Raw genomic sequence first — 57,671 nt, 5'->3', positions numbered from 1 at the left:
TTCGCCATAGCCCAAAGCCGCCAACAAATCTTCCACGCTGTGGTAGTTGCAGCGCTCGGACACCACTTGCATAGGTTGAGACTTGAGCAGGGCATCAAAGCCACTCTTGCCTAATTCTTTCTCTAAGAGTTCCCGACCGCGCAACAGATTCTCATCTCGGTGCGATCGCTTGTACCACTGCCGAATGCGGTTTCTGGCCCCACTAGTGACCACAAAGTTCAACCAGTCAAGGCTGGGGTGTGAGTTCTTCTGCGTCAGGATCTCGACAATATCGCCGTTTTGCAATGGCGTATCTAGCGTGACGATACGACCATTCACCTTAGCGCCTGAACAATGATTGCCCACTTCCGTATGGATGCGGTAGGCAAAGTCAACCGAGGTCGCGCCTGGACAGAGAGGCACCACATCGCCCTTGGGCGTAAAGGCGTAGACATCGCCGTCGAACAAGTTGTCTTTGACGCTCTCTAAATATTCTTGGGCATCTTTGAGGTCGCTTTGCCACTCTAGTAACTGTCGCAGCCAGGTAAATTTCTCGTCTGAGGCAGTCAGCAGGGCACTGCTACCCCCTGTTTCCTTATATTTCCAGTGGGCCGCGATCCCGTATTCCGCCACGTGGTGCATTTCTACGGTCCGAATCTGCACTTCTAAGGGGCGGCCATTCAGACCGATGACGCTGGTATGCAGAGACTGATAGCGGTTGGACTTGGGCAGGCCGATGTAATCTTTGAAGCGACCGGGGATCGGGCGGAACGAGTCGTGAACCACGGCTAAGGCGCGGTAGCACTCATCGTTGTTTTGCATAATCACTCGCACCGCAGCCACATCGTAAATCTCGTGGAATTCTTTTTGCTGCCGCTGCATCTTTTGATAAATGCCGTAAAGATGCTTAGGACGACCACTAATTTCTGAATGCTGCACCCCAATTTGCTGGAGGCGATCGCGCAGTATTGCTGCTACCTTGTTGAGCCGCTCTTCGCGATCGGTGCGCTTTTCGGACACCAACTGCTGCATGTCGCGGTAGGCTTCTGGCTCTAAATACTTAAACGACAAATCTTCCAGTTCCCACTTAAACCGTCCGATCCCCAAACGGTTGGCAAGCGGTGCAAAGATTTCTCGCGTTTCCTGGGCGATGCTGCGGCGCTTGGCATCCGGCAGATGCTCTAGAGTTCGCATATTGTGTAGGCGATCGGCCAGCTTTACCACAATCACCCGGATGTCTTGAGCCATAGCCAAGAACATGCGGCGGAAGTTTTCGGCTTGGCGTTCCCGTTTGCTGGAGAAATTAAACTTCGATAGTTTGGTGACCCCCTCCACCAACCGTCTCACCTCTGGGCCAAAGCGTTCTTCAATCTCTTCGGCTGTCACCTCGGTATCTTCTACCACATCGTGGAGGAAGCCCGCAGCAATCATGGCACTACTGCCTCCCAAGTCGCGCAGCAACCCCGAAACGGCGACTGGGTGAGCGATGTAGGGTTCTCCAGAGGCTCGGTATTGCCCTTCGTGCAACTGATAGGCAAACTCGAAGGCTCGACAAATGAGGTCTGTCTCTTCAAAATTGCCAGTCGCGTTGGCCTCAGAACCTTTTTGCTGGATGAGCAAGCATTCCTGAAGCCAGTCAGGAACGACAAAAGGGTTGGTGGGAACTGTCGCCGTTAGGTTCATGCCGTAGAGCTGAGGGAAGAATAAAGGGCCGAGAGTATGGCTGATTCTACTGCATCTAAATGTGTTTAGATATACAAGAATGCCCAGCCAAAAGGCAATTAGCTAGATGTGACAGAGGTTGGTAGAGGTGTGATAGGTATTGCGATAGAGGGGACTTGCGGCGCAAATCCACTGGTAAAAAATCGAAAAACCGTGATCCCCGCCTAGTAAAGCCAAATCACGATGCTATTGAGTCAAAAAATATTAGTGAATATAAGGGTGATTCAATTAAAACTAGCAGCCCGCCTTTAAAGCTTAAGGTTGATGCCTTAAAGTTGCATGGAACCTTAGGTTTAATAGTAGGGGCAAACTCTTATTCTGATTTTAACCAAAGACGCGCCGAATGTTGCCAGAGGCTCATCGTCAAATCTATCAAGAATTTCTGCGATCGCTAGAGCAGCTTCAAGTGAGGGCAACTCAAGCGAAGCCTGATCCCGCTGCTTTAATCGTGGCCTTTCAAGAGATTCAGCAGTTTTTTCAGCGCCAAATTCTAACGCTCAGTTGGGAAAATCATCCTGATGCGATGGTGGAACAGCGCGTACAGTCTTATCAAATTGAAATGAATAAGCAGCTCAAGTTGATGGGCACGGACGTAATGTTTTTGCAAGCAGCCCGCCAATCCAGTACAGCTCAGCAGCGGCAGGTGCAGATTAGCGATCGCCTCAATTTGCTGATTGGGTACTGTAATGTGCTGCTGCAAGACAAGGAGGAAGGATGAGGGATGAAGGATGAAAGGGGGTGAGGAGCCAGGAGTCAGGAGTCAGGAGCCAGAAGGCGAGGGACAGCTTTCAAGCAGCAATCAGTCCGTTGCTTGTTCTTACTTTTCATCCCTCATCCCTCATCCTTCATCTTTCCCCCCCAACCTGATACCCTAATCGTTAAATTGGCAAGTTCTACTGGAGGGAGAGGCTAGCCTGTGCAATGTCCCAAAGATCGACGAGTAGAGCTGGTTGATACTACGCTGGCTCCTGCATTGGCGGCGAAGTGCTGCCCTGATTGTCAAGGTACTTGGATTCCAGCGACGGAGTACGAATCTTGGCAAGCTCATCAACCTCAGCCAACGGTTGAGGCGCTGCCAAAGGTGTTGGATGTGGAATTTGTCCAGTCCCCGTTTGATACGAAGGCGGCGCTGTGCCCGGAGTGTGGTCGCTACCTATCGCGGGCAAAGGTGGGGGTGAGAATTCCTTTTTATGTGGAGCGCTGCCTGGATTGTGGCGGTATCTGGTGCGACCACGGGGAATGGGATGTTTTGGTCCAGATGGGGTTGCATACGGCGATTCAGCAGCTTTTCTCTAGTGAGTGGCAAACCCGCATCCGAGAGAAGGAGTACGCGATCGCGGAGCAACAGGCGACAATTGATAAGTTGGGGCCAGAGTTAGCGGCAAGGGTGTTTGAGTTGGCGGAGTATTTACAGGCTCACCCAAATGGGGATTTTGGGGTGGCTTATTTGATGCGGCGGTTTGATAAGCCGGAACCGTTGAAGAAGACTTCTATGAGTCAGGGGCCTTAGTTTCTAGAACCGAACCCTTGGGGGCGCTTGCCCCCAAACCCCCTCCAAACGAAGCTATTTGTAAGTGTTTCGATACCTGGGCTTGTTACTTCTGCACTTCTAGCTCCTCACCCCTCACTTTCTGACTCCTCACTCCTCGCCCCTCACTCCTCACCCCTCACTCCTTACTCTCCCCTTTCATCCTTCATCCCTCCTCCTTCATTCATCCTCCTCCTTCATCCTTCCTCTTATGCCTTCTGACGCTCTGTTCTCTGTGGAAAATCTCCGAGTTGCCTATCCTGCTTCAAGTCGGGGTCGGACGGCTGATGGGGGAATCTATTGGGCGGTGGATGATGTGTCATTTACGCTGCAACCGGGCGATCGCTTGGGATTAGTGGGGGAGTCGGGTTGTGGTAAGTCTACGTTGGGGCGGGCGGCGATGCGGTTGCTACCTCCTGCGAGTCAGGTTGAGGGGCGGGTGACGTTTCGGGGGCAGTCGGTGTTTGATTTGTCGCCGGGGGAGTTGCGGCGGTTTCGGGGTGAGGCGGTGGCGCTGATCTTCCAAGATCCGATGACTCGGCTTGATCCGTTGATGACAATTGGGGAGCACTGCTTAGAGACACTGCAAGCTCATCAACCGCAACTGTCGCGGCGGGAAGCAAAGGAACGGGCGATCGCGACGTTGGAGGCGGTGAAGATTCCAGCAAGTCGGTGGGCACAGTACCCGCATGAGTTTAGTGGGGGGATGCGGCAACGGGTGGCGATCGCGTTGGCGTTGTTGCTGGACCCGAAGCTGATTGTGGCGGATGAGCCGACGACGAGTTTGGATGTGACGGTTTCGGCGCAGATTTTGCAGGAGCTAGTGCGGTTGTGCCAGGAGCGGGAGATGGCGCTGCTGCTAATTTCGCACGATTTGGCGATGGTGGGGGAGTACTGCGATCGCATTGCAGTAATGTATGACGGCAAGATGGTGGAAACGGGGCCGACTGCTGCGGTGCTGGAGAAACCTCAGCATCCTTATACCAAGGCTTTATTGGAGTCAGCGCTGCATATCCAAGCGGTTCCGGCGGATGCCCCGATTCCGTTGCCAGATTTGTCTGTAACCGAGTCTACTAGCGACGAAACCTTTGACTCAGGAGCGATCCCCGATCCTTGGGCCTCACCAGAAGCGCTGCTGCGGGTGGAAGATTTGAAGCAGTACTACACGCTGGAGCAAAATTTCATTGCGCGTCTGTTTACCAAAGCAGACCAGACCATCAAGGCGGTGGATGGGATCAATCTGGAGCTGTATGCGGGTGAGACGCTAGGCTTGGTGGGGGAGTCGGGCTGTGGCAAGAGTACGTTGTCGCGCACGATTTTGCAGTTGATTCGGCCCACGGGGGGCAAGGTGGAGTTTCTCGGTCAAGACTTGACTCGCCTCTCTAAAGAAGCGATGCGGCAACAACGGCGACAAATGCAAATGGTGTTCCAAGACCCACGCGCTTGCCTAAACCCGCTGATGACGGTGGGCCAGAGCATTGGTGACCCGTTGGTGATTCATCAGTTGGCCAACGCGGCTGAGGTGAAGCAACAGGTATTCTACATGCTGAAGCGGGTAGGACTCACGCCTGCCGAAGAATTTTACCAGCGCTACCCAGCAGATCTTTCTGGAGGCCAACAACAACGGGTAGCGATTGCCCGTGCCCTGATTACTCGCCCCAAGCTGCTGATCTGCGATGAACCTGTGAGCATGCTGGATGCAACGGTGCAGACGCAAGTATTGGAGCTGATGCGGGAGCTAAAACAGGAGTTTGAACTCACCTATTTATTCATCACTCATGATCTCTGGGTGGCGCGTTTCTTCTGCGATCGCATTGCGGTAATGAATGGTGGCAAGATTGTAGAGATCGGCTCGACTAAGGAAATTTTTACTAAGCCGAAGCATCCTTATACACAAACTTTGTTGGGTGCTGCTCCGCTGCTGGCACGGCACTAACTCTTGTGAGGAAGCGTTGCAATTTGGGCTAGTGGCTTAAAAGTGATCTAGCTTGAAGGTAAGCTCTGCGATCGCAACATAGGCAGAGCTGGAATAGATCGTACCCGAGCGTTGCGATCGGGAGCAAAACCCATGGCAGAACCGGAAGTATTGGACTGTCCCAAGTGTGGCAAGAAAGGCTTGGTGCGGTGTTTACACAGTGAGGATGATTTGTTTCAGTGCGTCTATTGTGATTACAGTCATGATCTCACCAAGGCCAAAGAGTCTGACAGTGGAGCAGGCACTGTGTTTCTAGCGATCGCGTCTGCCCTTTTAATTGCGCTCCTGCTGCTGGGTTAAGAATAGGAGCTTCGGTTTTAAGGCTTGAGGGCGATTGCGCGAATCCGACGGTAGTCAGCAAACCAAGCCCCATCTCGATAAAGTTGGGGGCGAATGCGTTCGGCTATGTGGATGAGCAAGGTGTCTTGTTGCCCTACTGGGACGGCTTGCAGAAAAGATTGAGCAAACATCTTGATCCAGTTTTGAATGCCATCTGCATCAGTGAGGGGTGTAGGGCGATCGAACAATGCCGCAAACTGAACTTCAAAGCCTTGTTGTTCGAGTAGAGTTGAATATTCGCTAATGCTGGGAAAGTACCAGGGATTGAGAGTTTCAGGGTTTGGATAGCCGATTTCTCTCAGGCTTTGTTCTAATGTTGTCGCGATTGCCTGCACATTTTCTTTCCCCCCAAACTCGACTACCAAGCGACCTCCTGGTTTCAGGGCTTTCCACATGCTCGCGATCGCAGCTTCCGGTGGCTTAACCCAGTGCAACACGGCATTAGAGAAGATGGCATCAAACTGTTCTACAAACGATAGGTTGGTGGCATCAGCGACTTCAAAGCGTAAGTTGGGATAATTTTGCTGCGCTTGGGCAACCATGCTAGCAGCGCTATCAATACCCAGAACATCGGCTCCGCGATCGGCAATCTGCTGTGTGAGTGGTCCAGTGCCACAGCCTAAATCAAGGATGTGTTCGCCTGGGTGAGGGTCAAGTAGATCCAGCAGTGCTGCTCCATATTCAGCGACAAAGCTATGCTTGCGATCGTAGAGGTCAGCGTTCCACTGGTTTGTTGTCATTGTCTTGACTCACTTAGAAAACCATTTGGCTCCTTGCACTGCCCCCTGAATCCCCAAATTTTTTGTATAAGCAAGTCCTAGCCTGATTGAAGCTCTCTGCATTGGCCCCCTCAGTCCCCCAATACTGGGGGAAGCAAGAAAATCCCTCTAGTTCCCCCCAGTATTGGGGGGTTAGGGGGGCTAGAGGCTGAACTAAGCAATTAAATCGTGTGTATACGGTAGCCAAATTTGAGAGATTAGGGAGTCTTAAATCTCAGGAAAGTGCAGAAACTGCTTCTAAAATACGCTCTAAAACTGCATCTAAGTTAGCAAAGACTTCTTGGTTACGAAAGCGTACAACTTGATACCCATAAGTCTTGAACTGCTCAGTTCTTGCATTGTCATAGTCAGTTTGCTGATCGTGGGCTGCGCCATCCAACTCAATAATCAGCTTATGTTTCGCACAAAGAAAGTCTGCAATGAAGGGGCCAACTGGGTGCTGACAACGGAACTTTAAGCCATGCAATTGCTTACCTTTTAAGGCTTGCCAAAGTAGTTGTTCAGCGGGAGTGAGATTGTGGCGTAGCTTCTTGGCAGCGAGTTCAATTTCGGGAGTAGTGCCACGAATTCGGAGTGTTGCTTTCTTCAATGTGATGCTTGTGATCGCTTGAACTTAGAGTTCCCTGATTGGCCCCCCTAGCCCCCCAATTCTGGCAGGGCTGTTTTATACAACGAAAGCGTTCCGAACCAGGCCCCCCTAGCCCCCCAAATTTGGAGGGAACAAGACAGACAGGTCCAGCCCCCCCTTTCTAGAATGTCCGTCAGGACTATGTATTGGGGGCTAGGGGGGCATATCAATTAACTAAGCAGCGATCGCTTTTACTTCTTACGCGATTTGGTAGTGTAGCGCTAGACTTCTTGGGCTTCTCTGACTAGTGGTTGCGGTTGGGTTCTAGAGCGACTGGCGTGCTGCCCGTAGACATTGACTAGATAGGGCATGAGATAAGTCAAGGCTCCGGAGATCCAGCGATCGCGGGTCATGTTGCCTCGGAGCGTCGCAGAACCGTGATTGATCGCAAACAAGAGAGAGCCAACAAACAAAGCTGTTTTCAGGCCAGTGGGAATAAACTCTTTGTCGAACAAGATAGCCAGATAGCCTTTGATTCCCTTCATCGCCAATGAGCCATCACATCTATTGCCCAAATTAAACTACTTCGCTTATTGAAGCTGTGAAATAAATAGCAAACTTTTTGCCCACAACATGTTATGAGCATCGCTTCTTGAAGCTAGAGATTATCACCTTCTTTACTTTAAGAAACAATGATCCCAATCACAAGCAAACAAATCAAACCTTTAGATATAGAACTGGTGGCAGAGGTTACAGAAATACTTAGCAACTATCTTTTGGATAGGTGTTTAGTTAAAATACTTCATGCTTCTCTCATCTAGACCGCTAAAAGATATATTCTTCTGTCCTGAAGAGTCAAACTTTTATTCAAACTGTATAGAAAATCTAGTTCTCAAGCATTGCGTCGGTTCAGAATCTATTATTGAATTTGGCTCAGGTGACGGTAGCCCCGTGATCCAGGCTTTACTCAGAACTGAATTTGAAGGCACCGTTCACGGCTTTGAAATCAATCCTCTAGCGTGTAATGTCGCCCAAGAGAAAATCAGCGAACAAGGCTTAAGCGATCGCTACCAAGTCCACTCCAAGTCCTTCTTTGATTCACTCAAGTTTCAGGCAGATTACTTAATCTCCAATCCTCCTTACTTACCTGCCGTAGACAACAAGCTTTATCAGCCTTTACTACATGGTGGTATAGACGGAATTACTATCAGCAAGAAGCTACTCTCTTGCAATCACAAAAATGTCTTAGTCATGGCTGCCAGCTATTCCGACCCGCAAGGACTGGTAGACTACGCCAGAGAGAAAAACTACTTTGTTTCCGACTTCATCATTTCACCATTATCCTTCGGCTACTATAGCTCTGACCCTAAAGTACAAAGTAGAATTGCCGAATTACGTCGAGAGAATCGAGCCTTCTACTCCGATAACCTATATCTCCTAGCAGGGGTGCTATTCACTAAACAAGAAACCGCAGATACCGAGGATGTCTCCCCGGAGCTTATGCAGTTAATGACAGCGCTGTAAAAGCTTACGCCATCTAGAATCTAACCCCAAAACCCTTCTCTTAAAAAGATACAAGGAGAGGGGCTTTTAATATGTCTTTTGTTTATGTTTTTCTAGCTCCCCTTCCCTACAGGGAAGGGGTTGGGGGTTAGGTTCTAATCTCTCAATCTAAAGTAGCGGCTGTATCTGCTTCTCGCACCGATCGCGCCATTGCATCTCCCGCGCGATCGCCAATTAACTTCTCTTGGTCATATCCCAATACAATCTGCCAAGCCTCGTTGGGATACCGCTCCGTCAAAGGCAATGCCACATCATCAATCATCCAGCGACCGTGGCGCTCATCCTCGCGGATATGCAGTTCCCAATACCCAGAGGCGGTATCCGATAGGTTCAATCGTTGTGCCGCTGTTAAGTAGTTACGGTAAATCCAAGGGCCAGCAATTTCAAAATACGCTAAGCCGCCGTTGTAGCGCAGATAGTGCTGTTTGCACTCCGTCAACAAGAAGTTGTGGTTGATGCTCGCCAACACTTCCCAAGGCACTAAATCAAAATACGCTTCTGGCTCTGTGCTCAAGCCCAACTCTGCCATCATATTGGCGAAGAAAGTCGAGTGCTTGCGATTAAGCCGTCCATTGCCATATTCCTCTAGCAGCACCCGCACCAATGTACAGTGCACCTCATTGCTAGCACCGCCTAAAATCCGCACCAAACGACTCGCTTCCACCAAGCCATCAAAAGACGCGATCGCCAGCAAACGCCGATACCCCGCCAAAGTCGCCTCTTCCCGGAGATAACGGCTATTGGCATTCAGAGGTGGATCAAGGTCAGCATCAGAGCGCTCAATCAGCGCCTGCTTCACCGCCGCCAGATCCAACTGCTGCAACGCCGCTACATCTAACTGCTGGCTTTCCCAAACTTGCCAAACTGACTCAATACGGTTGCGAATTTGTTGTAGATAAAACGATCGCTCATTGATATAGTGGCGTAGATCGTCATACCAGAAAAACTTGAGGCGATTAATCCGATACAGCACCCGCTGCACAAAGCGATGAGCCGCTTCTGTCCCAGATTCATTCCCAGGTTCACCACCAGATTCAGCGCTCACATACGCCGCATCTAAAGCGATCGCTAACACTCGCTCAAAATCCTGAACCAATCCTGGTTCGGATTGAACCCTTTGATCCAGATCTTCTAGCTCAAGTAACCGAACAAACTGTTGCTCTGCCTCCAAGTAGTTGGGGCTTGCTTGAGCTTCGGATACAGCGCTGGCTCCAGCGTTCGGGTTCTGGAGCATCATCGTACTGCTCTGCATGAAATCTTCCTTTGTGTTGAAAACAGCTAATCGCGATCGCTCAAAAGCTCTCCGCTACCAAACCTCAGGGTGCTCCCATCAAAGCAGGTGCCAAAAGTGGTACCAAAGGAAGCTTAGACACTTGGTTTTCATCAAACAAAAAACGTTAGACAAAAACCAAACCATGCCAGAGGTCTACTGTCTCCAAGGTAACGAAGCCACGCAAACTCTCCGTCCGTCCCCAGAAGGACTCAGCGCACAAAGCAGCTTCTACCTTTTGGCGTGCAAGGATAAAAAAGAGAAGAAAAGGAGGCTAAAAGAGCTGAGGGGGCGAGTGCCCCCAGAAGTTTGAAGTTCAATAAACGTTCAAAAGCTCTTAAACATTTAAGATCTATTTTTATACAGATCCTAGGGAGAGCCTAAGATCCGTGTTGAGAAGCCATTGCCGCAGGAGAAGTATTCTCCTGATAGTTACTATCCAGCCAGCAGCGTGGCAGAGATTCACCCGACGGAAAAATCAACTCCGTCTTAGCAAAAGATTTGGGATCTTGTTCCTCTTGACCATCTTGAATGCGACCCTTCACCTGGTCGTGCATGGGATTAGCGAGATCTTCAATTGACACAACTTCAATCAAAGCGTCATCATTTTTTTGCTTCAGAAACATAGATAATCTCCTAAATTTGAGTTTTAACCCGAAAGTAGCCAGCGTGAACCACATCACCCCGACCCACAATCAATTAAGCGAACCCTGGCAAACTGATCTACCAGAGAATCCAGGGACAAAATCAACAGAGCTTGCGGGCATGCCTAAGGCTAATGCAGAGATGCCTTGCTCAACGCCCCCCTTTAGCTATATCATCTTGACTTCACAGAGTTTCAACGTTAACCAGCAACTCTTGAGGGCATCGTTTGGGAGTAACCTGACAAGACTTTCTGTAGCTCCCTAATACGCCCCATCCTGCCTTTAGGCGATCGCGTTACTCCCCAACCTACGACATTAAGAAAGCTGAACGATCATCAACCTTGATTACAAGATCCCCCCAGCAGAATAAGCGGGTCAGTCCTGAATGGTAGATTGATTGGAATTAGCAGGTTTTCGCCATCAACCTATCAGCTAGGACATATGTACGATAAGAATTCCAAGAAAGACTGGGTGAGTGCGGGTGCTACTGCAACCGTTGGAGCAAGTCTTGCAGCAACTTTCTCCGTTTTCCAAGGACGTGATCCGCTCGTTGCCTTTGTTATCCTGGTCTTCGCCGTTGCAGTCGCCCTAGTGATCGATCACTTTTGGTAAGAGTAATTTGGCAACAGTAACTTATAAGAGCGATCGCCAAAAGTTATTAAAGCCTAAATACAAAATCGGAACAAAAAAAACTTCACATCTCTCCTCAGAAAGTGTGAAGTTTTTGTGTCTAGCTACCAACTTCTTCAAACGAGAATTAAATTTATTTTCTGAATCTCAAGCAAAGAAAACAGTATTGATTAGTGAATCAGGTTAAGAACATCGCGGACAACGCTGAAACCAGCTAGATCCCAGATCAAATAGGCCGCGAAACCAATCATCGCGAGACGGCCATTCCACAGTTCTGCTTGAGGATTCCAACCGAAAAGAAATGCGTTGCGCTCAATGCCATTGTATGCGGGGGCTACAGAGGCCAAGTCAGTGGTTTTGTTGGTCTGCATGTTTACATTCCTTAATGTTAAAGGGATGCTTCTATGCTATGGCTGAGTTGTACTCCTGGGGTCTGTCATTAGAGGTATCTATGACACCTGTCAAAGAGTAGAGGTGGCGAGAAACTTCTCAAAACCCATCCAACCAGCCGCGATCGCTACCACCTTTCTTCAGAGCGATCGCGGTTTATTGCATAGAGTGCGGGCGGTGGCTGACTCAAGCGACATCAATTTGTGATGCCAAGTTCATACATCATCCAAAGCGATTGGCTAACATACAGTTGCAACTGACATTCTAAAACTGCTATGAGACGCTTCCGGCAAGGGCTGCTGATTCTAATCTGTCTTTATGGGCTGTATCTCATTAAGACAGCCTTGGGAATTGACATTTCTCAGCGCTACACCGCTTGGGAGGTCTTCAAGTTACCAGTCAAACCCTTGATGCATCGATCTCTGGCTAATACCTATCCGGAACATTCACGATCTGCAAACGAGAGGTCATAAAGCGATCCATCCACTTTTCTAGATAGACTCGATTGGCTTGACGTTGTTTGGGATCTTCCGTGTCGAGCGGATGAGGCATCAACCCCCGGATCGCTGCTGTAGTCACACAAAACATTGACTTCTGGAAGCTCTCGCAAATTTTCACCCGCAGATCATCTTCGCCCCGAAGTCCCCGCTGATAAATTTCATGCAAGTAATCTGGCAGGAAGTGCCGCATATCCTGCATCAGTAGCGTGGGAGGAATGCCAGCTCCACCAATCGGCAACGGGTCGGCATATAGCGCCCCATAGGTGAACTGGTCCTGAAAGACAGGAATTTGTTGGGCTTGAGCGTTGTAAGACACCGTACCTAGGAAAGGGGTACCTCGGAAGAAAATAGTATCTACATAAGGGACTGCTGCATCCATCAAGAACGTCAGCCCTGCTGATTCAGGAATAATGTCATACACCTGACCTTTCACTTCGACGGCGTAAACCAGGGGTTGACTGGCAGCAGCGACCAAAGCATCTTGCACATGCTGCACCACCTCTGCGATCGACTGAATTTCCTTGCGATCGAAGCGATCCGAGAGGTCGATGAACATATCGCTCATCACCCGCCAGAACTGACCCAACACCTTGTAATAGGCAAGTTGCCGAATCTGCTCTGGCAAAAAGTCTGGAAAAAATCGCTGCAAACTACTGACCAACCAGTTATTTTTGGTTTTGGCCTGCATCACCCGTTGGGCTCGTTCAAGAAATTCCGGTGAGTCTAGATAAGTGTCGAGATCGCCGCCACCATGCCACATCATGGTTTTCATCACGTACTCGGCATACTCGTAATTGATGCGATCGTGATTCCAGAAGCGCAGCAGTTTCCCTAGCGAAACTTCCCCATTGAAATATTTAAAGAAAGGAAAGAGTTCCAAAAACTGATGATCAGCAATATAGATCAAGTTTTTGGAGTACGCATCCAGCACAATGCCATAGCTTTTGAGGATACCCACGACTTCTAAAACATTGATCTGGTTATTGGCGAGCAGTGCTTCTCCCGCTTCTAGCCGATGCACGTACTCCGCTAAGGGATGATTAGAGGGTTGCTGGATAGTACTGACCATTGGCTTAGTTCTCCTCCAGAGCGATCGCAGCGGAACTAGTTAAGAGAGATTCCTTCAGCAGCTTTTCAGTGGGGTCAACCACTTCAGGAATAGGCGTAGCTTTGACTACCACAGTTGTGGATACCGGGGCCAGCGCTGTAATGGTCGTCTCGCCCCAAGTAGTCAACCAATTGGGTTGAATCCCCAGAACCACAATCAGAACTGCTAGAAAGATGGCGGGAGCGCGATCGCGCCAGGTAACGGGAGGCAGGTTTTCTACTGCTTCTGAGAGCCGCCCAAAGAAAGCTCGGTTCATTAACAGGAGAAAGTACACCGCTGTTAAGCCAGTTCCCACCATGCAGAGCAGCGTCTGTACCGGAAACACGGGAAAGCTGCCCCGAAAAACCACGAACTCAGCGATAAATCCGACCATACCAGGAATGCCAGCACTCGCCATCACACCCACAATCATCAAGGTGCCAATTAGGGGTAAGCCGCGCTCAGGATTCAGCAAACCTCGGACCACATTCAAGTCTCGGGAACCCGCCTTGGAGTAAACCACACCCACCAGCAAGAACAGCATGGCGGAAATTAAACCGTGGCTGATCATTTGCATTAAAGTTCCGACCAAGCTCAAAGGGGTTGCTGCTGCCATTGCCAGAAGCACATAACCCATGTGAGCAATGGAGCTGTAAGCCACCATTTTCTTCATATCGGTTTGAGCGATCGCCGCTAATGCTCCATAGAGCACACTCACGACTGCCCAACTTGCCAACCAGGGTGCAATCACTTGCCAAGCATCGGGAAACAAACCATATCCGAAACGGAGCAAGCCGTAAGTACCCAGCTTGAGCAACACACCTGCCAGCATCACTGACATGGGAGTAGAAGCTTCTACGTGAGCATCAGGCAACCAAGTATGGAAAGGAAAGAGAGGAACTTTAATCCCAAACCCTACCAATAACAGGCTTAGTAGCACTACCTGTTGTCCCATCGGTAGCGTATGGGCAATGACAGTTTCGTAGTCGAAGTTGAAGGAGCCGCTCAGCCAAGCTAGCCCAAAGTAGGAAGCCAGAACTAACACCCCCGAAATGGCGGTGTAAATCAAGAATTTGGTAGCCGCGTAACCCCGACGAGCTCCGCCCCAAATGGCAATGAGCAGGTAGAGCGGAATCAGTTCTACCTCATAGAACAGGAAGAACAGGAGCAGATTCTGAGCTAAAAACGCTCCAGTCACAGCAGCACTGAGCAACAGAAGCAAGCCATAGTAAAGTCGAGGCCGCCGGATTTCCTCGTCGGAGCTGTAAATGGCAACGCCTGTGAGGAGACAGTTCATCAAGACCAGAGGCAATGACAGACCATCGACTCCCAGGCGATAGGTCAGCCCCAAGTTATCTAGCCAGGGTAGCGCTTCTTGAAACTGTTGTCCTGGTTCGAGCTGAATAAACTGACTGGACAATACCACCGATAGACCTAAGGTGATAACGGCAAATATCAAAGCCAGGGTTCGATAACGATGGGAGGCCAAAGTTTGAGGCCAAAATGCCACCAAAATTGCTCCCAAAACAGGTATCCAGATTAAGCCGCTGAGCATAACTCCTCCTCCCTACGCTGATGAACCCATCAGGAAATTGATGATGCCATTCACAAGAGACCTGTTCATAAACAAGCCCAAGAGGGTAATGCTCAGAAAAACAATCAGAGCATAAAACTGGCTTTGGCCCGAAGCACTGTACTTGAGGGTCTCGCCACTAAAAATGGAGGCGATACCGACGAAGTTGACAAACCCATCGACGACATAGCGATCGAACCAAGAGGTGAGCTGAGACAGTACATTCACACTCAGCACTACACTGACACGGTACAAGCGATCGACATAGAAATCGTAGGCCAGCAAGTCTTGCACAAATCTCAATGGAATCAAAATTGGTCTGGACAAAGTTCTGGTCAAGCCAATCGTTGCTCCTATCCCACAACCGATCGCACCTGAAAGGACTAGGAGGAAGACCGCTCCTAGGTTCAAGTAACTCCAGTCAGGTAACAACAACAGCTTTTGCATCATTAAGGGGACGAGCAGTGTCAGAATGGTCAAGCTCACCATCGGTACTGCCATCTGCCAAGGCACTTCTGGAGCTCGTCGAGTTTTAGCCTGTGGAGTGCCTAAAAACACCAGGCGAAATACCCGCGTCACATTAATGGCACTTAAGGCATTGGCAATCAACAGAATTGCTACAATCCACGGGTGCTCAGTCCAAAAAACGTCCACACCCCGCTCTAGCGCCCAAAAGCCTCCTAGGGGGAATAAACCAACTAGACCCGCAATTCCCACTAAGAAAGCGATCGTGGTCGCTGGCATTCGAGACCACAAGCCACCCATTTCTGTCAGATCTTGGCTGTTGGTGGTGATGATGACCGAGCCGCTGCTCATAAACAGTAGAGCTTTCGCGATGCCGTGGGTCAAGAGCACCAAGAGGGCAAACCCACTCCACTGCATACCTACTGCAATGAACACTAAGCCCAAGTAAGCACTGGTGGAATGGGACAAAGCCCGCTTAATGTCTATTTGGGCGATCGCCACCAAAGCAGCCCCAATCGCTGTCACTGCCCCTAACACTACCAGCGTGGCCAACACCACAGGAGACAAACCTAAAATCGGCTGCAACTTGATCAAGATATAAGCGCCACAACCCACCACTAGAGAGTTTCGCAGCACTGAAGCGGGATTCGGGCCTTCCATCGCTTCATCCAACCAGAGGTGAAACGGGAACTGAGCACACTTGCCCGCAGGCCCTGCAATCAAAGACAAGCCAAGCAAGGTTGCCGTCAAAGGCGATAAGTTCGCTGTTTCAGCCCAGGCGTACAAATCAGAAAAATTTAAGCTGCCTGCCATGCTAGAGAGAGCCACAACTCCCATCAGCAGCAGCAAATCCCCTACTCGCTTGGTCAGAAAGGCATCGCGAGCCGCAGTGACAACCAAAGGCTGAGCGTACCAAAAACCCACCAATAAATAGGTAGACAGCGTCAAAAGCTCCAAAAGGGCATAGCTGAGAAATAGCGAGTCACTCAGCGCCAAGCCACTCATCGCTGCTTCAAAAAATCCCATCAAGGCAAAGAAGCGAGCTAAGGCCCAGTCCTTCTCCATGTACCCCAAAGCAAAGAGCTGCGCCAGGAAGCTCAGAATTGTGATTAGTTCCATCGCCCCAACGCTAACCGGAGAGATGTCGAGGGCAAAGGATAAGTCTAAATCAGCTACGCTCAGCCAATGAATAATGTACTGCTGTGGCGCTTGGTTCCAAGTCGCTCGAAAAAGCAACGTGCCATGAACCAAGGCAACAACCGTCATCAAAATATTGAAGTAAGCGGCTGGTCGGGGCCCAGTGCGGCGCACAATGCCGGTTGACCACGGCAGAGTTATGATCGCACCCAGCAACCCATAAAAGGGAACCCACCAGCTGGACTGGAGGAGAAACTGGTTCATTGAAATCGCCCTTGAAACTTCACCATCTAGTGCTGCTTAGAAACTCCCCAGAGTCAGCGAACCAACCCCAGAGAGCTCAGTTAAAAGTGGTCTATTAATCAGTGAATTAAATCTTTATTAATATCCAGCTTAACGCCTCAACCCCGATAAATCTAGGGCTTACCAGCTAAAAAATCATCAACGGGAGCCCTAACTTTTTCTTATACAAGTAAGCATAACTTTGCCTTTTAATAACGCGATCGCAAACGTATCAGCCGCCATTGTCAAGGGTGATTCGAGTTTTACGTCGCCCCTTTCATGGCAGCAGAGATCTAAATCCCTCATCTAATTTATCATCTCCTAAGGGTATCTATAACCTTGCCGCATTTCTCTCTAGCTCCTGATCAAATTTGTCTGCCTAATTTTTAGTTAGCTCAAGTAGTTAGCTCAAGCTCCTAGCCCAAGACAGATTGCAATTTCAGTCTTTGGTGCCTGCGGAGCAAGCAGCTAAAGGTGCAATTTGCAGGATAATCTTTGCAATAAAAAGCCTAAAAAGAGTATCAGAAAAGAAGCTTTCTTGCGCAAAAAATTCATATGCACAAAATAGGCCTTTAAATAATTAGCTTTAAAAAACCTGATACTCAATGGAGCCTGCACTTCAAGAAGAATTAATTAAATTTAATAATAAGCGATATTAGATAATATCATTTTGTCTTATATTGCCAATGATATAGAGCGTCCTCTATTCTTTAACACAGGATGTTAAAAGATCCGTTGAAGTTGAAACAATGGGTCTTCTCGTCCATTTTTTCAGCGCCGTCCATTCCAACATTTTTATTTAACCCAGGAGATAAGCAATGCCAATTGCAGTAGGCATGATTGAAACCAGAGGCTTCCCAGCGATCGTGGAAGCGGCAGACGCAATGGTTAAAGCAGCTCGCGTCACCCTAGTTGGCTACGAGAAAATCGGCAGCGGTCGTGTCACTGTCATCGTGCGGGGCGACGTATCTGAAGTTCAAGCTTCTGTATCGGCTGGCGTGGAATCTGTGAAGCGAGTCAACGGTGGCGAAGTACTATCGACCCACATTATCGCTCGTCCCCATGAAAACCTGGAGTACGTGTTGCCAATGAGCTACACCGAAGCAGTAGAACAGTTCCGGACCTGATCGGGCGGCCAAAGCTTTACCGCTTTGGTTCAGTATTTTTAGTCAGCGCTCAAAGAGAAAAAGGAGTTAGACCTCATGGCAATTGCAGTGGGCATGATCGAGACCTTGGGCTTCCCGGCGATCGTGGAAGCCGCGGACGCAATGGTCAAAGCAGCTCGCGTCACCCTAGTTGGCTACGAGAAAATCGGTAGTGGACGTGTCACCGTCATCGTGCGAGGCGACATTTCTGAAGTCCAAGCTTCTATAGCAGCAGGTATTGAATCTGTGAAGCGAGTCAACGGGGGACAAGTGCTGTCTACCCACCAGATTGCTCGTCCTCACGAAAACCTGGAGTATGTGCTACCCATCCGTTACACTGAGGCAGTCGAACAGTTCCGTGAGAGCGTAAATGGTCCTCGCTCTCTCCCCTACACCAGACCCTAGGCTTGAATGCTAATTGCTAAAGTTCGCGGCACGGTTGTCAGTACACAAAAAGACCCTGGTCTACAGGGTAGTAAATTCCTCTTATTGCAACTGATCGATGAAAATGGCAACCTTCTACCAGAGTATGAGGTGGCAGCTGATTGTGTCGGGGCAGGGCTAGATGAATGGGTACTGATCAGCCGAGGAAGCGCAGCTCGTCAGCCTTCTAGCCAAGAAAAGCGTCCGATTGATGCGCTTGTGGTGGCAATTATTGACACGGTTACGGTTGACAATTCCCGGCTTTATAGCAAGAACGAGGTCTATCGTTAGTCGCCCACTAACAGTTGCTTTAGCAGCCAACGGGGTAATGAATTGTTGGCTGTTCTTGCAAACTTGAGCCAGCAGTTCTCGTGAGGGTGGGTCTATCGCCTGCCCTACCCAACATTATTGCTGAAGGCCAGCATGGCTATTTCAGTTAGGAGATTCAGTTATGGTAGTCCGCAGTTCTGCGGCCCCCCCAGCTCCGTGGTCTAGTAGCACGGCCCAGCCGCAGATCAAGCCGCAGATCAAAGAGACGGCTTATGTCCACGCTTTCGCCAATCTGATCGGGGACGTGCGAGTTGGTGACAATGTTCTGATTGCAGCGGGAACCTATATCCAAGCGGATAAAGACAACCCCTTCTACATCGGCACTGGCACCAATATTCAAGACGGAGTGATGATTCATGGTCTAGAAAAGGGCCGAGTGATTGGGGATGACCAGAATCAATACTCTGTCTGGATCGGCAGCAATGCTTCGATTACCCACAAGGCTTTGATTCACGGTCCAGCCTACGTCGGCAATGACTGCTTTATTGGTTTCCGCTCCACAGTATTTAACGCTCGTGTGGGCAAAGGCTGCATTGTAATGATGCATGCTTTGATCCAAGATGTGGAAATTCCACCAGGTCGGTATGTGCCGTCCGGTGCAGTCATTACCAGTCAACAGCAGGCCGATCGCCTACCCGATGTGGAAGACTCGGACATTGAGTTTGTCAGGCACATGGTAAGCAACAACAATGCCCTACCTGCTGATAATCTCCATGCTGAAGATATTGCTTGTCTCATACCCATTCGTAATAAGTTAACGGAGCCTGATACCTTTGGGGAAGGTCAAGGTTCTGGCAGTCGCAACCATCAAGAGTCAACTATGCAATTAAGTTCAGAAGTACTGCAACAAGTGCGCCAACTCCTGGCTGGGGGTTACCGGATTGGCATCGAGCACGTGGATCAGCGTCGCTTCCGCACCAATTCTTGGCAGAGCTGTGCCCCCGTTCAAGGCAACAGCGAATCTCAAACGATCGCGGCGTTAGAAGCTTGTCTCGCCGAGCACCAGGGTGAATACGTTCGTTTGTTTGGGATTGACACCAAAGGCAAGCAGCGAGTTTCAGAACTGATCGTTCAGCGTCCTGGCGATCCAGCCGTGACCGCCTCTAGCGGTGCTTCTACTGGCCGCAGCTGGAGCAATGGCAGTGGTCAAAGCAGTGCTTCTACGACTGCTAGAAGTAGTTCTTCGAGTGGTAGTGGTGTGACCGCAGAAGTTCAGCAGCAAGTGCGTCAACTCTTGAGCCAAGGCTACCGCATTGGGACTGAGCACGTGGATGAGCGTCGCTTCCGTACCAACTCCTGGAACAGCTGCAGCCCCATTCAAGCAACGAGCGAAGCTCAGGTTTTGGCAGAACTGAATTCTTGTCTAGCTGAGCACCAAGGCGAGTATGTGCGACTGATTGGGATTGACTCCAAAGCTAAACAACGGGTATTAGAAACGATTATTCAGCGCCCTGGTGACAAGGCCAACGTATCCAGCACTGCTGCTTCCCGGAGCACGGGTCACGTAGGTGGTGGTCAAACTTCGTCTCAAGGTGCTGGCTCTAGTGGTGGTTCTGCAAGCGGCGATCTGCAACAGCAAGTGCGTCAGCTCTTGAGCCAAGGCTACCGAATTGGCACTGAATACGCCGATGAACGCCGCTACCGCACTAGTTCTTGGAAGAGCGGTCCTTCGTTCCAAGCCAAGCATGAATCAGAAGTGTTGGGCAACTTAACCAGCTTCTTGGCTGAGCACGAAGGCGAATATGTGCGGTTGATTGGCATTGACCCCCAAGCTAAGCGTCGAGCTTCTGAAACCTTGATTCAAACTCCCAGCGGTAAACCTCAGGGGGCTAGTGTTCCCGTTTCCCACACCAACGGTAATTCGAGTAACGGTTCTAGCAGCTTCAGAAACCATTCCAGTGGTTCCAGCGCTAGTAGCAGTGGCTTGTCTGCGGAAGTGCAGCAACAAGTACGCCAACTGTTAAACCAAGGCTGCCGGATTGGCACTGAGTATGCAGATGAGCGCCGTTATCGCACTAGCTCGTGGAAGAGCGGCCCCTCCATTCAAAGCAATAGTGAATCGGAAGCATTCGCTTCTCTGAAAGCAATTGTGGCCGAGCATGAAGGGGAGTATGTGCGACTGATTGGAGTTGACCCCAAAGCTAAGCGTCGGGTGTCGGAACTTCTGATTCAGCAGCCTAAGGCGATCGCTCAGCGTTAATGATGTAAATTCTGGTGGAGGTTCTGATCTGTCAAGGTCACCTAGTACAGCCGATTCTTGTTTGACTCTAGAGGTGCCCACGCTCATGTCTTTGCCACCACTTCACCCCCCTGCGAATCCTGAAACTTATGTACGGGGTGACGTGACAATTCATTCAGGTGTTGCGATCGCACCGGGCGTGCTCATTCAAGCAGAACCCAACAGCCGGATCATCATTAATGCAGGCGTATGCATTGGGATGGGCAGCGTCCTGCATGCTTACGAAGGAACTTTAGAGCTGCGCGAAGGAGTGAACTTAGGTGCAGGTGTTCTAGTCATTGGTGAAGTGACCATTGGCGCGAATGCTTGCATCGGTTCCTCCGCTACCCTCTTCAATTGTGAGATTGAGGCAGGGCAGTTGATACCCTCTGGCTCTTTGTATGGAGATTCGAGCCGTCAAGTAGCCTTGGAAAATGGTTTAGAAGCCAATGCTAAAACAACTTCTGAACCTACGGCTAACTCTCAGCCTGTCGCTACTCCAGCGGCTACATCGACCCCAGCTCAAACAACGACACCATCACAAGTAACCTCAGAGGCAACCTCAGAGGCAACGCCAAAGCCAACCTCAGATCAGTCAGCCTTAGCAACAAAATCTCCGGAGGCAGCGCCAACCCAAGTTTATGGGCAGGCTTATCTCAATCGATTGTTGGGAACGCTCTTACCCCATCGACAAGCGCTAAATCAACCGATTAATAATGATGATTTAAGCGAATGATGCCTAAGGAGGGCGAAGAATTCGGCTAACGACTTCTACAATTTAAGGAAGAATCATTGCCCGAATCTTCTGCTTCCACAGGTTCTGATTAAGGTTTTAGATGATGACACCTCCGAACAATTCTCCTACCTCTGAACGGCTCCGTCGCATCCAAAGCCTCAAAGAAAGCGCACTTGGCCTCGTTTCCACCCGGAGTTTTCCAGCCATTGTTGGCACCGCCGATATGATGCTCAAGTCTGCGGGTGTCACATTAATTGGTTATGAGAAAACGGGTGGGGGCTACTGTACTGCGGTCGTGCGGGGCAGAATTGCAGACGTGCGTCTTGCGGTAGAGATGGGGGCAGAAACGGCGGAGAAGTTTGGGGAACTAGTATCTGCCGTGATCATTCCTCGTCCCCTTCCCAACCTAGAGGCCGTATTGCCCATTGGCACTCGATTAGCCGAGTTAGCTCTCGAAAATTCTCAAAGCCGTCTGAGTAACTTAGCAGTGGGTCTGCTGGAAACAAGAGGGTTTCCGGCGATGGTCGGTGCAGCAGATGCCATGCTGAAGTCGGCGGATGTGCAGTTGGCTGCCTATGAGAAAACGGGAGCTGGCCTTTGTACTGCCATTATTCGCGGCTCTGTGGCAGACGTGGTGATTGCAGTTGAGATTGGTATGCAAGAAGCCGAACGGATCGGAGAATTGCACGCCGTTATGGTGATTCCTCGACCCTTAGATGACCTAGAAGCGACCCTACCGACAGCAGCCTGTTGGATTGAGAAAAAACCCGATCCTTTACCAATCTTGATCTCAATTCCAGTCCAGGAAGAAGAGAAGGAACTGGTTGAGCTAGAGCGATCAACTGTCCAACCTCTAGCCCTCCCAGCCCAAGTAGCTGAACCAGAGTTGTTAGAACTCCCAGATCTGCAAAAATTACCGAAGCGGTTAGAAGAACTCTAGCTGACTTATTTTTGAGAGCGATCGCCCGCTAGGATTCTATTTCCAACACCCCTTTCCTTTTTGCATGAATACTTTTCATATGTCGCTTCACAGTGTTGACTGTGATGTATAGCTTTGTGGCAATTTTCTTATAGGAATAGTTGTCTTGATACAGTAACCAAACTTCTGCTTCTCGTGGGGTCAGACGATATTGTTGCACCTCGGCGATCGCTTTATTATGCATCGATTGATGTCGATCTTCGAGGGTGACTAATAGAAATGGGGATTCACTGTTCTCAGCTGATAGCCAGCTAGCTCGCACTCGAATGGTATTGAAATTAGGTGTCGTAATTTCTGACTCTACGACCGAGTTTGAGCTGCTTCGCTGTTGATTTTTCACTAAAACTTCGCAAACCCGCCAAATTTGCTGGGGGACACGCTGAAGTTGAGCCAAGCTCTGGGTTAGCTGACCACAAACTTGGCGGGCATAATAATTGCCATGCACCCAATCACCAGTAGGTGTCAAGAGCAAAATGCCATCCATAAAGCATTCAATGGCTTCTTGTAATAAAGCGGGTTTTAATCCTGAGGTAAGTCGGCGGTCTAAAACTTGAAGGGATCGATCAGTTCTTTCAGGGGCATTGATTAAACTGTTCATTTTGGGGTTATTGAATTAGTATTTTGAACTTTGAGCCTATGGAGTTTTAGTTAGGTTCTTTTCACGTCACTCAATAGGTTGGGTCTTGTTTCTTATGCGCTTAGCCCATAATTTCAAGAGCAATTACCCCAAAAGCGTAAAACGTTAGAAAAATTAAAGTTGCCGCCCGAAACTGAGCAACTCTACCTACAAAGAGCTGTCATTCTGACAGTATTGCAAAAAAATTGACATTTCATTTAATACTGAGCCACACTTTGTATCTTGAGTAACCGTATGATCCTTCCTGCCAACGGTAGGCAGTAGCTTTCTACACCAATTGGTCTTTGCTCCGAACGCTTAGCCCCAAGGAATCGCTTGAAGTTTTGCAGAAAGTCGTGCGATCGCCTGAGCCCCAACCTCCAGGCCAGCTTTCGGCTAACAGTTTTTTTCTGGGATCTCAGCAGAACTATAAGAATTTTGATAATGTGTTACGTGCTGTAATATTTAGGCAAAAAGGGTACAAGAAGGCAATGACTGGATTTATTCGCGGTTTCTTTGGTGCTAAAGCAAAGGCTGAAGATTCCACCCTAGAGTCCACTAATGGTGCAAGCAATAATGATGCTGGTGCTGCTATCAAGAGCACAGCTAGCCAGCCTGCACCCACATCTAAAGCCTTCTTCCTCAATGATGACGAAGCTAAGAGCTGGGGTAATGTCGAGTACATGCGGAAGGCGATGAAAGTTCGCCGTACTTTCCCTAAAACTGCAGGGGGTAATGTTAGGGAGATCGTGTCTGAAATCTCCTCTTTAGAGAACAAGCTACAACTGTCTCAAGCTCAAATAGAGATTGCCAACCCTGCTCCGGCGGCTCAACCGGAGTCAGCCATTCTCAACAATGATGCGATCGCAGCACGCCGCAGCACCGACACCAGCATGGATCTGTTCCGCAACATGGCCCGCGACCTGAAGAAGCGCTAACGTCTCTTTCTAGGTGTAGAGCAACTTCTGTTCTACACCTCAACCAACGTCTGTGATTACTGATTGCCTTCCAGATTCTGTTGCATAGCCACACCGACAGCTTGAACTTGTGGATCAGCACTTTGAAGCAGAGCGGATGTAACCGTATGTTGAGCAGTATGACTGCAATAAGGGCGATCGCTTGTCACACTTGAGAGATCAACGTACCAATTCGCTTCAGAATGCTGAAAACCTCATAGAGTTTGTTCTGACGTGGTAGGAGCGAGAAGACATCCGAGAGATCATATTCCCCTTGAGCCAACTCAACGAAGGCGAAGCTGCCACCATTTGTGACTAAGCCAAATAGAGGCTTTTCTGGATGGGGGTTAGCCATCATGTAAGCGAGAGCTTGAGGGATAGCAATCTCTAGATCAAACGTGGTGCGTTTAGACTCAATCACTAAAACCCAAAATTGGTTTTGTACGGCCAATGCATCAATTCGCCCTCGCAAAACTTCATCCTGGTCAGCGATCGCAATTTCGATTGGAGTTTCTGCTTGAAACCGAAAGGGAGCCTCATAGAAGCCCGCTAGATCTAGCAACGGAGACAGCAAAACCAATTTGATCGTCTCTTCTGTCAAGAAACCATCGGCTCTCTGATAAACATACTTACGCTTAATGCGATCGAGCAGTTCTTTCTCTTGGTCAGTCAGGGGAGGTGAATCCGCGAACCACTCTGTAAAAAACTGCTCATTTTCAGTGCGCCTAAGATTAATCTGGCCTGTACCTGGTTTAGAGTCGTAATGTTTTCAGAGATAGGAATTGTTTGAACCATTGCTAGCCCACTTTTGCAGCTTGCGATGCTACCAGCTTAAGCGATCGCCCAAGTTCTAACTATGGGTTGACTGTGAGAACCAAGGGTCGGCTGAAAGCGGTAAACTCTTCATTTGTCACTGCATCTCGGCCACTCACTTGGCACACAACTCGCACCTGGCCAGGTGTAACCGTACGGATTGCCGACTCACGGTTGGTATTTTGGCCCGGAATTATCTGTTGAGGACGGTCAATCACATCAAAGTTGAGGGCGATCGCCCAGGCAGCGCTGAGTGGGGAATATTCGCAGAACGCATTGACATTAGCTAGGGGATTGGGTCCCCGGTTGCCATAGGTCTGAACCACCTTGGGCTGCTGGCCTAAGCGAGTCGAGGGTTCAGTCAAGATCGCATTGATGTAGAGCGGGTTAGTTGCAGCGCTAACCGTTGCAGCGCTAACCACAGTGGGTTGAGCCAACACTAGAGCAACAAGGAGACCCAACGTTGCGATAATGCGAACCAATATCCGCTGAATTGGAGAGAAACACATCACTGATCCTTCTAATAGGGTTATTGTTCTCTATTCATTGACTTCTTTGCAGAATCAGGTTCGTTGAGAGCCTCTACTTGTAACTTAGCGGACAGCTGGAGAATCGCTTTTTGGAGTTGGGGAGAAAGTTCTAGTGCTCCAGAACGGATATGTAAATCGCGTTGCGGCACGGGAATCTCAATCTGGCGTTGCTTTAATGAAGCTTCCATCCGGAAGTAAAGCTCACTCTTCAAAAAATACTGTTTGCTAGGCTCCGCCGTCCAAACTAGCAACTCAAAATTCAGCGCAGATTCACCAAACCCTTTAAACCAAACCTGAGGCGCTGGCACATTTAAGACATCCCGATGAGCCTTCGCTGCTTCTAGCAACACAGAACGCACCACATTTGGGTCAGACTGGTAAGCCACATGCACAGGCAAATGCAAACGCGCGACGGAGCTATGGTAGGTCCAGTTCTTGACTTCTCCTTCTAACAGCCGAGAGTTCGGGACAATAATAGAAGTTTGGTCAAGTGTACGGATAATGGTGCTGCGGGCTCCAATCCGTTCAATCGTGCCCTCATATTCTCCTACTTCTATAAAGTCACCGACTTGTACAGGTCGCTCAAACAGCAACACCACACCACTACCAAAGTTCTTAGCAATATCCTGAAAGCCAAAGCCAATCCCTACCCCTAGGGCGCTAGCCACGATCGCCAATGAGGTGATGTCCAAACCCCAAATTTGCAGCAGCACAATAGAGCCAATGAAAATCAGCGTGTATTTGGTGATGATCGCAACTGCTTCTTGAGCACTGCGATTGATGCCAGATACACTGAGAATCCGCGATCGCAAAACATTGGTCAGCGCTCCAGCAAGACCTATCAACCCTAATAGCAAACCTGCGAGAACCAGCAAATCAATAATCGAGTAGGCTTGCCTGCCCAAAGTGATGATGGGAGCCGTAAAACTCGTTAGCAAGGTATTGAGTGCGCCGTAGCTCCACTGCCGAGACACTGGAAACAGGTTCATGACATAAAATGCTGACCCGATCCACAGAACTGCCCGCGCGATCGCCAAACTTAGATACAGAAACAGATCGAGCAAATGAGGCTGTCCTTCATGGGCAGTAGTCGCGGGAAACCAGCGCTGGAATCCTGGACGCAGGGAGTAATGCCAGAAACGCCCTAGCAACAGATGGATGGCAAAGGCAGTGAGCAAAACACTAGCTGCCATCAACATTGCCTTCCGAACAAACTGGCTGCCGCGTTCGGTTTGTGACTCCTGCACTAATGCTTGAATTTGTTCTGCCCAAATTAGGGCTTGGTCCATTGGGGTATGAGCCAAAACTGTATCTCGGCTAGTCACCGTCAACAGATAGCGATCGTTCACCACAATGGTCGGTAATTGATTTCGCTCTTCTACCTTGACCAGGGCTGGCTCTGGGTTCTGAACCACTTCCCGCAGTTGCAAGTTAATCAAATCGGCTCGGTCATTAGCGCTAAAGTCTCCCGAAGCACTAACGCGAAAGATGGTGCGACCATCTAGAACGACAGGCGCTTTGTCCGCAGATTGCGCCTGAGCTAAAGTTGGGCTCAGCACCAGTAGGCAGATTAACGCGATCGCCACTCCAACCGTTCTAAGTGACCGAGAGAGAGCAGTTAAATACCGATTCAGCGTCACTAGCACCGGGAGAACCTTGATACAGAGTTATGGTCGCCTTTTGAGCGATGAATGCTTGTAGCGTTCTAACACTTAACTCCCAGCGCTGTCTTCTCCCTGTTGGTAGGCACCATACCTGTCATATTGCATGACGGCTCACAAGCTCGCCTTTAGTGACTAAACCTGCATGTGGTAAAGCAGTATTTGAGACTAGATAGACTCTTGAGCAAACTTATTTCGACAAATATTTAGTAGTTCATCTAAACCTTGATTACCCGCTTCTTGGGCGTTGCGCCCGCTTCGTTTAACTGCAGCAATCGCTTCAACATTGGACAGGCCCCGAAAGCTGACTAACCAAGCTGCTAATACATGCCCAGTTCGCCCAATGCCACCAGAGCAATGGACTACCGTTTTTTCCTGCATGCGTTCAGCTTCTGCTAGGAAGGGTAAGACCAAGTCGGTTAAAGTTAGGGCATCCGCAAAATGAAAGTCTTTAATTGGTGCCCAGCAAACTTTATCAACACCAAAGGCCTGGTGATAAAAGTCTAAGAGCTGGTTATAGGAAGATAGTTGATGCTGGGGCAATAGACAGACAACGCGTCGAATCTCTTGAGTGAGCATAAAAGTCAGCCATTCATCTACAAAGATCCGGGGAACCGAGGGCAAGGGAAATCCAGGACGACGGGCTCCATAGACAAGCATCTCTTGCTCTATTGCAGCAGCAAAACCATTGGCTGGTTTTACAACTCGACTCACCAAACGATAGTAGATGTTGTTCACATTGCTTGGAAGAACTAACGCTGAGAGCTAGCCTAGCATCAGTAGGCAGTTGAGCGATTGATAACTCCTTGCGCTATTTAGGATGGTGTTTAGGCTGCATCTTTGCCAACAATGCTTGATTTGGGGTAAGGGAGCTAACAAAGCGGCTGTAAACAAGTTGGGTGGGGGACCAAGGCGAGAACCAATAGACATACTGCGCGATCACATTAGGTTCACTGCCACTGGTTGCTTCAAACCGGATCAGCGCCAAATTGTTTAGTCCCACCACTTCTCGTCCATCTTGGAACCAGCGAGATCTCCAAATCAGGAAAGGTTGCAGCCATCGGTGTTTGGCGTTTCTAGCTCGTCTCCAAGGAGGTAGCAACCACGACACCTCAACCCCAAAAGGAGAAACCCGTGTTTGATCTCGGGGCATCCATTCCAAAGCACAACTCCAATCAGGTTGCGTAGAGGGGAAGTTATCTGCTTGGAGAGATGCGATCGCTTTTCCAGAACCTTTCTTAGAGAGAGAGAAAGTTCCACGGCGAAGATGGGGCAACTGTTTGGCTGAGAGTTCTACCATATCAGGTGACTTGCTCCACCCTATCCAATAACGAGCCTTTTCTGGCAGCAGCCAACCCTTCAACCGCGTGTGAATCAGCCGAGTCAGGGGTTCTTCATTCTTTAGTGCACTACAGGTCAATTGCACCAAGACAGAGGCGGGGTCAGCAGAGGGTAAATGGCTTTGACGAGAGAGACGCACCACAGAGCTGTAATGGATATCCCCAGACATCACGATCACCTGTTGGCGTTGAGCAAACAAAGTAGTGAGAAGTTGCGCCAGAGCTTCAGTGTGGATGTTCCAAGCATCGCCTACATCTGTAGCAAATACCTTATTCTTGCTTAACTGCCATTGATGAATCTGATCAATCACTTTCATCCCAAACACATTGGTTGGAGCAATGATGAACGTAGCCTGGATCTGTGAGTAATTCTCTTCTTGCTGAGCTGTGGCTCGGAGCGGAATAGTGAGTTGTCGCTCAAAGGCTTGAGGAGAAAGCAGCATGGGTGGAGCGATCGCTTTTTGGTCTGCTGGATAACCCCGCCAAGTGCGTGTATCTAGCACCAATACTTCATGGCAAGCACTTCGGACTGTATAGTGCCAGGTGATCGCTTCTGGATGCCGTTCTAGTATCAGCACAGGTCCATCGGAGACAAAAGTAGGTAAGCCTGTGAGGGGGTCACGGCTGGGCATGCCAACATAACGAGCGATCGCCTCATAAGCAGTCGTATCTGTTCCCTCAGAGTCAGACCAGGCTTGGGCAGCAGCCAAAAGTCTTGCACCGAATGTTCCCGATATAAATTGCTCTGGCGTATTCCCCCATGCTTGAAACACCCCATAAGCTAACAAGGCGTTTTGCACCGCTCGCCGTCCTAGAGGGCGGCCCAATACTCGGAGACACCAAGCTTGGTTTAGGTTCCAGTCATCACTAACATCATGATCATCAAAGATCGTGTATACCGGGATATTGGCAAGGGCACGCCGCACTTTCCACAAAGTATAGATAAACTGCCGCATATCCCTAGCTTCGCGATCCCAACATTTCCTGGCTGAGCGATCGCCAGTCATCTCCTTTCCAGTCGGGAGCGGTGTGGGCCAGCAGACCGGAGACCAAGCTAATAGATAAGAGGCATAATACTCACCCAGGCTCAGGAGATGACTGTTGGCCTTGGTTCGTTGCTGGTGTAATCCTGCAGTGAAACCTGCCTGCGTGGTTGCTATCTCGGCTCGTTGCCCAGCAGGTAAATCTTTGGGCATGCGATACACCACATTATTTGGCTCTCTTCGCCCAACCGGAAGCTTCTCTTCCCAACCTAAGAGAGCATCACCCAGATTGGTAGCGACCCATAACAAAGGGTCTGCCACATCATCTCCGTAAATTTGATCTCCGGTGAGGAACAACTGGTGAGGACGACATCGAGGTTGCGACGCTGTTTCCTCTATCAAGCAATCGAGAATGGGTAGGGCATCAAATCCATTACCGTGGGATTTGCGGCAAGAACCCTGCACCATGCGTAGATCTTGTAGTTGAGTGGGAGATAGAACAAAAGTGGGTTTTTGGTGAGCAAAGTAGCTAATACTGACTGTCGGAAATTGGCTAGAACAGAGAGCTTGCTGGAGTGTCTGCTGAAGCTTCGTATCCTCCATGAGAAACTGGAGATCATAGGCGTAGATGCGATCGCTGTTGATCTGCTGCTTGGTAGCATGAGCGGTCACCGCAACCACATGCAAAAACTTGCCTAGCGCTATAGTGGAGCGGCTTCCTGTGGATAGGCTATTGCCCAAGACTTCACCATTATCTGTTGTTTCGTAGATCTTGAGTTCTACTTGACACGGCTGTCTCAAGGCTAACCAGACTGTGACTGATTCCGAGTCTGTATGTTGCAGAATTGGCCCTGCTAATATCAGGGGCAGTTCACTCAAAAACTCGTCCCAGGCTTGGTCTTTCATCGCAAACTACCCAATGATTCCAGTAGTCTAGCCGAAAATTGTATTCTTGCTTACAAGACAACCGCTGGGAGGGGCGATCGCAAGAGTTTTTGAATTTGTCAGTAGGAGATTATTTTCGCAAATCTTCTAGAACGCTAGAGATCATGATTCTTAGCGCTGGAACGTCTTCCTGAACCGCTCTCCAGAGGATTTCTACATCTGTATTGAAGTAATCATGAATCAGCTTATCCCGCATTCCTGCAATATCTCTCCAAGGAATAGTAGGATACTGGCTTCTCACAGGATCAGGAATTCGCTTCACAGCCTCACCAATAATTTCGATCGCTCTTGAAACTGCAAACACTTTTTCTAAATTTTGCGAGAAATCTTCAAACTCAATGCCTCTTGTGAACTGCTCAATAGCGGCGATCGCATCCAAAATGTCCTGTAAATAGTCTTCCAGTTGCCGTTTAGTCAAAGGTAGACCACCTCTGCTAAAATCCTTTCTCCCAATCGAGGCTTCAAGCCAGACTTATGCACCAAATCGACTTTGACCCCTAGATTATCACTGAGATAATTTTCTAAATTAATAAACTTCAACAAGCTTGGTATTTCGGAAAACTCCACCAGCACATCCACATCACTAGTTTCTGTCTGCTCCTGCCGCACATAAGAGCCAAAGATTCCTAGTTCACTAACCTTATATCGTTCCTGTAATACAGTCTTATGTTGTACTAACCCTTGTCTAATTTCTTCTAGTGTCTTCATGCCAGCAACACTTTTAGAACAAAGTAAAATGCGCCGTTTCATCACCTTAAATTTCTACATTACCAGCTAACGCTGTTTTATTTCCACCCAGTTGTTTTGCTCCCTCATACATGGCCTTATCGGCTACTTCTAGGATCTCGCTCAGCATTTTGCCATGCTGTGGATAAAACGCGATCGCACATGTAATAGTTAGTGAGGTTTCTATTCTAGTACAAACAGAAAAATCGAATGAACAGAGCCGACTCCGCTTAGGTAAGTCCAAGAACGAAGTTTCTACTCTTTTACGAATTGCCTCGGCCACTGAAACAACTTCTGTCAAGTCGAGTTCTGGCAAGAGAATCAGAAATTCTTCCCCACCAACACGGTTGGCTTCACAACTCGGTGGAACTTCGTGAGCAATAATATGAACAATTTCTTCTAATGCCTCATCTCCTTTATGATGACCATACTTATCATTAAAGAGAATGAGCTGATCAACATCTATCAAGACAATTCCTATCTGAGGAATTCCCTGTTCAATCAATTGAGAGAAAAACTCAGATTGGATGCTCTGATATTTGTGAGAGGGGTAAATCACAATACCTAAAATATTTCCAGATTAGAGAAATCTTGATTGGAAATAAGTACCACCAAATGACCATATGGGTTAGCGTAGCGTAACCCATTCTACTGGTTTGACTGTGCGCAGAACGTTATAACACCGTCAACAGCATGAACCTATTCTGTAACGTAGCCCACGACTTGAAGAAGCCATAATTATTTTATGCGTGCAGACCAACTTCCACTCTTATCATCCACTTGCATCATCATTCGCTACCTTGTTCTACTAGTTCAATCGCACGACCATCTGGATCGAGAACTACGGCTCGCAATCCCCAAGCTGACGTTGTAGGTGAAGACAAAACTTTGACAGACAAATCCTGCAATGCAGTTAGGGTGTCATGTAATGAACTGACGCAAAAGCCAATCATCGTCGCTCCACCTACTTTAGGTTCAGGTGCAATACCAACAGAGCCCGGATAAATTTCAAGCACTAAACTCCCTAGAGCGCAAGAGTAGTGAACAGGCCCTCGCTCATGCTTCTCTGCGACTAGCTCCAGTCCTAATCTGCGGTAGAACGTCAAGCAAGCTTCCAGATTTGCAGTTCTCAGAACTATTAATGAAATAGCAGGACTCAACATTCATACCGTTCCCAGCATTTTCTCAAGATTCATCTCTAGGTGAAGTATTGTGCTCAAAGGTAACCCACCTCATTGCTGCTATCCATGTGATCACTGCTCATGTCTTGCCAGTTGTGGCGATCGCCCTGTTTGACCCGTCATCAATCGTAGAGCTAGATACTTCAAAGGTCGCAGAGTTCGCATCAGCCAGAGACCCAAACGGCGGATGACCACTAAGGGTAGCCAATTGCTAGAAAAACAGCGATCGAGGAGATCCGTAAAGCCGAGGATCGTTAGGTTTTCCGATTTGCGCCAGCGTTCATAGCGTCGTAGCACTTTCAAGTCACCAATGTCTTCTCCTTTTTGGTGGGCTTGCAATAGCACCTGCGCTAAAGCAGCGGCATCCCGAATTCCCATATTCAAGCCTTGACCACCCACCGGATGGCAACAATGGGCCGCATCTCCTACCAACGCCAAACGCGGTAACGTGTAGCGATCGCTCTGCATCAACTGCACCTGAAACACATAGCGATCGCTTGCCAGAGATAACTTGCCCATTTGGTCGCCATAGCGCCGAGAGAGTTCTGCCAAGAAAGATTCATCATCTAGATCAGCCATCGCCTTCGCTTCCGCATGAGGAGCCGTCCAGACAATTTGGCAACGATTTTCAGGGAGCGGCAAAATCGCAAACGGGCCACTGGGCCAGAACCGCTCATAGGCAATACTGCCGTGGTTCTTTTCCGGCTGAATTACACAAGTAATGCAAGACTGCCAATACTTCCAGCCACGGGTGCGAATCCCTGCTTGTTGCCGAAGTGGCGATCGCGATCCATCCGCCGCCACCAGCAACCGCGTGCGAATCGTGCGCATTTCTCCCTCAACTGCCACCTTCAGCTCAACCCCATCCGGTTGATAATGCGCCTGCACGACCTCCGCCGGACACAACTCCGTAATATTCGGGCTTTTGTCCAAACAGTCATACAGCGATCGCATGATGACATGGTGCTCCGCCACATAGCCCAGCGCCTCCGTGCCCAAATCCTCCGGCAGAAATCGCACTACATTTGGATGATCCGCATCCGAGAGCCGAATCTGGCAAAACGTCGTCACCTTCGGCAAAATTTCCTGCCACAACCCCAAACCTTCAAAAATTTTGCCCGACAGTAACGTCACCGCGTAAGCCTGCCGTCTGCTCAGCCCCGCCGTCCGAGGTCGCGCCTCAATCAGCGCCACCCGCAACTCCGAATTCCGCAACGCACAAGCCAGCAGCGTCCCTGCAATGCCGCCACCCGCGATCGCCAAATCATAGTCAAAAGCAACCATGCTTAACCGTCTTTAATAAAACAGCCTGAGAAATCGTGATTTTTCTTAATTGTTACGCGAACAGGCGAGGGGAGCAAGGATGAGGGATGAAGGAGCAAGGATGAGGGATGAAGGAGCAAGGATGAGGGAGGAGGGATGAAAAGGGTGAGAAGTCTGGACTCAGAAGCCAGAGAGTAAGGAGTAAGGGGAGAGGAGTGAGGAAAGAAGAACTAACAATTCCAGGTATCGAAACGCTGACACTCAACTTCGTTTGGAGGGGGTCTGGGGGACGCAACCGTCCCTCAGCGGGGGTTTGGGGGCAGGTGCCCTCAAAGGTTCGGCTCTTCCCCAAAAGAGCCAAACAATCACCCACCTCAACCATTTCCAAAAATCCTCAGTAGACTCAGAAAAGACCGCAACCCTTCACATTTCCTTACTCACCCAGGAGCTACTCCCCTAGCATGTGCCGTTTACTAGGCTACTTAGGGCCATCCATTCCGCTCGATCGCCTGCTCAACAAGCCTGAGCACTCACTCATCGTCCAAAGCTACCAGCCCCGTGAAATGACCTCTGGCATACTCAACGCCGATGGTTTTGGCATTGGTTGGTACCACCCCCAGCAAGCAACAAACCCCTTTACTTACAAAAACACCCTACCCATCTGGAACGACCCCAACCTCTCCAGCCTCAGCCGCTACATCGAATCAGGCTGCATCCTAGCCAACGTCCGCAGTGCTACGGCAGGCCTTGGTGTTGATTTGAGTAATTGCCAGCCTTTTCAGCAAGATTCCGTCTTGTTCATGCATAATGGCCTCATCAAAAATTTCCGGCACACATTGAGGAAAGCCATTTGCGATCGCCTGGATGAGAAATCTCATCAAATTATTCAGGGAACAACCGACTCAGAGTACATCTTCGCGCTATTACTCCATTACTGGAACCAAGCTCCAGAAAAACCTCTAGAAGATGCTCTGCACCAAACTCTCATCACCCTCTCTGATCTCACCGAGAGACAGCAGTTAGAGTTTTCGGCCAATATCCTGATCAGCGATGGCAAACGGTTGATTGCGTCTCGCTTTGCCAGTCAGACCTCTACCCCCTCCCTGCACTGGCTGCGCGACGACCCCACGCTTCCCAATGCCGTAGTCGTGGCCTCTGAGCCTTTGTTCGCCGGAGATTGGATCACTTGCCCAGAACGTAGCATTCTGACAGTAGAAGATGACCTCGACATCCAGATTCGCTCCATCTGACCCACGGCTCAGCCAGCTAGAGTTACAACGGCAGCAAATGCAGCAATGGTTGCAAGACTGCCGCGTGGGCACCCTCGCTTTATTTCAAAGCGTTGATGCTGAGACATTTCGCCAACAAATTCATCCCGAATTTAGCCCCATTGGTTGGCATTTGGGACACATTGCCTTCAGTGAAGGGCTATGGATTCTGGAACATTGTGCAGGTCAACCACCCCTACTCCCCCAATACCGCCGTTTGTTTGCTGCCGATGGCCTACCCAAAGCAGAGCGCTGCAACCTACCTAATTTTGAGGAGATTTGTGAGTATCTAGAAGCAGTCCGAGCCCAAGTACTTCAATACTTGCAAATAGCGCCCCTCAACGAGCAAGAAAGGCTTTGGCACTGGCTGTTACAACACGAAAGCCAACACAGTGAAACCATTAGCTTTCTCCTGCAATTACACCGTTGGACTTCTGGTGCAGAGCTACAACCGAAGCTACATCCCTCTCAAACCCAAGCAGTTTCTCGCACTTGGGGCGAAATGATCTGCATTCCTGCCGGAAGTTTTGAGCAGGGCAATGACTCCCTAGACGCGATCGATAACGAACGCCCAGTACACCCAGTTCATCTCGAAACTTACTGGATCGATCGCTACCCCGTTACCAATGGCCAATACCGCCAATTTATTACGGCTGGAGGCTACGACCATTCAGAATATTGGTCAGCAGCAGGTTGGCAGTGGCGACAGACAAACGCCATTACTCAACCCCTCTACTGGCGAGATGAACCTGATTGGGCAGACCATCCCGTTTGTGGAGTGAGTTGTTATGAGGCGGAAGCTTATGCTCGCTTCGTTGGAAAACGCCTACCCACAGAAGCCGAGTGGGAAAAAGCAGCAAGTTGGCATCCCCAAACTCAACAGCGCCAAACCTACCCTTGGGGCGAAGCCTTTCCGAGTGCTGAGCGATGTAACCACGACCATTTGCAAGGTCAAACAACAGCCGTTGATGTTTACCCATCCGGGCAAAGCGCCTATGGTTGCTACGACATGCTGGGCAATGTCTGGGAATGGACTGCTTCTTGGTTTGATGGCTACGATGGGTTTGAATTCTACCCCTATCGTGGCTACTCTCAAGTGTATTTTGATGGGCAGCATCGCGTGTTGCGGGGCGGCAGTTGGGTAACTCGGCCTTGGGGATTGCGCTCTGCCTTTCGTAATTGGTATGACCCTGGCACCCGACAAATTCTCGCTGGCTTTCGCTGTACCCAAGATGTAGAGCCTGCGATCGCGGCCTCAGATAGGTCAGAGGTTTAGAATTTTTTGAGCCTTTCTCCAGCAGCCTTAATGAGAGAATACAAAAAGCCAGAATTCAGGAGCCAGAATTCAGCAATCCATCTCGATTAGTTACAAGGGAATGGCAATGTTAGCAAAGCGGATTTTGCCCTGTTTAGATGTCAAAGCAGGCCGAGTCGTTAAAGGCGTAAACTTTGTAGATTTGCGTGACGCTGGCGATCCAGTGGAGTTAGCGCAAGCCTATAACGAAGCGGGGGCAGATGAGCTAGTCTTTCTAGACATTACCGCGACCCACGAAGACCGAGGGATTATTTTCGATGTAGTTCACCGCACCGCAGAACAGGTGTTTATCCCTTTGACTGTAGGTGGAGGCATCCAAAACTTAGAAACCATTAAAAATCTGTTAAGAGCGGGAGCTGACAAAATCAGCCTAAATTCAGCAGCGGTGCGCGACCCCGATCTAATTAATCGAGCCAGCGATCGCTTCGGTAGACAGTGCATCGTAATTGCCATTGACGCTCGGCGGCGACAAGATCCTGCCAACCCAGGGTGGGATGTGTTTGTACGGGGGGGACGAGAAAACACCGGGCTAGACGCGATCGCTTGGGCCAAAGAAGTAGAGCAACGCGGAGCAGGCGAACTCCTAATCACGAGTATGGATGCCGATGGTACTCAAGCAGGCTATGACGTGGAGCTAACTCGTACCATTGCTGAGCAGGTACAAATTCCAGTGATTGCCTCAGGCGGAGCGGGTAACTGTGAGCATATCCACACAGTCTTGACCGAAGGTAGGGCAGAAGCGGCTTTGCTGGCCTCTCTACTCCACTATGGGCAATTAACAGTCAGCCAAATTAAACATCACTTAGCCGAACATCAAGTCCCAGTGCGGCTGCTCTAACTTACTGATCTGAATTCCAGCCTTTAATAGGGACAAAATGCAACTCCTAGATTGAAACAAAGGTTAAGGTTAGACTCCTGCCTTCCTCCAGAGGCAGAGATATCTTAATATCTGTTACAATCCGTAAAGATTGCGTTTCGTAAACAACTAATGTTTACTTCTCTCATTGTTTTAGCTATTTTTGTGATTGTTACTGCTCTGGTGGTCTGGGCTTTGCGCTTGATGCAAAAAGCCATTGAGCAGCAAGAATTTTCTTTGATGCTGGCTGGGTGCTTGGTGGCGACCGCAGCAGCGGCAATCATGGGAGTTTGCTTCATGATGAGCGACTACATGGGCTATGTGAGCCAACTCACCCAACGCACCTATGTAACCCATACTTTTTCTGAGTTGCCAGTTTGGGAAATCCAAGCTGAAGAAGCAGCCCAGTTTACAGCTTCTTTTCACCGGGAACCTTTACCGAAGCGTGCTCCCAAAACTTTCGCAACTGTAAAACCCTAAATTAGCAAAATCGCGCGAAGCAAATATTTCTAATAAGTCATTAAGTCCTAACAGTTTTTGCTAGAACGATGAAGCTTAGAACTGGATAAGAACTGAAACTTAACGTCAAAATTATACAAACTTACTTAACCTTTCCTAACAGGGTTAGAAACATAGAGCTAGAGCCGAAACTAAGAGAATTAAACCGAGTGTCTTAAGGCTGCACTTTCATCTCTAGCCATCTGGTTTCATACAGGGTTCAATCTATTCAATCTTGGCATTGCCACCGAAACTGGCGTTGTGGCAATGCTCAATTTGACGTTGGAAGAATTTAACGTTTAATATTCACTACTTTATTTGCAGGCTTACCGGGTATCTTTGGGAACTTTGGATAAAGTGGATGAGTTGCTCACCCAGATTTTTTGCAGGAGTCTATTAACACCCGTATGGACAACGCCATCCCTGAACTTGCCATCCCCGAACTTGATAGTATTAGTCGTCAGTTAATGAGCCTAGAAAAACCTCAAAAACCTAAAATGCTCGTGGTAGATGATGAGCCAGATAACCTGGATTTGCTCTACCGCACCTTTCGGCGTGATTTTCAAGTACTGCGAGCTGAGAGTGGTGTCCTAGCGTTAGACGTACTTGCCACTGAAGGTGAAGTAGCGGTGATCATCTCTGACCAACGGATGCCAGAGATGAAGGGCACTGAGTTTCTCAGCAAAACCGTGCCGCAGTTTCCCAATACCATGCGGATCATCCTTACAGGCTTTACAGATGTTGAGGACTTGGTAGAAGCCATCAACTCTGGACAGGTGTACAAGTACATCACCAAGCCTTGGGACCCAAATGAACTGAAGGCCGTAGTGCAACGCGCCGCAGAGACCTATGAGTTGCTAAAGCAACGCACTGAGGAGCTACGGCGGGCTCAAGCCCAAACCAATCTGCTTTCGGCGATTGTCCAAGTGGCTCAAAGTTCTGCCAGTTTAGAAGCTTGTCTGGAACCGATCGCGATCGCCTTTGGCAAAAACTTTTCCGCCCACGGCTGTATTCTCCAACTGGTGGAAGGTAATGCTTTAGTGGCTACTCAAGGTATTTATAGTGCTACTGGCGGTCTAGAAAATTGGCTGGATCAAGATCCGTTAGCGAAGGAAGCGATCGCCAGTCAGCAAATGCAAGTGGCGGTCAATATCCCTACCGACGACTCCTTGGCGAGTGTGGGGCACTATCAAGCATCTGGAGTTCAAGCACATCTCATCGTCCCCATTACCTACCGTGGTGAAATCTTAGCCGTACTGTCGCTGCAATGGAAAAAGCCTTGCAAGTTGCGCGAAGATGAGTTGACCCTAATTCACCTATCCGCTCAACAAGTTGCCTTGGCCTTAACCTGCACTCGCTATTACCGACCCGTGGTTTAGGCTTCAGGTTGTTCTAAAAATGTACTTTTATGTTTTGAGGTGTAAAGCGCGATCGCCCCTGGCTACACTCTGGAAATAATTACACTCCAAAATAATGGAGTATGCTGTGTGGTGTTTAGTTAGCCAGCTTGCCTCTCTTACCCAGCTAGAGTAGTAGGCTAGTGTAACCGACCTATTTTTGATTCGGTTTCAAAAGTTTGGCAATGACACCCAATTGCGATCGCACCCCCCCTCTCCCAGAAGATCTCCTCAGTTCCTCTAAAACTGTAGAGTTACAAAACGCGGATCAAGCCGCTCCGATCCAAGCTCTTTTTGACCGGATTGCTCCGATCTATGACCAACTCAATGACTGGTTGAGTTTGGGGCAGCACCGGATTTGGAAGCAAATGGCAGTCAAATGGAGCGATGCTCAACCCGGAGACACCTGCCTAGACTTATGCTGCGGCAGCGGTGATTTAGCTCAACGACTAGCGCGGCAAGTCGGCTCTACGGGTCAAGTTTTTGGGGCGGATTTCTCAAAAGCGCAGTTGGCGATCGCTCAGCAGCGGCTAGAAGCCAGTTCTTGCCCTCCCATCATCAATTGGGTTCAGGCGGACGCATTAAATCTGCCGTTTTCAGAAGCGCAGTTTGACGCTGCCACAATGGGCTATGGCCTGCGTAACGTCACCGACATTCGGCGCAGCCTAGAGGAATTACACCGGGTGCTCAAGCCAAAGGCCAAAGCAGCAATCCTAGACTTTCATCGTCCCGCCAACCAGGAATTTCAAGCCTTTCAAGCCTGGTATCTCAACAACATTGTGGTGCCTCTAGCCGAACAATTTAATCTGCGCGAAGAGTATGCCTACCTCAGTCCCAGCCTCGAAAAGTTCCCGATTGGCTCCGAGCAAGTGCATCTAGCTTATCAAGCTGGCTTTACGGAAGCCACACACTACCCGATCGCCGGGGGTACGATGGGAGTACTAGTTGTGACAAAAGGATCTGACTAAGTACCTTGGAGTTGTCTAACCTCTGGCTTTTCGCTGGTCCTCCTGTTGTCGGTGGCATCATTGGCTATTTCACCAATGATATTGCCATCAAAATGCTGTTTCGCCCCTATCGGCCTTACTACCTAGGCAAGAAGCAACTGCCGTTTACTCCTGGCTTGATTCCTAAAAACCAGGAACGGTTAGCGAAACGCATTGCTGACACGATTATGGGGTCTTTGTTGACTCCGGAGGAATTACAAAATTTAGCTCGTCGTCTGCTCAAGACAGAGCGAGTCCAAGCAGCAATTCTCTGGTTGCTGCAATTAGGTCTGGATCAAGTTCAAGCGGATAAAGAACAAAAAACTGCCAAAATCTTAGGTGGCATTCTGCGGGATCTGTTAGGCCAATCAATGCCTCGGCTCCTGAAAGTGCTAGCGCGACGAGAAGATTTTCTCGAAACCCAACTGAATCAAATTTTTGATCAAGTTCTGTTGGAGTTTCAACTGACAGAAGACCAAGCAAATAAGCTATCAGAATGGCTGTTACAAGTCGTGTTACCGCCAGATGCAATTCGTCAAGCTTTGGTCGATTTTTTGACCGATCGCAACATTCAAATTATTGATGAAGGTTTCCGCGAAAAAGCCAGCGGTACTTACTGGGTCGTTGCCAACCTGTTTGGGCTACGGAACTCCTTGACTCGCCTCCGCACTTTCTGCCTCGATGAACGGGAGGCTAGCAACGCTCGCATCGCCGAACTGACTTTGTCCTTGGCAGTGAGACAGCGCTTGAGAGAGTGGCTACAAAATCTCTCTTTACAGAATTTACCTGTTTCTACCGTGCGGCAGCTCCGCAAAACTATGCGCGACAGCGTCCGGCTATATATCCAAAACCGGGGCTCGGATGTTTTACAAGGTTTGAGCAAATCGATTGACTGGGAAAACCTTGCCACGGTAGTTCTCAGCCGCCTCCGCAATTCTGCTGTAGTCAATGCGTCGTTAGGGACAGTGAGTCAGGAATTGGCTTTAGTGCTAGAACGGTACCTAGAACGAGATTTAGAATCTATTGTGGCTCAAGCAATTCCAATTTTAGACATCGATCAAGTGATTATCGATCGCGTCAAAGCCACTTCGTCGGCTGATTTGGAGATGGCCATTCAAGGGATTGTCCGTAGCGAGCTACAAGCGATCGTGAATTTAGGCGGCATTCTTGGCTTCGTCATTGGCTCTTTCCAGAGCATCTCGTTTTTGCTGCGTTGACCTAGGGGCATTCAATCACGGTCAGTCAGGCTCAACTAAACCGCTTTCAATGTCTTTGTAAAGTTCCTTCAGGTTTTGTTGTTGCACCCGTCGGGATACACGCCGATACTTTTTGCTTTCCAGCTTGGGTTCTTGCTGGACTTGCCCTTCTTCTTTAGTTTTGGCTTTAGTAGTCGATTCTGCGTCTTTGAGTCGGGCGATCGCAGCTTGGCGAGCGATCGTTTTCTCCAGTAAATTGAGGTAGCCTTCGTACCGCTCCCAATCCCCCCGAACCGCACAATTAGGCTCATCGCGGTGTAAGCAGTCATTGAACTGGCAAGAGATATCTGCCAAACGTCGTCGTGCTTCTGGAAAATAGTTGGCTAACTCTTCTGGCGCACTATCTAATTCGGGCTGGTTAAACCCAGGCGTATCAGCCAGCAACCCCCCGGCGGGTAACTCAAATAGTTCCACATGCCGAGTGGTATGCCGTCCCCGTCCCAACTTGCCAGAAACCTGACCGACTCGTAAGTCCAACGTGGGAACCATATGGTTAATTAAGCTGGATTTACCCACTCCCGAAGGCCCAGCTACCACTGTGATTTTTTGGCTCAGGCGCTGCTGTAGGACTGCCAAGCCATCTTCTTGATAGACACTAATCAGAATGGGTTCATAACCCCATTGATTCAGGCGATCGCACCATTGCTGTTGTTCGGCTGGTGTGAGCAAATCTCGCTTGTTCAAACACAGCACCACATCTATCCCAGTCGATTCAGCTTTAACTAAAAATCGACTCAGCTGATGCGGGTCTAGCGTCGGTTCAGCCAAGGCAAACACCAACAAAATTTGATCCACATTAGAAATGGGCGGACGGCTCAGCTCCGAGGTGCGGGCCAAGACTTGGGCGATCGCCGCTCGTCCCCCTGCCCAGTCGGGTTCTTCGACCAAGACGCGATCGCCTACCATCACCTGCTGACCAATTTTCTTCAGCCGAGCGCGGCGGGTACACAACAACTGCGTCACTTCCAGTGCCTCCGGCTCAGCAGGTAATAAGTGAGCAGCGTCTAATCGCACTTGGTAGTAGTTGGCTTGGACAGCCACAACCGTTCCTAGCAGCTGAGGCGCAGCTTCCGCAGCATTGAGTTCTACGCCAGCAACGTTCATGCAGAAACGGTAGGTCGTCGCACTCTTAAGGCAAAGAATTCAGCTCGGTCTTCTACTTGCTCAATGCTGTAGCCTTCCATTGCCAAACTGTCAGGTACCTGCTCAATCGGTTCTCCCGGATCAAGCCAGACCTCAAGCAGCGAACCAGGAGCCATTTGCTCTAGGCGCAACTTAGTGCGGACAAAGTTTAGCGGGCAGGGAGTTCCACGCAGATCAATTTGAGCATCTGGGCTAGCAGAGTTCTTGCCAGAGTTCTTCAGTGATTCGGCGTTACTCATCCGCGAAATAGTCCTCCGAGAAATCCTTCTAGACCGCCTTTCCCAGTGCGATCGCCTTTAATTTTAGCGAGTTTTTCTAGTAGCTCTCGTTCTTCCGTCGTGATCCGATTAGGAATGTCAATCAAAATGGTAATCAGATGATCTCCTCGACTGACTGGATTTCCCAGGCGCGGCACACCTCTATTTTCCAAGGTCAGCACGGTACTGGGCTGGGTTCCAGGTGGAATCAGCAGTTCAGTGGGGCCATCCACTGTACTTATTTCCAAGCGACACCCTAAGATTGCTTGAAGATAGCTGATTTTGATCTCCGAAAGGACATTGATGCCATCTCGTTGAAACTCAGGATCTTCGTTAATAAAGAGGTAAACATAAAGGTCGCCTGGAGGGCCACCGCGTTGACCCGCATCGCCTTCACTCGAAACTCGCAACCGAGTCCCATTATCTACCCCCGCAGGAATCGTAATCTTTAGCTTCTTCGTTTCCTGCTTTTGGCCATTGCCGCTACAAACTTCACACTTGTCTTCAATCACTTGCCCAGAACCATTGCAGGTAGGGCAAACCGAGACTTGAGTAAAACTACCAAACGGGGTTCGAGTAGCGCGACGCACTTGTCCAGAACCCGTACAGGTAGAACAGGTGCGCGGTCTAGTCCCTGGCTTAGCCCCTGAACCGCTGCAAGTGGCACAAGTTTCTAAGTGACTAATGCGAATTTCCTTTTCGCCCCCAAAAACTGCGTCCCGGAAGTCTAGTTTTAAATCGAGTCGCAGGTCATCCCCTCTCGCTGGGCCACCGCGTCTACGGCCTGTCGAGCCTGCACCTCCAGAAAAGCCACTGAAGAAGCTCTCAAAGATGTCTGCAAAACCGCTCATATCGCTGAAGTCTTGGTAGCCCGCTCCCGCAGCGGAACCGACTCCTGCTTCACCAAAGCGATCGTAACGAGCGCGAGTCTCTGGCTCAGAAAGCACTTCGTAAGCCCGGTTAATTTCTTTAAAGCGTTCCTCAGCTCCATCCTCTTTATTCACGTCAGGATGGTACTTCCGTGCTAAGCGACGGTAGGCACGCTTAATTTCCTCCTTGTCTGTGTCTCTAGAGACACCAAGTATTTCATAGTAATCGCGGGCCATAGAATGCTGTTCTGGGGTTAATTGAGGATACGAAAAGGGTAGGAAGTCAAGAAATAAATCGTCAAATAGAGTGGAGCAAGACTCTATTACCTGAGCTAGTCAATGGCTTCGTAGTCAGCAGCTACTGTATCATCATCCTCGAAGTTGAAGCCTTCATCTTCATCTTGAGCAGATTGGACCTTACCACTGCCATCGGAGGTGGAGTCACCTTCCGTAAAGGAGTAATCCCGGGTGTCATCAGAACTAGCCGCTTGCTCATAAACGGCTGCTCCGATCGCAAACAAGGTTTGCTGGAAAGTATCAAGCCGTTGCTTCATCTCCTCAACACTAATGGAGCGATCGGCAAGAGCTGCTTGCAACTCTACCGCTCTTTCTTTAGCTTGAGTCTTGACGTCATCACTGATCAAAGCACCATTGTCTCTAATTGTAGACTCGTAACTATAGAACAAGCTGTCTGCCTGGTTCTTCAGCTCTACAACTTGCTTGCGTCTAACGTCTTCATCCGCGAAGATCGATGCTTCTTGCCGCATGCGCTCAATTTCGCTCTCACTCAAGCCACCTGTATTCGTGATTTGAATACTTTGTTCTCGTCCTGTGCCTTTATCACGAGCTGAGATTTTTAGAATGCCGTTGGCATCAATATCAAAAGCTACTTCGATTTGAGGGACACCACGAGGGGCTGGGGGAATACCCGTGAGTTGGAACTTGCCTAAGCTCTTGTTGTCTCTAGCCATAGCTCGTTCGCCTTGGAGAGCGTGAATCTCTACCGAGGTTTGACCATCTGTCGCCGTAGAAAAGACTTGAGTTCTGCTAGTCGGAATGGTGGTATTCCGCTCAATCACCTTGGTAAACACTTCCCCTAAGGTCTCAATCCCTAGAGATAGGGGGGTCACATCCAAGAGCAGCAAATCTTTGACCTCTCCACCCAACACTCCCCCTTGAATCGCGGCTCCTAAGGCAACTGCTTCATCAGGGTTGACCGAGCGATCGGGAGCTTTACCCCCCAAAAATTTTCGGATTGCTTCTTGTACCGCTGGAATCCGAGTCGAACCACCCACTAAAATGATGCGATCGATGTCATCCGTTTTAAGATCCCCATCTTTCAGGGCTTGGGTTACGGGATCGATTGTTCCCTGAACCAAATGACCTACCAGTTCTTCAAATTGGGCACGAGTCAGATCCATTTCTAGGTGTTTAGGGCCTGTCTCATCTGCCGTGATGAAAGGTAGATTGATGGAGGTGGTGACTGTACTTGAAAGTTCAATCTTGGCTTTTTCGGCTGCTTCTCGCAGACGCTGCAACGCCATCTTATCCATTGAAAGATCAATGCCTTCTTGATCTCGGAAGCAATCGATCATCCAGCGGACGATGCAGTTGTCAAAGTCATCTCCACCAAGGTGATTATTGCCTGCAGTAGCTTTGACCTCAAATACACCGTCGCCTAGCTGTAAGACGGAAACATCAAAGGTGCCGCCGCCTAAGTCAAATACCAAAACTCGTTGGTCTTGATCTTGTTTGTCTAGGCCGTAGGAAAGGGCCGCAGCAGTAGGCTCATTGATGATGCGTAACACTTCCAAGCCAGCGATCGTCCCTGCGTCCTTTGTTGCTTGCCGTTGAGCATCGGTAAAGTAGGCTGGAACTGTAATGACAGCTTGAGTAACAGGCTCACCTAGATAGTTTTCAGCATCCTGCTTGAGCTTTTGCAGGATCATGGCCGAAATCTCTTGGGGCGTATAAGTTCGTCCACGCACTTGCACATCAACGGTTTCGTCTCGGCCTTTGATACAGCCGTAGGGAACCCGACCTCGCTCAGACTCAGTATCGTCCCAGCGGCGACCAATAAATCGCTTGATGCTAAAAATTGTGTTCTCAGCATTAGTAACGCCTTGACGCTTAGCTAGTTGTCCAACTAAGCGATCGCCAGCTTTACCAAATCCCACAATACTGGGAGTTGTCCGCCCACCCTCCGAGTTGGGGATCACAATTGGTTGCCCGCCTTCCAAGACAGCAACACAACTATTTGTCGTGCCTAAGTCGATACCAATGACCTTTCCCATAGCTAGCGGCGGTTAATGTAGGACAACAGAAGTGGACAGAGCTTGAGCGTACGTGGAACCCCAGTTGGCAGTAAACGGCTACGCCTAGAGATTCCGTGATGAACCAATCCTTAATTACTCAGAAGCTAGACTACCCGTAATTGCCTCTGCAGTGTACAAGAATTCCTGTCAAATCAAAGCCTATCAGCTGTCTCCATGACCTCACTCACCCTCCTCAGAGGTTACCACGGGGTCTGGAGCCGCAGCAACTTTCACCATGGCATGGCGCAAAACGCGATCGCCAAGGACATAACCTCGAACTAATTCCTCAATCACTGTGCCCTCTGGATGCTCGTCTGTCGCTTCTCGCATCACTGCTTCGTGCAGATTTGGGTCAAACTCTTTGCCCTCAGAGCGCATCGGTGAGACTCCCACCCGCTTCAAGCAGTCTACCAGTTGCTTATAAACACTTTGATAGCTCTTATGAATACTCATCTCACCGTCAGTTTGCGGTTTGATTTGGGAACGAGCCCGCTCAAAGTTGTCTACTACAGGCAACAACTCGGTAATGGTAGAGCACTTAATCTTGTCTTCTAGTTCTTCTTTCTCTTTCTGAGCCCGTCTGCGGAAATTATCAAAATCGGCGGCAATCCTGACGTATTGATTGGTGCGCTCCTCTACTTGAGTCTTCAGAGACTGCACTTCTTGAGTGAGATCTTCTAGGGCTGCTTGATACTCAGACCCACCAGCAGCGTTCTCTGACTCTAGACCTGTTCCACTGTCTGAGCCTGAAGCCGTAGGACTATCTTCACTGGCTTCAAAATCCAAGTTAAATGCTTCTGAGTTTGAATCCGCTTCTGTTGACATGGTTTGGTTGACTGCTGCTTCCGAGGCTCCGGAGTCATCAACTGTCAGATCTTGAATGTTCTCTAGCTGATTTTCTTCACCCATCATTAGTCACTAATCCTACATTAAGAGAATGCTACCTTGACAACCGCGCACTTTACATCCCTTAGAATGCCCTAAAAGAACTTTGTAGCCAAGAGTTGAATATATCCTGATTGCTCAGTCACGGGTCTAGTAGTCGTAGATTTCCACAACTATCACTAGTAATTGTAACGATTAGGTTCTGAAGTGCCTTAACTTAAGGGGTGATTGCGATCGCATTCTTAAAATTGATTCATTAGTAAACTGAGAGACTTACATACCAGAAATCGGCTCAGCCAGCAAACCGACAAACTTAGACGATAAATTACCCAGACAAATTACTGATCAATACTGGCCAGTGAATGTCACTGAAGCGTGTTGCAAAATCCTACTAATTTTTGTTCAAAAGCTATGATTCTGAGAACTTCGTTATAGTCTAGACATCAAACCAAGGATGGATTACCTAGCTTCTGACAGCTGCCAACCAAATTTACAGCAAAAATACCTACGAATAGCGCTTTTTTGCCTGACCAGCTTGTAACCTTCTGCCATAGCGACTCGAAGCTAAGAGACTGAGATGACCAATCAGTCTCTAGACGGGCGCTTAAAGCCCCAAAACTTCTCGGTGATGGAGGTCTCCAATCCCTCAGAAGTGCAAGGGCTGGAATTAAAGATTTTACAAACATTCTATTGCTACTCGTAATTCTGCCCAGGGCTTGTGGGAACACTTAACAAGGAGATCTTCTTCATCAGCTATGACTAACTCTTCATCACAGCGGCGCGCCCTCATCGTCAAGAATGACTTCTCTCCCTTTGGGAACAAGCTCATTCAATCTGGGTATGTCAACCACGAACAGATGCAGCAGGCTCTGATTGAGAGTCGTAAATCTGGCAGACCGATCACAGAAGTTCTAGAGTCTCTTACAGGCCGTCAACTCACCCCAGATTTGCTGCGGCAATACAAGAAGCAGCAGCTGTTTGAACTAAAGATTCTGTACGGGGTTGAATCCCTCGATCCCGAAATTAGTGACATCACTGCAAGTCAGGTGGGGCATTTAATTGACACCCTGATTCCCCTTGATATTTGCCGCCGCTACCGATTGGCACCGCTCTCTAGGCATGAATCGCCCCCCGGTGTCTTGGTCGCAATGGTCGATCCTGACAACTTAGATGCTCAGGATGACCTGAATCGCATTCTGCGGGCTCAAGGGTTAGCCTTGCAGCGAATGGTGATTACGCTAGAAGACTATAACCAACTGATCTCTAAATACTTAGATGAGCAGGTTGAGAAAACTAAGCAAATAGAAATTCAAAAGTCTGTTGATGTTCAATCTGACTTAGAAGGCTTAGAAAACTTGGATCTTCAGGATGCCCCTGAAGATATGGAAGCCAATCTAGATGACGTAGCCAAAGGAGCATCCGACGCTCCAGTCATTAGCTTGGTCAACAAAATCCTCATCAAAGCGTTGCAAGACGGAGTCTCTGACATCCACATTGAACCCCAGGAAGAATATCTGCGGATTCGTTTCCGCAAGGATGGTGTATTACGTCAAGCCTTTGACCCTCTGCCCAAGAAAATCATTCCAGCCGTCACAGCCCGCTTCAAAATTATTTCTGAACTAGATATTGCTGAGCGCAGAGCCCCCCAAGATGGTCGGATTCGACGGGTTTTTCAGGACCGTAAAATTGACTTCCGGGTTAACACCCTGCCTAGCCGCTACGGCGAGAAGGTAGTTTTACGAATCCTCGACAACTCTGCGACTCAATTGGGCTTGGATAAGTTGATCTCCGATCCCGATTCCTTGCAGATTGTGCAAGAGATGGTTAAACGTCCCTTTGGTCTAATTCTGGTGACGGGGCCGACCGGTTCTGGTAAGACCACGACTCTGTATTCGGCTTTGGCAGAACGGAACGACCCAGGTGTCAACATCAGTACGGCAGAAGACCCGATTGAGTACTCTTTACCAGGTATCAATCAAGTCCAGGTCATTCGTGAAAAGGGTATGGACTTTGCGGCCATTCTGCGGGCGTTCCTTCGGCAAGACCCAGATGTGATTCTGGTGGGTGAAACCCGGGACAAGGAAACAGCGAAAACGGCGATCGAGGCAGCCTTGACTGGGCACTTGGTATTAACCACCCTTCATACCAATGACGCTGCTGGCGCGATCGCCCGTCTAGATGAAATGGGCGTAGAACCATTCATGGTTTCTGGAGCCCTGCTTGGCGTGGTGGCTCAACGTCTCATGCGACGGGTATGCCCCGAATGTCGGATTCCTTATAACCCTGACGCCAACGAACTAGCCAAGTTTGGTCTGTCTAGTACTCATGACGCTGAAGTCACATTCTATAAGGCAAACACCTTACAGCCAGACCAAATTCAGGAAGCCAAAGCACAAAATCAACTCTGCTCTGTTTGCAATGGGGTGGGCTACAAAGGTCGGAGTGGTGTTTATGAAGTGATGCGAATTACTGAGCGCCTACAAGTTCTAATTGCTGAAGGTGCCCCCACTGAGCGGATCAAAGAAGTTGCCGTTGAAGAAGGCATGCAAACCTTACTCGCCTACAGTATCAACTTGGTACGTCGAGGCGCTACGACATTAGAGGAAGTGGAACGGGTAACCTTTACTGACACAGGTTTAGAAGCTGAACTCAAAGCTAAGCGCAAGAGTTCTCTAACTTGCCGAGTTTGTACAGCTGAGGCTAAACCAGAATGGCTAGACTGTCCCTACTGCACCACCCCTCGTTTCCAAGATTAGTTTCCAGGATTAATGGAAACTGAGTTAACTTTGCGATCGCTAGACATTTACCCACAAATTTTGCCCATCTACCTTGAAGTTTGCGAGAGAAATCTATGGAATTAATGATTGAAGACCTGATGGAAGAAGTGATCGAGAGAGGTGGTTCAGACCTACACCTATCTGCTGGTCTACCTCCCTACATCCGCATCAGTGGTCACTTAACCCCCACAGAGCACGAAGTCTTGTCCTCTGAGAGCTGCCAGAGGCTCATCTTCAGCATGCTGAACAACACCCAGCGAAAAAATTTGGAGCAAAACTGGGAGCTAGATTGCTCCTACGGCGTCAAGGGATTGGCTCGTTTCCGGGTCAACGTCTATAAGGACAGAGGCACCTATGCTGCCTGCTTAAGAGCTTTGAGTTCCAAAATTCCTAGCATGGACCTGTTAGGCTTGCCAGACATTGTCCGAGAAATGTCAGAAAAGCCTAGAGGGCTCGTCCTTGTAACAGGACCGACCGGATCGGGTAAGTCAACCACATTGGCTTCCATGATCAACAACATCAATATGACTCGTGCAGAGCATATTCTGACGGTTGAGGACCCGATTGAATTCGTCTACGAATCAGTCAAGAGCGTCATTCACCAGCGCCAGGTGGGTGAAGATACCAAGAGTTTCGCTAACGCCCTAAGAGCAGCGCTGCGGGAAGACCCTGATGTCATCCTAGTGGGTGAGATGCGGGACTTGGAAACGATTCAGCTTGCCATCTCAGCCGCCGAGACAGGTCACTTAGTGTTTGGTACATTGCACACCAGCTCTGCCTCTCAGACCGTTGACCGAATGGTAGACGTGTTTCCCCCTGAGCAGCAAATGCAAGTGCGAGTTCAGTTGTCTAACTCTTTAGTCGCTGTCTTTAGCCAAACTCTAGTTCCTAAAAAGAACGTTAAACCGGGCGAATATGGTCGAATCATGGCTCAGGAAATTATGGTGGTCACCCCTGCAATTGCCAACCTGATTCGGGAAGGAAAAACATCTCAAATCTATTCCGCGATTCAGACAGGCGGTAAGTTAGGGATGCAAACCTTGGAAAAAGTTTTGTCTGACCTCTATAAAGCTGGAAGTATTTCCTTCGAGGCAGCCATCTCCAAGACCTCACGGCCTGATGAGATGCAACGGATGATTGGTGGAGCCCCGGTTGCTGCTCAAGCGGGTACTGGAGCTAGACACTAATTACCTTGTCAACAATCTCTAGTTTCTGGCTAGATATCTATTGTTGAACTGATCGAACAACTCTAGCTAGAGACCAGAGATTGTTACTATTTAGCAATGTCATGAATAACTTCCCCTTGTCAAAATAAGTTAATTCATAGCTGGAGAAGTAGTAGAACTTGCTATATTCCAGCAGTTAATGCTAAGGCAGACTTGTCTCTTCCTTAAACCAATTTTGAGCTAATTTAAACACTTTCAGCCAGATTTGCACTATGCCTACTTACATCGCCAGTGCACGGGATGCCAGAGGAAATGCCAAAAAACAAAAAGTTACCGCAAATTCTCCCGGTGAAGCTCGTTCTACATTAAGAGAACAAGGTTTTGTGGTTCAAGACCTTAAAGAGGACAAGAGCCTCGATCTCAGCAAGATTGATCTCCAGAAGTTTCAGCTTGCATTTACAAGTGTCTCCGTCAAAGATAAAGCTGTTTTCTCTCGGCAGTTCGCCGCACTTGTGAATGCTGGGGTGGCAATGGTTCGCAGTTTGGGCGTGCTATCTGAGCAATGCACCAACCCTAAACTCAAAGCATCTCTTCTGGAAATCAACTCAGATGTACAGCAAGGTACGAACCTATCGGATGCAATGCGCAAGCATCCTCAGTGCTTTGACATGCTGTACGTCAGCATGGTGCAAGCAGGTGAGGTAGGTGGTGTACTCGACGAAGTATTGAATCGTCTCGCCAAACTTCTAGAAGATATTGCGCGGTTGCAAAACCAGATCAAGTCAGCAATGGCTTACCCTGTAACCGTTGGTGTTTTGGCAACGGTTATTTTTATTGGTATGACTGTTTTCCTCCTCCCAACCTTTGCCTCCATCTTCGAGGAGTTAGGAACAGAGCTACCTGCTTTTACCCAGGCTATGCTCGCTATCAGTAAATTTCTCAGAACCCCTGAATATGTTGTGGGGCTAATTCTTATTCTTTTTGGACTGAGTTTTGCCTACAAGCAGTATTACAAAACCCGCGCAGGCCGCGAGACCATTGATCGGCTGTCCCTCAAAGCGCCTTTGTTTGGTGACTTGATTCAGAAGACTGCAACGGCTCGTTTTTGCCGTACCTTTGGTGCCTTAACTCGCTCTGGCGTGCCCATCCTGACAGCCTTAGAAATTGTAAGAGACACGGCGGGCAATCAAGTTGTTTCTAATGCAATTGATGAGGCTCGGAGGGAAATTCAAACAGGCGGCATGATTAGCATTGCTCTCCAGAGAGAACAAGTCTTTCCGATCATGGCAATCCAAATGATCAGTATTGGGGAAGAAACTGGAGAAGTTGACAAAATGCTGATGAAAGTTGCTGATTTCTATGAGGATGAAGTTGAGCAGGCGGTGAAAGCACTAACCAGCATTATGGAACCGATTATGATCATGTTCTTAGGGGGCATGGTCGGTTCAATTCTGCTATCCATGTATCTGCCCATGTTCAAGGTTTTCGAAAGCATTGGCTAAAAATTAAAAGGTTTTAACTTTTAGTCTCTCCAAACCCTCCACTAAAGAGTCGAGGGTTTCTTTATGCTCAAGAGATTTTGGCTGATTTAAGGCTGGTTCAGCTCACACGGAACTTTCATTGCCATTGCTTCCCACACGGTTGCTTGCAAGACATTAGACTCCGAAGTTTTAGACCTGAGTACAATACAGAAAAGGCTCGTTGATTACTGCAAATGTTTAATTGAGCTATGGCTATTAAACCATCCCATTACGAAGAATTGCTGGCTGAATACAGTGACCAGTTAGCAGCGATCGCTCTATTAAAACAGTATCGGCCTTACCTAGAAATGGTGCCCAGCATGCGCCGTTCTGAAGAGAGCATCATTACCATTCCTTTGCCCCTCGTTAGAGTCAACCAAGTTGAGCAACGCCAGGAGCATAACGCGGTTGATTATGGTCAGACTCGTCCGAGGCTGAAGGAATTAGTGCGGTTGCCGTGTGAAGTGGCAATTATGATGTGTGATCCAGAATGGAAGATTAAAACTGGAGTTGAAATTTTAGTCTTTATTCATCGTCCACAAGAGGACTTCTCTGATTTATTGAGTCGCTGGCGACAGACACAAATATGGCTTGACCGTGGGTATGAATGGCTGATGCCAACACGGTACGAGCATATTTTGAATGAAGGAGCGGAAGCAGTCCATCCCTTATTTGTGACCTTCAGCGAAACCCCAGACAGAATCAAGCGTGGCCTCAAGGGGGCTGGACTCCCCTTTGTCACCCAATCCTTAGAGATGCCTGAAGAAGAGAGAGGAGAACCGGAAACTTCTAGTAGCCTGACAACAGAGGATTGAGATGCTTACGCATAGCTATCAACGAACTTGCAGCGAAATTGTAAATTTCTCAGGTTTGAGGGCTGTAATTTCGAACGTATAGTCTCCTGTTACCGGAAATTTGCCTCGCCACGTTTGCGGTTGTTGTGGCATAGTCGTACCCACAGGCCTGCCATTAGGTGCGATCGCCTGGATGCGAACTGAACCTTGAATAATTTGAATCACTCCTGTTTGGCCCTTATCAGCGGCTAATACATACCGTTGAGGCTGTCCTGGAACCACACTCCCAGCGACCTTGGCTCCCATCGCTCCAGGCGCAATCGTAATGCGCGCGATCGCTGGGATGGGTGCCGTGACCTGAGTAGTCTGACTTAATGGCGTAATTGCGACTTCTAACTTGTAGGTGCCAGAACCAAGGATTTGGATGAAGTAGTCATCATTTTTGGGTAATTGCCCCGTCCAGTTTTGAGTTTGATAAGCAGCAGCATCAATGCCTTTCTGGTCAGATCCCAGCACATTCATAGTCACATCAGACCCAGTGAGGGCAACGGTCATAATCTGACCTTGCGATGCCCGAAGCACGTAAGATTTCAGTTGGCGGTTTTGCAGATCGCCTTCCAATGTGCTGGAAATAGCACCTGAATCAAACTGAATTGGTTCAGATTGGTTCATTCTGGATGGAGTTGCATTGTTTTGCTGATCCGAACCGATAATTTGTGAGGCTTCCGATTGAGGTACCCGTGCCCCCGAGACCCAAACTTCGTTACGTTGCTGGCTTCCAGTTACCGTTAAACGCCATAACACGGGTACTGTCAGCCCTAGCAGGATCACCATTCCTAGGCCGATGCTAATTCCGACCCAGCGTTTCCACCGCTTTCTGGCACCCGTGGTGGTTTTATGCGTTTGGGTAGAGTCTAAATGAGCTGAGGAACGGTTGCCCCTCTCAACTTCTCCAACTCTGGAATCTCTAACTCTGGAGAAAATGATGGGTGAACTTGCACTTGTCGAGGAAATTGCGCCTGAGGTATTGCTAGTATTGCTACCAGCGTCGAGTTTTGTTGTTGGCAAAGACGCTTCTAGTAAGGGTTGCAGCTCATTGAGCACTGCTTGAGCAGACGGGTAGCGATCGCCCGGACGTAAAGACAACATCTTCTGTAAGATAGCTTCAAAGCGATCGCTAATCTGAGCGTAAGGTCGCAACTGCCAATTGAGCGTACGGCTATCTAGCAGAGTTTTCGGTTCTTTACCAGTTAGTAAAACTAGGCTAGTTGCAGCCAAGGCATACAAGTCGCTATGGGGATATACCTTACCTGTTTGCAACTGCTCTGGGGGAGCATAGCCAGCCTTACCCACACAAGTAATTTCTGAGGGATGTGAGGAGCTAGAAAAATCTGGAGAAGCAGTATATAGATAGTTAGCCACCGATTTAACGGCACCAAAATCGATCAGAACTGGCAATCCTAACGTAGAGTTGGTTACTGCCTCCCCAGCCTGACTATTTCGCAACCGCAGCATAACATTCTCCAGAGAAATATCCCGGTGAATAATGTTGCGATCGTGAATGTAGGTCAAAACTGGGAGCAAGTGGTTGAGAAACTGCAAAACTTCTGGCTCCGAGAAGGTTTGGCCTTGCTTTTTTCGCTCTTGAAGGAGACTACGGTACGTCTGTCCATCGACAAACTCCTGGACAGAAAATAAGCGCTGGCTATCCTCAAAAGCGGCTAAAAACCGAGGAATTTGAGGATGTTGAATTTGATAGAGAACGCTAGCTTCCCGCTGAAAGAGGGCCTGAGCTTTGGCCAACAAAGCCCCATCGTGCTGTGGTACGGCCAGCTCCTTCAGCACACAAGGCTCATCAAAACGTTCCAAATCAAGGGCTAAGTAGGTGCGGCTAAACCCACCTTGACCTAAAATTTGTTGAATTGTATACCGTTGGCGTAACAGCGTTCCCAAAGGAATTGAGGGCGTCATTGCTATCTGTAGTTTTTTGCCAAACCATTCCAAATTCGGCGAGAACTGTCGTGTCCTCACCGAGGTATATGATTCTTACGTATTCAGGCTTTAACTACCACGGTATTAGACCCCTCAAGGCTTTAGCCCTAGAGGAAGCTGATCAATTACTAAACCGTACTAAAACGAAGAAATAGGAAGATTGATTTTATAAAAACGCCAATCTTCCTATTGTAATGATTGAGGAACTGAAGCATTCACCCGACGTTGTTAGCGCACAAATTGTGGCATCACTTCCGCAGCACTCAATAATCCATAGATGCCGCGCTGACGGAGGTTAAATCCAGCTTTGAGGTAACCGAAAGCTGGCCCGCAGACGTTAGCCGCCATGCTCGTTTCATCGCCTAAGGTAAAGGTATGAGTTGAGATTTTGCCCTCAAAGGTTCTGCCTGTAACCTGGACATTGGTACTTAAGGGCTTTTTGGGGTTACGGGTGTCAACCACACCTCCTACAGTGACGCGATCGCGAGAGCAGATACCTGCCAGTTCCAGCATCACATCATCCGCGTGCTCCATATTTTCTAGCGTAATCAAACCATTGGTTTGGTCTAGAAGCGCTTCAATTTCGTCGTCAGTCATAGCTCTCGCTTTTTCGACGTTGTACCCAGGTAAATGGGCAATGTCCTCGCGCACCGTAGCTCGATAAGCTTCCCAGTTGGCAATCCCAACCCCAAAAGTAATCTTGACACTATGAATTTCAGCATAGCTTTGGGCTGCTAAAGCCGCACCAGCCGTTAATAAACCAGGGGTAGCACCACAACCCGTCATATAAGTAATACCTGCGGCCTGTAACTCCGCTTGCATCCCTATTAGCTGTTCTACAGCGCTGGTCCGCTTGATCGCATCGACCAACACGCCTTGCCAACCCGCCTCAACAAACTGCCGCGCCACCGAAGCCATAAAGGTGTTAGGCAAGTTGGGTAAAGCCAGAAAATAACCATCAACATTGCCCGCCTGCTGGAGCAGATCCGCAATGCTGTTATTGCTGAGAACACCCCCAGCCTCTAAATACCCAGTAGAGCCTTGAGCTTGGTATGCCGCAACACACTGCTGTGGAGATAAGCCTTCAGAGGCATAAGCAAATCCTTTTTGGTCAGCCACTGCGACCCAGAGCATTTCTTGTTTTGGAGCCAGCACCCTAGCCGCTGCCTGACCCAATCCGCCAAAACCAAGGATTCCTACTCGAATAGGTGCTTTTACAGACGAAAAACTGGATAGAGAATAGTTTGAATTTGTCGCTTGCGCTTCGCTCATTACCCGTTACACGAATCAAATTTAGACTCTCATTATCCTGGGTTATTTCAGCGTTAGATCAATCTATAGGCGGAAGAGACTCAATAATAAAAATGATTATATATTTTTGTGAACCTTAAAATTCACGTTCCCACTTTCCCTTGACTGCTTCGAAGAGTTAAGCGAAACTGACAATTACTGATGTAAAGATCACCTCAATTAACAAGTTTCGTTAAGCTTTGACTCTTTATATCTCGGTTACTAAAAATTCAGCTTAGTTGTTAGCTGAGTCCTCTGCTCAAAAAAAACATTTAACAATGCGGCATCTTAGCAACTGCTGAATGTCATCCTGCCTGAATCACCCTACAGCCCTCAGCCAAAGCATGGAAACATTGGAGTTTGTTATTTACCCAGATGGTCGGGTCCTGGAAAAAGTAACCGGGATTGTAGGTAACTCTTGTGCTGAAGTTACCGCAGCCATCGAAGCTCAGCTGGGACAGGTGCTCAGCCACGAGCCAACCTCAGAGTTTTTTGCTGCAACTGTGCAACAGTCGGCAACAGTCTCAACTCAAGCTACTTTTAGTGAGTGGTAAGTTGTTTGTCCAGTTCTGTTCTATTTGATTTTTTGACAAAAAAACTATGTCACACTTTAGCCAAATTAAAACTCAAATCCGCAACCTTAAATCTCTAGAAGCAGCCTTGAACGACCTAGGGCTGGAATGGAAGTCTGGGCCTCAGGCAGTCAGAGGGTATCGTGGGCAGACCACAACTGCTGACGTCACCATTGAACAAAAGAACGGCTACGACATTGGCTTTAGCTGGAATGGTAGCGCCTACGAGCTGGTAGCAGATCTGCAATTCTGGCAACAAAATTGGTCTGTCGATCGCTTCCTGAACAAGGTGACCCAGCGTTACGCTTACCACACCATTGTCAACGAAGGCGCTCAATCAGGCTTTCAAGTTGCAGAACAGCAAAAAAATGAGGATGGCTCAGTTCGCTTAGTGCTACAGCGTTGGAGTGCCTAATGTCTGACTTTACTTCACCTTTTGCTGACCCTAACAGCGCACATCTGCCGGGTGAAGGCCAAGCAGAGTTGCGGACTGGTCTAGAACCAGAACTAGGGGGGCATTGGCGCGATGCGTCACAACGCTCTGGCTTAGAACCAGAACTAGGGGGCAGCTTCAGGCAGAAGGGGGTCTATGTCGATGAGATTACTTGCATCGGCTGCAAACATTGTGCTCATGTGGCTCGAAATACCTTTTACATTGAGCCAGACTACGGGCGATCGCGGGTAATTCGGCAAGATGGTGATGCAGAAGACATCGTCCAAGAAGCAATTGACACTTGTCCAGTAGATTGCATCCACTGGGTAGATTACACAGAGCTAAGGCAGCTAGAAGAAGAACGGAAGTACCAGGTTATACCACTTCCCGGTTTTCCAGTTGACCGTGCTGTGATTGCAACCAATCGTCGGCGTCAAAAGCTGCGGATTCGCCGTAAGTAGATGGGTTCTACCGACCGATCGCTTAAAGAGCTAAAAACCTAACAAGCAAGGGAATCTGATTCACCCTTGCTTATTTCTTCTTAGCTATAATTTACTGTTCGGGTGCATCAGCTTAGACCAACGGATGGTGTTCCTTCAGCAACTTTTCTGCCCTCGCTTCATCCAGCTTATAGGCTAGTTTTCTCGCTTCATAGGAGTCACGGGTAGTTTTAGCAACGGTGACATACTCCTACGCTGATACTGACGCATACAGCGTAGGCTTCTCAGTGACCCCTGCTATTGCATCGGGCGTAGCCTGAGCTTTATTGACGGAATGCCCTACCGCCAAATACTTGATGTTGATTG

Annotated in this window: 54 protein-coding genes and 1 pseudogene (1 of these 55 running past the window's edge); 27 read left to right on the top strand and 28 right to left on the bottom strand. The window is 48.9% G+C overall.

Going from position 1 to position 57,671, the window contains the following annotated elements:
- A protein-coding gene (locus KME12_00275) for a bifunctional (p)ppGpp synthetase/guanosine-3',5'-bis(diphosphate) 3'-pyrophosphohydrolase (protein ID MBW4486206.1) crosses the window boundary here: on the bottom strand, window positions 1–1,662 show its 5' portion. It extends 588 nt beyond the left edge of the window; the window shows 1,662 of its 2,250 coding nt (coding positions 1–1,662); the start codon lies at window positions 1,660–1,662; the stop codon falls past the left edge of the window.
- Between the two features lie 382 nt (window positions 1,663–2,044).
- Here KME12_00275 and patD point away from each other — a divergent pair, with 382 nt between their 5' ends.
- From patD to KME12_00255, 4 genes are all read left to right on the top strand, one after another.
- The gene (gene patD, locus KME12_00270; protein ID MBW4486205.1) at window positions 2,045–2,419 is read left to right on the top strand and encodes a heterocyst frequency control protein PatD; all 375 of its coding nucleotides are present in this window, start codon (window positions 2,045–2,047) and stop codon (window positions 2,417–2,419) included.
- A gap of 198 nt (window positions 2,420–2,617) precedes the next feature.
- On the top strand, window positions 2,618–3,211 hold the full coding sequence (locus KME12_00265; protein ID MBW4486204.1) for a zf-TFIIB domain-containing protein: 594 nt from the start codon (window positions 2,618–2,620) through the stop codon (window positions 3,209–3,211).
- Window positions 3,212–3,440: 229 nt separating this feature from the next.
- Window positions 3,441–5,165, top strand: a complete 1,725-nt coding sequence (locus KME12_00260) for an ABC transporter ATP-binding protein (GenBank protein ID MBW4486203.1) — start codon at window positions 3,441–3,443, stop codon at window positions 5,163–5,165.
- Window positions 5,166–5,297: 132 nt separating this feature from the next.
- On the top strand, window positions 5,298–5,504 hold the full coding sequence (locus KME12_00255; protein MBW4486202.1) for a hypothetical protein: 207 nt from the start codon (window positions 5,298–5,300) through the stop codon (window positions 5,502–5,504).
- A gap of 17 nt (window positions 5,505–5,521) precedes the next feature.
- Here KME12_00255 and KME12_00250 read toward each other — a convergent pair whose 3' ends face one another.
- The 3 genes from KME12_00250 to nrtS form a co-directional block, all read right to left on the bottom strand.
- Entirely contained in the window at window positions 5,522–6,283 is a 762-nt protein-coding gene (locus KME12_00250) for a methyltransferase domain-containing protein (protein ID MBW4486201.1), read from the bottom strand.
- A 253-nt stretch (window positions 6,284–6,536) separates the two neighbouring features.
- Entirely contained in the window at window positions 6,537–6,911 is a 375-nt protein-coding gene (locus KME12_00245; GenBank protein ID MBW4486200.1) for a DUF559 domain-containing protein, read from the bottom strand.
- A gap of 260 nt (window positions 6,912–7,171) precedes the next feature.
- A complete protein-coding gene (gene nrtS, locus KME12_00240) occupies window positions 7,172–7,435 on the bottom strand; it encodes a nitrate/nitrite transporter NrtS (GenBank protein ID MBW4486199.1) in 264 nt (87 codons plus the stop codon).
- 259 nt (window positions 7,436–7,694) lie between these two features.
- Between nrtS and KME12_00235 the strand changes: the two genes are divergently transcribed.
- Entirely contained in the window at window positions 7,695–8,414 is a 720-nt protein-coding gene (locus tag KME12_00235; GenBank protein MBW4486198.1) for a methyltransferase, read from the top strand.
- A 142-nt stretch (window positions 8,415–8,556) separates the two neighbouring features.
- Here KME12_00235 and KME12_00230 read toward each other — a convergent pair whose 3' ends face one another.
- Complete coding sequence (locus KME12_00230; GenBank protein ID MBW4486197.1) at window positions 8,557–9,705, bottom strand: iron-containing redox enzyme family protein; 1,149 nt, start codon at window positions 9,703–9,705, stop codon at window positions 8,557–8,559.
- A gap of 398 nt (window positions 9,706–10,103) precedes the next feature.
- Window positions 10,104–10,349: an acetyltransferase gene (locus KME12_00225; GenBank protein ID MBW4486196.1), complete on the bottom strand. Its 246-nt coding sequence runs from the start codon at window positions 10,347–10,349 to the stop codon at window positions 10,104–10,106.
- Window positions 10,350–10,808: 459 nt separating this feature from the next.
- On the opposite strand from KME12_00225, the gene KME12_00220 reads away from it, so the two are divergent.
- Window positions 10,809–10,979 carry a hypothetical protein gene (locus tag KME12_00220; GenBank protein ID MBW4486195.1) on the top strand — a complete coding sequence of 57 codons (171 nt, stop codon included), beginning with the start codon at window positions 10,809–10,811 and terminating at the stop codon, window positions 10,977–10,979.
- A gap of 188 nt (window positions 10,980–11,167) precedes the next feature.
- Here the strand turns inward: KME12_00220 and KME12_00215 are convergent, their stop codons facing one another.
- The 4 genes from KME12_00215 to KME12_00200 all read right to left on the bottom strand — a co-directional run bounded on the left by KME12_00215 (window position 11,168) and on the right by KME12_00200 (window position 16,413).
- Entirely contained in the window at window positions 11,168–11,368 is a 201-nt protein-coding gene (locus KME12_00215) for a high light inducible protein (GenBank protein MBW4486194.1), read from the bottom strand.
- 445 nt (window positions 11,369–11,813) lie between these two features.
- Window positions 11,814–12,956 carry a CO2 hydration protein gene (locus KME12_00210; protein MBW4486193.1) on the bottom strand — a complete coding sequence of 381 codons (1,143 nt, stop codon included), beginning with the start codon at window positions 12,954–12,956 and terminating at the stop codon, window positions 11,814–11,816.
- A gap of 4 nt (window positions 12,957–12,960) precedes the next feature.
- The gene (locus KME12_00205) at window positions 12,961–14,529 is read right to left on the bottom strand and encodes an NADH-quinone oxidoreductase subunit M (GenBank protein MBW4486192.1); all 1,569 of its coding nucleotides are present in this window, start codon (window positions 14,527–14,529) and stop codon (window positions 12,961–12,963) included.
- Between the two features lie 12 nt (window positions 14,530–14,541).
- On the bottom strand, window positions 14,542–16,413 hold the full coding sequence (locus KME12_00200; GenBank protein MBW4486191.1) for an NAD(P)H-quinone oxidoreductase subunit F: 1,872 nt from the start codon (window positions 16,411–16,413) through the stop codon (window positions 14,542–14,544).
- An 836-nt stretch (window positions 16,414–17,249) separates the two neighbouring features.
- Here KME12_00200 and KME12_00195 point away from each other — a divergent pair.
- From KME12_00195 to KME12_00170, 6 genes are all read left to right on the top strand, one after another.
- Window positions 17,250–17,558, top strand: a complete 309-nt coding sequence (locus KME12_00195) for a carbon dioxide-concentrating mechanism protein CcmK (GenBank protein ID MBW4486190.1) — start codon at window positions 17,250–17,252, stop codon at window positions 17,556–17,558.
- 75 nt (window positions 17,559–17,633) lie between these two features.
- Window positions 17,634–17,981, top strand: coding sequence for a BMC domain-containing protein (locus tag KME12_00190; GenBank protein MBW4486189.1), 348 nt, complete (start codon window positions 17,634–17,636; stop codon window positions 17,979–17,981).
- A gap of 6 nt (window positions 17,982–17,987) precedes the next feature.
- Window positions 17,988–18,290, top strand: a complete 303-nt coding sequence (locus KME12_00185) for a EutN/CcmL family microcompartment protein (protein ID MBW4486188.1) — start codon at window positions 17,988–17,990, stop codon at window positions 18,288–18,290.
- Window positions 18,291–18,450: 160 nt separating this feature from the next.
- Window positions 18,451–20,529 carry a ribulose bisphosphate carboxylase small subunit gene (locus KME12_00180; GenBank protein MBW4486187.1) on the top strand — a complete coding sequence of 693 codons (2,079 nt, stop codon included), beginning with the start codon at window positions 18,451–18,453 and terminating at the stop codon, window positions 20,527–20,529.
- 85 nt (window positions 20,530–20,614) lie between these two features.
- Window positions 20,615–21,283, top strand: a complete 669-nt coding sequence (locus KME12_00175) for a hypothetical protein (protein MBW4486186.1) — start codon at window positions 20,615–20,617, stop codon at window positions 21,281–21,283.
- A 100-nt stretch (window positions 21,284–21,383) separates the two neighbouring features.
- Window positions 21,384–22,223 carry a BMC domain-containing protein gene (locus KME12_00170; GenBank protein MBW4486185.1) on the top strand — a complete coding sequence of 280 codons (840 nt, stop codon included), beginning with the start codon at window positions 21,384–21,386 and terminating at the stop codon, window positions 22,221–22,223.
- A 28-nt stretch (window positions 22,224–22,251) separates the two neighbouring features.
- Here the strand turns inward: KME12_00170 and KME12_00165 are convergent, their stop codons facing one another.
- Window positions 22,252–22,860: a LuxR family transcriptional regulator gene (locus KME12_00165; protein MBW4486184.1), complete on the bottom strand. Its 609-nt coding sequence runs from the start codon at window positions 22,858–22,860 to the stop codon at window positions 22,252–22,254.
- A gap of 611 nt (window positions 22,861–23,471) precedes the next feature.
- Here KME12_00165 and KME12_00160 point away from each other — a divergent pair.
- Window positions 23,472–23,816: a hypothetical protein gene (locus KME12_00160; protein ID MBW4486183.1), complete on the top strand. Its 345-nt coding sequence runs from the start codon at window positions 23,472–23,474 to the stop codon at window positions 23,814–23,816.
- Window positions 23,817–24,000: 184 nt separating this feature from the next.
- Here the strand turns inward: KME12_00160 and KME12_00155 are convergent.
- The 10 genes and pseudogenes from KME12_00155 to KME12_00110 all read right to left on the bottom strand — a co-directional run bounded on the left by KME12_00155 (window position 24,001) and on the right by KME12_00110 (window position 33,297).
- Window positions 24,001–24,629, bottom strand: a pseudogene (locus KME12_00155) (type I restriction endonuclease subunit R).
- Between the two features lie 59 nt (window positions 24,630–24,688).
- Window positions 24,689–25,156 (bottom strand): hypothetical protein, encoded by a 468-nt coding sequence (locus KME12_00150; GenBank protein MBW4486182.1) that lies wholly within the window; start codon window positions 25,154–25,156, stop codon window positions 24,689–24,691.
- A gap of 20 nt (window positions 25,157–25,176) precedes the next feature.
- Window positions 25,177–26,823, bottom strand: coding sequence for a mechanosensitive ion channel (locus KME12_00145; protein MBW4486181.1), 1,647 nt, complete (start codon window positions 26,821–26,823; stop codon window positions 25,177–25,179).
- A 183-nt stretch (window positions 26,824–27,006) separates the two neighbouring features.
- Complete coding sequence (locus KME12_00140; protein ID MBW4486180.1) at window positions 27,007–27,498, bottom strand: dual specificity protein phosphatase family protein; 492 nt, start codon at window positions 27,496–27,498, stop codon at window positions 27,007–27,009.
- A gap of 151 nt (window positions 27,499–27,649) precedes the next feature.
- A complete protein-coding gene (locus KME12_00135) occupies window positions 27,650–30,067 on the bottom strand; it encodes a PhoD-like phosphatase (GenBank protein ID MBW4486179.1) in 2,418 nt (805 codons plus the stop codon).
- A 109-nt stretch (window positions 30,068–30,176) separates the two neighbouring features.
- Window positions 30,177–30,524, bottom strand: coding sequence for a DUF86 domain-containing protein (locus KME12_00130; protein MBW4486178.1), 348 nt, complete (start codon window positions 30,522–30,524; stop codon window positions 30,177–30,179).
- Window positions 30,521–30,814, bottom strand: a complete 294-nt coding sequence (locus KME12_00125) for a nucleotidyltransferase family protein (protein ID MBW4486177.1) — start codon at window positions 30,812–30,814, stop codon at window positions 30,521–30,523. Before KME12_00125 ends, KME12_00130 begins: the two co-directional genes overlap by 4 nt.
- 46 nt (window positions 30,815–30,860) lie before the next feature.
- Window positions 30,861–31,391 carry a GGDEF domain-containing protein gene (locus KME12_00120; GenBank protein ID MBW4486176.1) on the bottom strand — a complete coding sequence of 177 codons (531 nt, stop codon included), beginning with the start codon at window positions 31,389–31,391 and terminating at the stop codon, window positions 30,861–30,863.
- Window positions 31,392–31,620: 229 nt separating this feature from the next.
- The gene (locus KME12_00115; protein MBW4486175.1) at window positions 31,621–31,995 is read right to left on the bottom strand and encodes a VOC family protein; all 375 of its coding nucleotides are present in this window, start codon (window positions 31,993–31,995) and stop codon (window positions 31,621–31,623) included.
- Between the two features lie 90 nt (window positions 31,996–32,085).
- Window positions 32,086–33,297: an FAD-dependent hydroxylase gene (locus tag KME12_00110; protein ID MBW4486174.1), complete on the bottom strand. Its 1,212-nt coding sequence runs from the start codon at window positions 33,295–33,297 to the stop codon at window positions 32,086–32,088.
- Between the two features lie 440 nt (window positions 33,298–33,737).
- Here KME12_00110 and egtC point away from each other — a divergent pair, with 440 nt between their 5' ends.
- From egtC to KME12_00075, 7 genes are all read left to right on the top strand, one after another.
- Window positions 33,738–34,526 (top strand): ergothioneine biosynthesis protein EgtC, encoded by a 789-nt coding sequence (gene egtC, locus KME12_00105; GenBank protein MBW4486173.1) that lies wholly within the window; start codon window positions 33,738–33,740, stop codon window positions 34,524–34,526.
- Window positions 34,495–35,820: an SUMF1/EgtB/PvdO family nonheme iron enzyme gene (locus KME12_00100; GenBank protein ID MBW4486172.1), complete on the top strand. Its 1,326-nt coding sequence runs from the start codon at window positions 34,495–34,497 to the stop codon at window positions 35,818–35,820. The genes egtC and KME12_00100 overlap by 32 nt, the downstream gene beginning before the upstream one ends.
- A 106-nt stretch (window positions 35,821–35,926) precedes the next feature.
- A complete protein-coding gene (hisF, locus tag KME12_00095) occupies window positions 35,927–36,697 on the top strand; it encodes an imidazole glycerol phosphate synthase subunit HisF (protein MBW4486171.1) in 771 nt (256 codons plus the stop codon).
- Between the two features lie 150 nt (window positions 36,698–36,847).
- Entirely contained in the window at window positions 36,848–37,195 is a 348-nt protein-coding gene (locus tag KME12_00090) for a hypothetical protein (GenBank protein ID MBW4486170.1), read from the top strand.
- A 425-nt stretch (window positions 37,196–37,620) separates the two neighbouring features.
- Window positions 37,621–38,592 (top strand): response regulator, encoded by a 972-nt coding sequence (locus tag KME12_00085; protein ID MBW4486169.1) that lies wholly within the window; start codon window positions 37,621–37,623, stop codon window positions 38,590–38,592.
- Between the two features lie 203 nt (window positions 38,593–38,795).
- Window positions 38,796–39,578, top strand: coding sequence for a bifunctional demethylmenaquinone methyltransferase/2-methoxy-6-polyprenyl-1,4-benzoquinol methylase UbiE (gene ubiE / locus KME12_00080; GenBank protein MBW4486168.1), 783 nt, complete (start codon window positions 38,796–38,798; stop codon window positions 39,576–39,578).
- Between the two features lie 5 nt (window positions 39,579–39,583).
- Window positions 39,584–40,813, top strand: a complete 1,230-nt coding sequence (locus tag KME12_00075; protein ID MBW4486167.1) for a DUF445 family protein — start codon at window positions 39,584–39,586, stop codon at window positions 40,811–40,813.
- Window positions 40,814–40,834: 21 nt separating this feature from the next.
- Here KME12_00075 and rsgA read toward each other — a convergent pair whose 3' ends face one another.
- The 5 genes from rsgA to grpE all read right to left on the bottom strand — a co-directional run bounded on the left by rsgA (window position 40,835) and on the right by grpE (window position 46,348).
- On the bottom strand, window positions 40,835–41,956 hold the full coding sequence (gene rsgA / locus KME12_00070) for a small ribosomal subunit biogenesis GTPase RsgA (GenBank protein ID MBW4486166.1): 1,122 nt from the start codon (window positions 41,954–41,956) through the stop codon (window positions 40,835–40,837).
- Complete coding sequence (locus tag KME12_00065; GenBank protein MBW4486165.1) at window positions 41,953–42,234, bottom strand: sulfurtransferase TusA family protein; 282 nt, start codon at window positions 42,232–42,234, stop codon at window positions 41,953–41,955. The genes rsgA and KME12_00065 overlap by 4 nt, the downstream gene beginning before the upstream one ends.
- Window positions 42,231–43,358: a molecular chaperone DnaJ gene (dnaJ, locus tag KME12_00060; protein MBW4486164.1), complete on the bottom strand. Its 1,128-nt coding sequence runs from the start codon at window positions 43,356–43,358 to the stop codon at window positions 42,231–42,233. Before dnaJ ends, KME12_00065 begins: the two co-directional genes overlap by 4 nt.
- Window positions 43,359–43,453: 95 nt before the next feature.
- Window positions 43,454–45,415 (bottom strand): molecular chaperone DnaK, encoded by a 1,962-nt coding sequence (gene dnaK, locus KME12_00055; protein MBW4486163.1) that lies wholly within the window; start codon window positions 45,413–45,415, stop codon window positions 43,454–43,456.
- Between the two features lie 201 nt (window positions 45,416–45,616).
- Window positions 45,617–46,348 (bottom strand): nucleotide exchange factor GrpE, encoded by a 732-nt coding sequence (gene grpE / locus KME12_00050; protein MBW4486162.1) that lies wholly within the window; start codon window positions 46,346–46,348, stop codon window positions 45,617–45,619.
- Between the two features lie 728 nt (window positions 46,349–47,076).
- On the opposite strand from grpE, the gene tadA reads away from it, so the two are divergent.
- The 4 genes from tadA to KME12_00030 all read left to right on the top strand — a co-directional run bounded on the left by tadA (window position 47,077) and on the right by KME12_00030 (window position 52,599).
- Window positions 47,077–49,077, top strand: a complete 2,001-nt coding sequence (gene tadA, locus KME12_00045; GenBank protein MBW4486161.1) for a Flp pilus assembly complex ATPase component TadA — start codon at window positions 47,077–47,079, stop codon at window positions 49,075–49,077.
- A gap of 95 nt (window positions 49,078–49,172) precedes the next feature.
- Entirely contained in the window at window positions 49,173–50,285 is a 1,113-nt protein-coding gene (locus KME12_00040; protein MBW4486160.1) for a type IV pilus twitching motility protein PilT, read from the top strand.
- Window positions 50,286–50,536: 251 nt separating this feature from the next.
- A complete protein-coding gene (locus tag KME12_00035) occupies window positions 50,537–51,766 on the top strand; it encodes a type II secretion system F family protein (GenBank protein ID MBW4486159.1) in 1,230 nt (409 codons plus the stop codon).
- Window positions 51,767–51,993: 227 nt separating this feature from the next.
- On the top strand, window positions 51,994–52,599 hold the full coding sequence (locus KME12_00030; protein MBW4486158.1) for a hypothetical protein: 606 nt from the start codon (window positions 51,994–51,996) through the stop codon (window positions 52,597–52,599).
- An 18-nt stretch (window positions 52,600–52,617) separates the two neighbouring features.
- On the opposite strand, the gene KME12_00025 is transcribed toward KME12_00030, so the two are convergent.
- Window positions 52,618–54,549, bottom strand: coding sequence for a serine/threonine protein kinase (locus tag KME12_00025; GenBank protein ID MBW4486157.1), 1,932 nt, complete (start codon window positions 54,547–54,549; stop codon window positions 52,618–52,620).
- Window positions 54,550–54,798: 249 nt separating this feature from the next.
- Entirely contained in the window at window positions 54,799–55,776 is a 978-nt protein-coding gene (locus KME12_00020; GenBank protein MBW4486156.1) for a saccharopine dehydrogenase-like oxidoreductase, read from the bottom strand.
- A 428-nt stretch (window positions 55,777–56,204) separates the two neighbouring features.
- On the opposite strand from KME12_00020, the gene KME12_00015 reads away from it, so the two are divergent.
- The 3 genes from KME12_00015 to KME12_00005 are packed head-to-tail and all read left to right on the top strand — an operon-like array spanning window position 56,205 to window position 57,326.
- Window positions 56,205–56,414 (top strand): DUF2997 domain-containing protein, encoded by a 210-nt coding sequence (locus tag KME12_00015; GenBank protein ID MBW4486155.1) that lies wholly within the window; start codon window positions 56,205–56,207, stop codon window positions 56,412–56,414.
- A 46-nt stretch (window positions 56,415–56,460) separates the two neighbouring features.
- Window positions 56,461–56,847 (top strand): DUF1257 domain-containing protein, encoded by a 387-nt coding sequence (locus KME12_00010; protein ID MBW4486154.1) that lies wholly within the window; start codon window positions 56,461–56,463, stop codon window positions 56,845–56,847.
- A complete protein-coding gene (locus KME12_00005) occupies window positions 56,847–57,326 on the top strand; it encodes a ferredoxin (GenBank protein ID MBW4486153.1) in 480 nt (159 codons plus the stop codon). The genes KME12_00010 and KME12_00005 overlap by 1 nt, the downstream gene beginning before the upstream one ends.
- The last annotated feature ends 345 nt before the right edge of the window (window positions 57,327–57,671 follow it).

It is taken from the genome of Trichocoleus desertorum ATA4-8-CV12 (genome assembly GCA_019358975.1).
GTDB lineage: Bacteria > Cyanobacteriota > Cyanobacteriia > FACHB-46 > FACHB-46 > Trichocoleus > Trichocoleus desertorum_A.
The sequence above is the reverse complement of the archived record's forward strand: the minus strand, read 5'-3'. Positions and strand labels throughout refer to the sequence as shown.

Bases quoted from the DNA above. Each gene is read 5' to 3' on its own strand.
- patD (MBW4486205.1), top strand. From the start codon at position 2,045: ATGTTGCCAGAGGCTCATCGTCAAATCTATCAAGAATTTCTGCGATCG.
- KME12_00260 (MBW4486203.1), top strand. From the start codon at position 3,441: ATGCCTTCTGACGCTCTGTTCTCTGTGGAAAATCTCCGAGTTGCCTAT.
- KME12_00255 (MBW4486202.1), top strand. From the start codon at position 5,298: ATGGCAGAACCGGAAGTATTGGACTGTCCCAAGTGTGGCAAGAAAGGC.
- KME12_00250 (MBW4486201.1), bottom strand. From the start codon at position 6,283: ATGACAACAAACCAGTGGAACGCTGACCTCTACGATCGCAAGCATAGC.
- nrtS (MBW4486199.1), bottom strand. From the start codon at position 7,435: ATGAAGGGAATCAAAGGCTATCTGGCTATCTTGTTCGACAAAGAGTTT.
- KME12_00235 (MBW4486198.1), top strand. From the start codon at position 7,695: ATGCTTCTCTCATCTAGACCGCTAAAAGATATATTCTTCTGTCCTGAA.
- KME12_00230 (MBW4486197.1), bottom strand. From the start codon at position 9,705: ATGCAGAGCAGTACGATGATGCTCCAGAACCCGAACGCTGGAGCCAGC.
- KME12_00225 (MBW4486196.1), bottom strand. From the start codon at position 10,349: ATGTTTCTGAAGCAAAAAAATGATGACGCTTTGATTGAAGTTGTGTCA.
- KME12_00220 (MBW4486195.1), top strand. From the start codon at position 10,809: ATGTACGATAAGAATTCCAAGAAAGACTGGGTGAGTGCGGGTGCTACT.
- KME12_00215 (MBW4486194.1), bottom strand. From the start codon at position 11,368: ATGCAGACCAACAAAACCACTGACTTGGCCTCTGTAGCCCCCGCATAC.
- KME12_00210 (MBW4486193.1), bottom strand. From the start codon at position 12,956: ATGGTCAGTACTATCCAGCAACCCTCTAATCATCCCTTAGCGGAGTAC.
- KME12_00205 (MBW4486192.1), bottom strand. From the start codon at position 14,529: ATGCTCAGCGGCTTAATCTGGATACCTGTTTTGGGAGCAATTTTGGTG.
- KME12_00200 (MBW4486191.1), bottom strand. From the start codon at position 16,413: ATGAACCAGTTTCTCCTCCAGTCCAGCTGGTGGGTTCCCTTTTATGGG.
- KME12_00195 (MBW4486190.1), top strand. From the start codon at position 17,250: ATGCCAATTGCAGTAGGCATGATTGAAACCAGAGGCTTCCCAGCGATC.
- KME12_00190 (MBW4486189.1), top strand. From the start codon at position 17,634: ATGGCAATTGCAGTGGGCATGATCGAGACCTTGGGCTTCCCGGCGATC.
- KME12_00185 (MBW4486188.1), top strand. From the start codon at position 17,988: ATGCTAATTGCTAAAGTTCGCGGCACGGTTGTCAGTACACAAAAAGAC.
- KME12_00180 (MBW4486187.1), top strand. From the start codon at position 18,451: ATGGTAGTCCGCAGTTCTGCGGCCCCCCCAGCTCCGTGGTCTAGTAGC.
- KME12_00175 (MBW4486186.1), top strand. From the start codon at position 20,615: ATGTCTTTGCCACCACTTCACCCCCCTGCGAATCCTGAAACTTATGTA.
- KME12_00170 (MBW4486185.1), top strand. From the start codon at position 21,384: ATGATGACACCTCCGAACAATTCTCCTACCTCTGAACGGCTCCGTCGC.
- KME12_00165 (MBW4486184.1), bottom strand. From the start codon at position 22,860: ATGAACAGTTTAATCAATGCCCCTGAAAGAACTGATCGATCCCTTCAA.
- KME12_00150 (MBW4486182.1), bottom strand. From the start codon at position 25,156: ATGTGTTTCTCTCCAATTCAGCGGATATTGGTTCGCATTATCGCAACG.
- KME12_00140 (MBW4486180.1), bottom strand. From the start codon at position 27,498: ATGCTTGTCTATGGAGCCCGTCGTCCTGGATTTCCCTTGCCCTCGGTT.
- KME12_00135 (MBW4486179.1), bottom strand. From the start codon at position 30,067: ATGAAAGACCAAGCCTGGGACGAGTTTTTGAGTGAACTGCCCCTGATA.
- KME12_00125 (MBW4486177.1), bottom strand. From the start codon at position 30,814: ATGAAGACACTAGAAGAAATTAGACAAGGGTTAGTACAACATAAGACT.
- KME12_00115 (MBW4486175.1), bottom strand. From the start codon at position 31,995: ATGTTGAGTCCTGCTATTTCATTAATAGTTCTGAGAACTGCAAATCTG.
- KME12_00110 (MBW4486174.1), bottom strand. From the start codon at position 33,297: ATGGTTGCTTTTGACTATGATTTGGCGATCGCGGGTGGCGGCATTGCA.
- egtC (MBW4486173.1), top strand. From the start codon at position 33,738: ATGTGCCGTTTACTAGGCTACTTAGGGCCATCCATTCCGCTCGATCGC.
- KME12_00100 (MBW4486172.1), top strand. From the start codon at position 34,495: ATGACCTCGACATCCAGATTCGCTCCATCTGACCCACGGCTCAGCCAG.
- hisF (MBW4486171.1), top strand. From the start codon at position 35,927: ATGTTAGCAAAGCGGATTTTGCCCTGTTTAGATGTCAAAGCAGGCCGA.
- KME12_00090 (MBW4486170.1), top strand. From the start codon at position 36,848: ATGTTTACTTCTCTCATTGTTTTAGCTATTTTTGTGATTGTTACTGCT.
- KME12_00085 (MBW4486169.1), top strand. From the start codon at position 37,621: ATGGACAACGCCATCCCTGAACTTGCCATCCCCGAACTTGATAGTATT.
- ubiE (MBW4486168.1), top strand. From the start codon at position 38,796: ATGACACCCAATTGCGATCGCACCCCCCCTCTCCCAGAAGATCTCCTC.
- rsgA (MBW4486166.1), bottom strand. From the start codon at position 41,956: ATGAACGTTGCTGGCGTAGAACTCAATGCTGCGGAAGCTGCGCCTCAG.
- KME12_00065 (MBW4486165.1), bottom strand. From the start codon at position 42,234: ATGAGTAACGCCGAATCACTGAAGAACTCTGGCAAGAACTCTGCTAGC.
- dnaJ (MBW4486164.1), bottom strand. From the start codon at position 43,358: ATGGCCCGCGATTACTATGAAATACTTGGTGTCTCTAGAGACACAGAC.
- dnaK (MBW4486163.1), bottom strand. From the start codon at position 45,415: ATGGGAAAGGTCATTGGTATCGACTTAGGCACGACAAATAGTTGTGTT.
- grpE (MBW4486162.1), bottom strand. From the start codon at position 46,348: ATGATGGGTGAAGAAAATCAGCTAGAGAACATTCAAGATCTGACAGTT.
- tadA (MBW4486161.1), top strand. From the start codon at position 47,077: ATGACTAACTCTTCATCACAGCGGCGCGCCCTCATCGTCAAGAATGAC.
- KME12_00040 (MBW4486160.1), top strand. From the start codon at position 49,173: ATGGAATTAATGATTGAAGACCTGATGGAAGAAGTGATCGAGAGAGGT.
- KME12_00035 (MBW4486159.1), top strand. From the start codon at position 50,537: ATGCCTACTTACATCGCCAGTGCACGGGATGCCAGAGGAAATGCCAAA.
- KME12_00030 (MBW4486158.1), top strand. From the start codon at position 51,994: ATGGCTATTAAACCATCCCATTACGAAGAATTGCTGGCTGAATACAGT.
- KME12_00025 (MBW4486157.1), bottom strand. From the start codon at position 54,549: ATGACGCCCTCAATTCCTTTGGGAACGCTGTTACGCCAACGGTATACA.
- KME12_00015 (MBW4486155.1), top strand. From the start codon at position 56,205: ATGGAAACATTGGAGTTTGTTATTTACCCAGATGGTCGGGTCCTGGAA.
- KME12_00010 (MBW4486154.1), top strand. From the start codon at position 56,461: ATGTCACACTTTAGCCAAATTAAAACTCAAATCCGCAACCTTAAATCT.
- KME12_00005 (MBW4486153.1), top strand. From the start codon at position 56,847: ATGTCTGACTTTACTTCACCTTTTGCTGACCCTAACAGCGCACATCTG.